This window comes from Allobosea sp. P4_H5 (assembly GCF_056400825.1).
In genome coordinates this window covers 329,510-385,021 of the sequence record NZ_JBFUKM010000004.1, presented here as the reverse complement: position 1 = coordinate 385,021, position 55,512 = coordinate 329,510, and the positions used below count along the sequence as shown (strand labels likewise).

Here is a 55,512-nt window from a genome sequence, read left to right as displayed (position 1 = left end):
CTTCGACCCTGATGTTTGCCGGCCTCGCGCTGGTGGTCTCGCTCGACCGGCGCTTTCGGCGCTATCATCTGTTCGGCCGGTTCTGGCGGGCGGATTGGAGCCGTTATCGCGCCTTCTGGCGGATGGGCCTGCCGATCGGCACCACGGTCGGCTTCGAGGTCTGGATCTTCAATGGCGCCGCGTTCCTGATGGGATTGATCGGCCCGACCTCTCTCGCCGCCCATGCGATCGCGATCCAGATCGCCTCGCTGTGCTTCATGGTGCCAATGGGCATTGGCCAGGCCGGGACGGTCAGGGTCGGGCGCGCCTTCGGCGCCGGCGACAGCGAGGGCATCGCCCGGGCCGGCGCGACGGCGCTCGTGCTCGCGACCGCCTTCATGTGCTTCACCGCCCTGCTGATGTTGCTGATCCCGCACTGGCTCGTCGTTCCGTTCCTCGACGCCGGCAAGCCGCGCGCGGCCGAGGTGGCGCAACTCGCCATGGTGTTCCTGTTCTATGCGGCGATCTTCCAGATCGTCGACGGCATCCAGGTGGTCGGGGTCTCGATCCTGCGCGGCCTGCGCGACACGCGCGTGCCGATGCTGTTCGCAGGCCTCGGCTATTGGGGCATCGGCCTGCCGCTCTCGGCGGTGCTCGGCTTCCTGACGCCGCTCGCCGGCGTCGGCATCTGGATCGGGCTCGCGACCGGCCTTGCTATTGTCGCCGCCCTGATGCTGGCCCGCTGGTTCGCCCGCGAGCGGCTCGGCCTGACCAAGTCGGCCGGCCAGCCGGCCTCGTAACGACGCTGCGACGGCGGAGTAGCGATTCGTTAACTCCAGGTTGCATTTTCGCGCATTTTGTCAGACACTTCCTGCGACGATCCCTCATGCTGCCGCGCTGAAAAGGGACGAGTCGTGACGCCGCAAGATATCGCGCTGATCCGGTCGAACTTTGCGCAACTGCACCGGCGCAAGATCGAGACGGCCTGCCTCTTCTATGAGCGGCTCTTCACCACGATGCCCACCACACGCGCCATGTTCAAGACCAACATCGAGGCGCAGGCGGCGAAGCTGATCGAAACGCTGACGGTCGCGCTCGCCATGCTGAACGACCCGACGGGACTCAACGCCCTGCTCGCGCGGCTCGGCGAGCGCCATGTAGGCTACGGTGTCCGGCCGGCGCATTACGAGGCCGTCCGCGGTGCCCTGCTCTGGACGCTGGAGACCGCGTTGGGAGATGCCTTCACGGCGCAGGCGCGAGCAGCCTGGAGCGAGCTCTACGACCAGATGGCGGCGACTATGCTCGCCGCCGCTGCACCGAGCCAGCGCTCGGCCTGATCCGCCGCCGTCAGCGCGCCGCCTAGAACTCTTCCCATCCGGTCTCGTTTGCGCGCCCGTTTGCGGCCTTGCGGGTCTGGGCTGGAGCGCGCTGGGGCGCAGCGGCCTTGCTCTGGGCGAAGGCGGCCTCGGCGAGCTGGCGCAAACGCTCCGGCTCGGGCGCCTGGCCGCTGCTGCGATCGGTAGGGCCAGCAGCATGCGGCGCGATGCCGGCGGGGCGTGCGGGCGCGCGCATCGCAGGCATTGCAGCAGATCTGGCAGCGGGGCGCGTCCCGGGGCCGGCGAAGGCCGGCGCGGGCGCCATGGCGCCGTGTGTCGCTTTGCCAGTGCGGAAGCTCGCCACCAGCGTGTTGAGCTCGCCGATCCGGCCGCTGAGCGCCCCGGCCGAGGCGGCGCTCTGTTCGGCCAGCGCCGCATTGGCCTGCGTCATCTCGTCGAGATGGGCGACCGCCTGGCTCATCTCCTCGATGCCGTTCGCCTGCTCGCCCGCCGCCGCCGAGATCTCCTGGATCGTGCCGGTGACCTTCTGCGAGGCCGCCAGGATCGTCTCCAGCGACTCGCCGGCCCGGCGCACCAGCTTCACCCCGGCCTCGACCTCGGCATTGGAGGACGAGATCAGCGTCGAGATGTCCTTGGCCGCATCGCCCGAGCGCTGTGCCAGGGTGCGCACTTCCGAGGCGACGACCGCGAAGCCCTTGCCGGCATCGCCGGCCCGCGCCGCTTCGACCGCGGCGTTGAGGGCGAGCAGGTTGGTCTGGAAGGCGATGTCGTCGATGACGCGGATGATGTCGGAGATCTTCTTGGAGGCGTCCTCGATCCGGGCCATGGCGCTGACTGCCTCGCCCGCGATGGCGCCGCCGTCCTGCGCTGCCTTCATCGCCTCCTCGGCGACCGCCGCCGCCTGGCGCGCGCTCTGGGCTGAGGCCTTGACCGAAGCCGCCAGCTCCTCGGTCGTCGCGGCCGTCTCCTCGAGCGAGGAGGCCTGCTCCTCGGTGCGCTTGGAGAGGTCGTCGGCGCCCATATTGATCTCGCGGGCGGCGATGCCGACATCCGACGCCGTCACCTGGATCGTCGAGACCGTCTCGGAGAGGCGGGCGATCGTCTCGTTGACCGCGTCCTTGAGCTCGGCGAAGCGGCCACGATAGGCCGTCGGCACCTGGCGGGTGAGATCGCCCGCGGCGAGCGCCTGCAGGACGTCGACGAATTCGGTGGTGGCGCCGTCGACCACGGCGTTGATCTCATTGATGCCGGCGACCAGCTTCTGCATCTGCTCGTCGGCATCCTCGACCCGCAGCCGCGCCGAGAAATCGCCCGCCGCCGCTGCCGCGACAACCTCCCCGACATCCGACACCACAACCGACATCGCGTCGGCGGAGCGAATCCGGTCTGCCGCAGCAGCCCGCTCCTGCTCCTGCAAGAGCGCGACCTGCTCGGTGCTCTGGCGCAGGACCGCAACGGCCCGCGCCATGTCGCCGACCTCGTCCTGCCGCTTGGTATGCGGCACCGCGATCGCAGTCTCGCCGGCGGTGAGGCGGCTCATGCTCGCGCTGAGATCGAGCAGTGGACGCGTAATCGAACGCTGCGCGAACAGGAGCGCCGCCGCGACCGAGGCCAAGAGGGCGGCGAGCAGCACCGACGGGAGAATCCACTGAACCTGGCGCGTGAAGGCAGCCGCCTCTTCAGAGAGGCGGTTGCCGACATCTTCGTTGCGCTTGCCGAAGGCGACGAGGTGGTCGTTCAGCGCCTTGCGGTTGACACGGTTCTCGTCGTTGTTGCCCTGCTGGTTGGCAGCCGCGGTCGAAACCTCGCGACCGAGGCGAATCAGCTCGCCACGGAAGGTGATGAACTCCTCGACCGATTTCTGCAGCTTGAGCGCGGTCTCGCGCTCCTGCGCCGGCACCAGCGTGACCAGATCGGCAGCGAGCTTGCGCATCACCGGGAAGCGCGCCTCCTTCGGCTTGGCGAAGGCCTCCGCCTCCTTGGCGTCCTTCGACATGTAGATGCCGCGGGAATCCATCACGACTGCGAAGACTTGCGTGTTGAGCCGCTCGGTGAGCAATGCGATCTCGCCCTGAACGTCGGAACGCGCGTTGAGGTCGCCGGAACGTGACAGTGCGTAGAGGCTCAGGACTGCGGAAAGGATCGCACCGGCGGCGACGATCCCCAGCATCGCCAACACCTTGAAGCGGATCGATTTCATATTCTTGCTCGTACTCTTTTGCGCAGTCGAATTCTGACCGGCACTTAAACGTTCGGCATGACCAGGCACCGAAGCCCACAAGGCTTAAAAAGCTTTGCCGGTAGTGGTTAAAAGCCGTTTAAGACAACCCAGCTTCCCTTGGGAAACTGATGCAAAACACGGCAATTCCTCGCCTTTCAGCTGCATGCATGAGCAATTACCTACACAGGGTGGTGGCCCATCCGACATGCAAGGACGGCATGTCGCACTGTGGCATTCCAGCCACGCTCTGCGCCGGCCACAATTTCGCCACATGCTGTTCACCCCGGCGCCACGCGAGGCCATGAAGTGAGAAGGACCAGCCGACAAGAATTCACTGGAACTTGTCGGCAATTCGCTTGTTGTCGCTGCCAGCCGCCGCCCAATCCAAGAGCCGAGTCATGTCCGCCCACCTGCCCGACGCCTCCACCGCCTGTTCCCGCCGCCGCTTCCTGACGATGGTGTCGGCCTTCGTCCCCGTCGGCCTCGCCGGCTGTGTCAGCGGCCCGCAGCAGCCCTACGAAGCCCGGACGCCGGTTCACCAGAACGCCGCCTTCCTGTCGATGTATGACGAGCGGCCCGACGAGCGGCATCCGCTGCCGGCGACCGATATCGACGAGGTCGACACGCGCTTCCTGCGCCAGGAAGTCGACTACCGGACCCCCGAGCGGCCCGGCACGATCGTGGTCGACACCTCGGCCCGCTATCTCTACCTGGTCCGCGAGAACGGTCGCGCCATCCGCTACGGCATCGGCGTCGGCAAGCAGGGCATGTCCTGGCGCGGTCGCGCCACCGTCGCCCGCAAGGCCGAGTGGCCGCGCTGGACGCCGACCGCGGCGATGGTCGCCCGCGAGCCGGAGCGGAACGCCCGCTGGGCCGGCGGCATGGCTGGCGGCATCGAGAACCCGCTCGGCGCGCGCGCGCTCTATCTCTACCAGGGCAGCCAGGACACGCTGTACCGCATTCACGGCACCAGCGAGCCCTGGTCGATCGGCAAGGCCGTGTCGTCGGGCTGCATCCGCCTGTTCAACCAGGACATCATCGACCTCCACAGCCGCGTCCCGACCGGGACCCCCGTGGTCGTGCTGAACCGCAATCCGACCTCCGAGCCGCAGATCGACGAGACCGACGCGCCTCTGCCGCCGGACGACATCTGAACCTTGCTACCAGCCGGCTCGTTTCGGAAAGGGCGGCTCGCAGCCGCCCTTTTTCATGCCGCCGCGGCGCCGTCACGGTCCCTTCGCCAGATCGGGCTACTCCTCCAGCCCCGGGCGGCTGCGATTTGCCTCGACGCGGTTTTGCGCTACGCCCAGCCGGTCGGCAGCCCGCCGACGAGACGATGAGACCGCCAGATGCGCGTGACGATGATCGGTTCAGGCTATGTCGGCCTGGTCTCCGGAGCTTGCTTCGCCGATTTCGGCCATGAGGTGACCTGCGTCGACACCGACGCCGGCAAGATCGCCGCCCTGAAGCGTGGCGAGATCCCGATCTACGAACCCGGCCTCGACGACCTCGTCGCCAACAATGTCCGTGCCGGGCGGCTCTCCTTCACCACCGAGCTCGCCGGGCCGGTCGCGGCGGCCGATGCCGTCTTCATCGCGGTCGGCACGCCCTCGCGCCGCGGCGACGGCCATGCCGATCTGTCCTATGTCCACCAGGCGGCGCGCGACGTCGTCGCGGCGATCGACGGCTTCACGGTCGTCGTCACCAAGTCGACCGTGCCGGTCGGCACCGGAGACGAGGTCGAGCGGATCATGCGCGAGACCCGGCCCGATGCCGATTTCGCCGTGGTCTCCAATCCGGAATTCCTGCGCGAGGGTGCCGCGATCGCCGACTTCAAGCGCCCGGACCGGATCGTCATCGGCACGGAGGACGATCGCGCCCGCAAGGTGATGGAGGATATCTACCGGCCGCTCTATCTCAATGCGGCGCCGCTCCTGTTCACCGCGCGGCGGACCTCCGAGCTAATCAAATACGCCGGCAACGCCTTCCTCGCGACCAAGATCACCTTCATCAACGAGATGGCGGACCTGTGCGAGCGGGTCGGCGCCAATGTCCAGGAGGTGGCGCGCGGCATCGGCCTCGACAACCGCATCGGCGGCAAGTTCCTGCATGCCGGCCCCGGCTATGGCGGCTCCTGCTTCCCGAAGGATACGCTCGCGCTGATCAAGACGGCGCAGGACATGGAAAGCCCCTTGCGCCTGGTCGAGACGGTGGTCGCGGTCAACGACCAGCGCAAGCGCGCGATGGCGCGTAAGGTCATCGCCGCCTGCGGCGGCTCGGTCCGGGCCAAGCGCATCGCCATCCTCGGCCTCGCCTTCAAGCCGAACACCGACGACATGCGCGAGGCGCCCTCGCTCGCGATCGTGACGGCGCTGCTCGACGCCGGCGCCGAGATCGTCGCCTATGATCCCGAGGCGATGGCGAGCGCCAGGACGCTGATGCCCGAGATCGCCTACGCACCCGACGCCTATTCCTGCCTCGACGGGGCGGATGCGCTGGTGATCGTCACGGAATGGGACGCCTTCCGCGCCCTCGACCTCGATCGGGTCAAGGCTGCGCTGCGGCATCCCGTCGTCATCGACCTGCGCAACATCTACCGCTCCAGCGAGATGCACAAGCGCGGCTTCACCTATGTCAATGTCGGCAACGCCTGAAGCGCTTTCCCTGACGACGCGACAGAAAGGCGCCGGGCCGTCGCCTTGATAGCGTCATAAGCCGTCACCACCTTTCGGGGCGACAGGGCGACCGCCCTGTCCAACATGAGAGGAGATGACGATGACGCCGCAAGAACGCGACGTGATCGCCGGGATTTTCGATCGCCTGCGTCAGGCGGCCAACCAGCCCCGCGACCCCGAGGCTGAACGCTTCATCGCCGACAGGCTGCGCGAGCAGCCCTATGCAGTCTATGCGATGGCGCAATCGGTCTATGTGCAGGAACAGGCGCTCACCAGCCTGCAGGGCCAGATCGAGCAGTTGCAGGCCGAGGTCGAGCAATTGCGCAACCAGCCGCCCGCACCGGCCCCTGCCCCGGCGCAGCAGTCCGGCGGCTTCCTGTCGGGCATCTTCGGCGGCGGCGCGAGCCAGCCGGCCCGCTCCGGCTCGGTGCCGTCCTTCCCGCAGCGCGCCGCGCCGCAGCCGGCTTCGCCGCCCTGGGGCAGCCAGGCTGCAGCGCCGCAGCAAGGAATGGCCCCGCAGCAAGGCATGGGCGCGGCCCCGGCCCCCGGTTCCTGGCAGAACCAGGCGCCGCAGCAGCCTCCGGCCCGCGGCGGCGGCTTCATGGCGAGTGCGCTGACGACGGCAGCCGGCGTCGCCGGCGGCATGGTCGCCGGCAACATGCTGATGAACGCACTCGGCGGCAACAAGAGCGCGGCGAGCGAAGCCAAGCCGGCCGAAGCCAGCACCGCCCAGAACAAGGACGCCTCGCAGAACAGCGAGGCGGCGAAGGATACGCAGACGGCCGCCGACCAGCAGCCGGCCGCGGAGCCGCAGCAGGCCCAGCCGGAGCCAACCTATCAGGACGCCAGCTACGACGATGGCAGCTATGACGACGGCTCGGGCGGAGGCGGCGACGACGACTGGGCCTGAGCCCCGCACGCTCAGCTGAAACGACGAGGCCCGCCTGGCGACCGGCGGGCCTCTTGTTTTAGAGAACGGCAGGCGAGGTGCCGGTGGCGGCCGACAGCCGGGTTTTCAGGCCAGGGTCTCGGCGGCGAACACCTTCTGGACGATTTGCCAGCGCCCATTCAGGTAGAAGCACGACAACAGGTCGGTCACCTCGCGAGGTGGGATCCGCAGGCGCAGCTTGAGCAGCGCCATGTCACGGCTCATGGCGATGGAGAGGATCTGGTCGGCCCGCACGCTCCCGCCCTCCTGCGGAGACGTCAGGGTTCGGACCAGATCGAGCCAGGCGGCGATGGGAGTGACCACCACGCTATCGCCATCACCGCGCCGGGTGACAAGGGCGGCAGGGTCGAAGATGGTCGCGAAGCTGTCGGCATCCATTGCATAGGCAGCGTCGAAATAAGTTTTCGCCAGGGCGACCAATCCATCTATGTTTGCCACCGAGGGCGTGTCTTGCGACGTCATTATGATGTCCTTCAAAACCAGCATCCAGAACAATATAGCTCAGAGCAACCGTAATGTTTAACCCGTGCGCACTAATCAGCTTTGTAAGTTGAGCTAAGCAATCGAGATGACCATGAACATCTCTCTTTTGTCCGCCGGAGACTTCAACCAGCTCCGTGCTTTCGTGGCCGTCGCCGGTTCGCTGAACTTCAGCCGGGCGGCCGAGAATCTCGGCGTGTCATCCTCGGCGCTGAGCCAGATGGTCCGCGCGCTCGAGGAGCGGGTCGGGGTCAGCCTGTTCAACCGCACCACCCGCAGCGTCTCCCTGACCGAGGCGGGGGCCAAGCTGTTCGAACGGGTGCAGCCCGCCGTCGAGGAGCTGGCGGAGGCGCTGGGCGAGACCCGCGAGCGCCGTGCCCACCCCGTCGGCACCGTGCGGATGCACTGCTTTCGGGCGGCGGCAGACCTCTATTTGACGCCGATCCTGCGTGCCTTCAGCGATGCCTATCCGCAGGTCGTGCTCGACGTCACCCTCGACGATGCCGTCGTGAACATCGTGGCGGAGGGCTACGACGTCGCCATCCGGCTCGGGGAGGTGATCGACAAGGACCTCATCGCCGTGAAGCTCGGCCCGGAACTGCGCCAGACCGCGGTGGCCTCGCCCGACTATCTCGCCCGGCACGGCACACCGGCCCATCCGCGCGACCTTCTCGCCCATCGCTGTATCGGCTGGCGCTGGCCGGGCCAGAAGACGCCGTACAAATGGGAGTTCATGGAAAACGGCAAATGGTTCGAGGTCGCCGTCGATGGCCCGCTGATCTCCAACAGGAAGGACTTCGGGGTGCGAGCGGCGGTCGACGGGGTCGGCATCGCCTTCGCCAGCCAGCAATTGATTGCCCCCCACATCACTGAGGGCCGCCTCGTCCCGCTGCTCGAGGCATGGTCGGCGCCTTTCCCCGGCTACTACCTTTGCTATCCGGCCCAACGGCAAATGGCGCCACCGCTGCGCGCCGTGATCGACACCATCCGCGGCGGCCCGCGCCCGACTGGAGCCGGGGCAGCGGCGGTCGGCACGGCCATGGCGGCGATGCCGATGGCCCGGGCGGAGGCGACGACGACTGGGCCTGAGCGCCGCACGGCCTCCTGAAACGAAAAGGCCCGCCTGGCGACAGGCGGGCCTTTTTCCGTCGGGCAGTGTGCGGCCGGCCTCAGATCACGAAGACCTTGGCGCCGACCCGCACCCGCTCGTAGAGGTCGACAACATCCTCGTTGTTCATACGGATGCAGCCGGAGGAGACCGCCTGGCCGATCGTGTTCGGCTCGTTGGTGCCGTGGATGCGGTAGAGCGAGGAGCCGAGATACATGGCGCGGGCGCCGAGCGGATTCTCGGGGCCGCCCGCCATGAAGCGCGGCAGATCGGGCCGGCGCTTCAGCATCTCGGCCGGCGGCGTCCAGCTCGGCCATTCCGCCTTGCGGGTGACCGCCTTCATGCCGGCCCATTCGAAGCCAGGGCGGCCGACGCCGATGCCGTAGCGCAAGGCACGACCGCCGGGCTGGACCAGGAAGAGGAAGCGGCGCGGCGTGTCGATGACGATGGTGCCGGGCTTGTGCGGGCCGTCATAGGCGACCTCCTGCTTCTGGAAGCGCGGATCGAGGGTGCGCGCGATCGGCCGTTCGGCCGGGATCGGCTCGCCGAGCGCAGCAGAGCGGCGCTCGCGGCGCGGCTCCATCGGATCGCCCTGGATCGGCACCGGCGCCTCGTAGTCGGAGAGCCGGCGCATCGCCGGCTGCTGGCCGTAGGCGCCGCGCTGCGGCCGGTTGTAGACCGCCCCGCCCCGGCCATAGTCGGTCGGGTCCTGGCCGGTCATCATCATCTCGATGAAGCCGCCGCCATATTGGCCACGGCCAGCCGAATGCGTGACCATCGGATCGGCCGGGCGCCAATAGGTCTCGGCATTGGCCTCAGCCGACAGCAGCACGCCGCCGAGCACAACAAGGGGAACGAGATAGAGCGAACGCATGACGCAACTCTCTTTACGCAACAGGCAGGAAGCGTGAGGCGATGCGTTGAAATGAATGGTGAATCGTTGACTCTATCGGCCCCGGAACCGGCTCAATCGCTCAAATTCCCGAGGTTAACCTTAGCGATCCGCCAGCAAACGCGGTAAACGCCTGGTTCACACCCTCCGCTAGTGCCGGCTCCGGCTTTTGCGCATGGTGAGCCAGAGCCGCAGCAACGTCCGGCAACGGACCACGTCGAAGGCGAGCATCAGCCCGCCATAGACGGCGAGGCCAAGCGTGCCCTGCAGCAGCAGTTCGGGCAGAGGAGAGAGCCGGCCGGAGAGCGGCCAGACGACGATCGCCATGGCGACGACCGCCGCGATGACGATGCCGATCTCCCGCCAGTTCGGGGAGACCGGGAGCGAGCGCAGGCCCACCCAGCCGGTGATGGCGAGAACCACGAGGAAGCTGAGGGTCTGGCCGAGCGCATAGCGTTCCGGGCCGAGCGCGCCGGCGGCGAAGACCAGAGCGAGGTTGACGAGGAGGCCTGCGAGGGCCGCCAGCGTCACCACCCCCGTGCGCTTGCCGAGCAGGAAGACCGGGTAGATGCCGGCGGCGAAGATCGCGAGCGCGACGAGGCCGGGCAGCAATAGCCGCAGATAGCCGGAAAAATGGCCATGGAACTTCGCCGGCACCAGCAAGGCCTCGAACGCCGGCAAGACCAGGAAGAGGCCCGCGGCCACCGGCAGCGACACCATCAGCACGATCACCAGATTGGCAGCGATGCGCTTCTGCGCCGCGCGCTCACCCTTGGTTTCGTCGAGCCGCAGCACCTCGCGCAGCATGACGATCTCCAGCGTCGAGGCAAGCATGCCGAACAGGCGCAAGCCCATATCGGCGGCGAGCGAGAAATAGCCAGCCTCGGCGAAGCCGTTGCTGTCGGCGAGCAGCGAGCGATTGAGCAGCGGGATCAGCGAATAGATCGCATTCGCGCCGACGATCGGCAGCGCATAGCGCGCAAAGTCGAGCGCGAGGTCGCGCCGCGCCGCCGACCAGGAGAGCGGCGCGTCCGCCAGCGCCCGCCGCACCGCCAGCAGGGCCGCCATGGCGCTGAGGACGCCACCGAACATCACGACCGTCGCGTCGCGCGTCCACCAGGCGCCGCCGACCATCAGCAGCAAGGCGAGCACGTTCTTGATGATGATCAGGCGGGCATAGGCCGCATCGAGGAAACGGGCCCGGGCGATGGCGCCGTGATAATCGAACAGGCCGGCGCAGATGCCGCCCAGCACCGAGCCGGCGACGAGCATGACCGGCAGGCCGAAATCGACGCCGGCGACGACCGCCGCGACCAGGATGCCGCACAGGGCGAGCGTGATCCCCGCGCTCAGCACATCGAGGGTCGCCCTGATCTGCGGCTGTTCCTCCCGGCTCTTCTGCGAGTAGAAACGGACGGCCGAGAGCCTGATCCAGTCGAGCAGCGCGGTATTGAGCAGCACGAGCATCGCCGCGCCGATGGCGTAGCGGCCGAATTCGGCGGGGCCGAGGAAATAGGCGATGAGCAGTCCGAGGACGAAGTTCAGCCCGGCATTGATCACGAAGGGCAGGAGTACGGTCATGACGCCATCGCGAAGGGGCAAGCCGACTCAGCACCGGCCGCGCATGACTGCGCTGATCCCGCCTAACCGCCAAACCGCGCCTGTCCAAGCGGAAACTGGCACGACCTCGTTCTGCGCCTTGGCGACGGGCTGAGCCGATGCCCGGCGATCCGATGTTCTATCTCGTCGGCTGGACCACCACCCTGCTGATGGGCATCGGCAAGGGCGCCTTCGGCGGCGGTCTCGCCATCCTCGGCGTGCCGCTGCTGGCGCTCGTCGTCGATCCGCTGCAGGGCGCGATCATGGTGGCGGTGCTGATCGCCGCGATGGACCTCTTCGCCATCGGCAGCTTCGGCGTCTCGACCTGGTCGAAGCCGGACCTCGCCTGGCTGATCCCCGGCCTGATCATCGGCATCGCGATCGGCTATGCCGTGTTCCTGATCGTCGATGCCCGCATCGTCACGCTGATCATCGGCGTCATCACGCTCGCCTTCACGGCGCACTGGTTCCTGCGCGGCCGTACCGCGCCGGCCGGGCAGCTACCTGTCTCGCCGCCATTGGCCCTGCTGGCCGGCACGGCCTCGGGCTTCACCACCTTCGTCGCCCATGCCGGCGGCCCGCCGGTCGCGATGTACCTCCTGGCGCGTGGGCTTTCCAAGACCGCCTTCGTCGGCACGACCATCGCCTTCTTCATGCTCGGCAACCTGCTGAAGCTGCCGCCCTATCTGGCGCTCGGCCTGAAGCAGCCGCAGGCGCTCTGGGCCGCCCTCGCCTTGCTGCCGGCGGCGCCAATCGGCGTCTGGATCGGCCGCTGGCTGCATGAGCGGCTCGACCAGAAGCGGCTGTTCTTCGCCTGCTATCTGCTGCTTGCCGCAGCCGCACTGAAGCTGACGACTGACGCCGCGCTCGCATTGCTGCGATAACGGCATGGCAGGCGCGCGAGCCGCCCATCTTTGCAGCAGGCCGGATTGGCCCTAAGCGATCGATCATGACCGCCCTGCCCGCCCTTCGCGACGCCACCGATGCCGATTCGGAGCCGCTCGCCGCCCTGATCGCCGCGACCTTTGCCGAATACCCGAACTGCTTCTTCGACTGGTCGGAGTTCCCCGAGCTGCGTCGCCCGGCCAGCCACTATGCGCAGAAGGGTGGCAAGCTCTGGGTAGCGGATGGCCCGGATGGGCGTATTGCTGGCTCGATCGCCGTCGTGCCCGTGCCCGACCAGAACGCGGTCGAGCTGTTCAAGGTCTATGCCGATCCGAGCCAACGCGGCAGCGGGCTGGCGCAGGCGCTGTTCGCCCGCACCCTCGCCTTCGCTGAAGCCGGCGGCTATGGCGAGATGATGCTGTGGTCGGACAGCAAGTTCGCCCGCGGCCACCGCTTCTACGAGAAGCTCGGCTTCGTGCGCTGGCCGGGTGAGCGCTATCTCGCCGACATCTCCTCGACCTGGGAATATCATTTCCGCAAGCCGCTCGCCCCGGCGCAGCCATGAACCTCAACACCGCGCTGCGGGCGGTTCTCGGCATCGCTCTGCTCACCGCGATGGACGCGGTGATCAAGGCGCAGATGCAGCAGCACCCGTTCCTGCTGGCGCTGTTCATGCGCTTCGCGGCGGGCGCCGTCTGCGCGATCATCGTCGTCACGGTGCTGCGGCCGGCGCGGCCGACGCGGACGAGCCTGATCGGCAACAGCATCCGCATACCGCTGGTCATCGTCACCGCCGGCAGCTTCTTCTATTCGATCTCGGTGCTACCGCTGGCGGAGGCGCTGACCCTCTCCTTCCTCGCCCCGGTCTTCGTCGCGCTGCTCGGGGCACTGATCCTGAAGGAACGGCTCGACGGGCGCATCCTGCAGGCGCTCGGCTTCGGCCTCGCCGGCATGCTGGTGATGGTCTGGCCGCGCCTGCAGGGCGGCGTCACCGGCGCCGAGCTCGGCGTCGCCGCCGCGCTGGTCTCGGCGGTCTCCTATGCCTTCAACCTGATCCTGCTGCGCACGATCGCGGTGAAAGAGCACCCGGCGATCATCGTGCTGTTCCAGAACGCCGGACCGGCGCTCTGCCTGGCCTGGCCGGCTTATTACGTCTTCCAGCCGATGAGCGGTGGCGACCTGCTCGCCTATCTCGCAGGCGGCGCGCTCGGCGTCGCCGGGCATCTGTCGCTGACTTCGGCCTTCGCCCGCGCCCCCGCCTCGCGGCTGGCGCCGATCGAGTACACGGCGCTGGTCTGGGCGAGCCTGCTCGGCTGGTTCGTCTTCAACGAGGTGCCGCTCTGGACGACCTATGCCGGTGCATTGCTGATCGTCGCCGGCGCCTTCGCGGTCAGTCGGCGCTGATCTCCGCCGCAAATTCGCCGGCTTGGTCGGCTTCTGCACGGGAGAATGCGAGGGGAGAGACCGCCCGCCATGCTTGCCTTCCGTTCCAACGGCGATTGACTCGGGGATGCAGCGCGCCGACACCGCTGCTCGCGTCCTGCGCGAACCCGGCCTTCCTGCCGCGCTCTGCTTCCATCTCCTGTTCGGTCTCCTCCTCGCCATCCGAGCGATCAGCAGCTTCACGCCGCCGATCGAGACGAGCGTCGAGGTCGAGCTGGTCGCGCCGGAGGCGCTGACGCCTCCCGTCCCGGCCCAGGCGCCCGCTCCTCCTACAGCCGAGGTCCCGTCACCTCCGCAGCCAGCTCCCACCACCACCCCGCCTGAGAGGCCCGCCACCCCGCCCGTTCCACCGCCGGCCGAACCGCCAGCGATGATCACGGCCCGAACGCTGCATTCCGAAAGCGTGCTGGCGAATCCGCGCAGTCGCGGGGCGCGGGAGGCGCTGAAGACGCTCGAGGCGAGCGAGCGCGTCGAGCAGCTCTGCAATCTCGAGGCGATGAGTCAGATCCATGCCTGGAAAGCGGAATTCGAGCCCGACCGCGTCGTCGCCTACGCCATGGCTAGCACGAAGCTGACGAAGAGCGCCCTGGAGGCAGAGGGCGCCGCCTTCCGCAGCCGCAAGCAATGGTATGGCCTGCACTTCCGCTGCGAGATGGCAGCGAACGGCAAGGTCGCCGGCTTCCAGTTCCGCGTCGGCGAGGCGATCCCGCGCAGCGAATGGGCGGCACACGACCTGCCGCCCGAGCATTAGCGGCCTCAGGCCGGCTTGCCGCAATACGCTTCCAGCCGATAACCGTCTGGATCGACGACGAAGGCTGCGTAGTAATCGGGGCCGTAGGACTCGCGCAGGCCCGGCTTGCCATTATCGGTGCCGCCGGCCGCCAGCGCCGCCGCATGGAAGGCGTCGACGCTCTGGCGCGTCGGTGCGACGAAGCAGAAATGCAGGTTGGAGTCGCGGTCCGGTGGCACCGGCGCCGAGACCGCGCCGATCCAGAGCCCGACACCGTCCTTGCCATAGCCGAGCGAGCTTTCGTCAGCACTGAGACAGCCATAGCCGAGCGCACCCAGCGCCGCGTCGTAGAAGCGTTTCGTACGAGGAAGCTCGCGAACGCCGATGGAGATGTGATCGAACATGATGGTCGTCCTCCTTGTCGCCAGGCCCTGATGCACGTCACCCGGCCAGCGTCGATGGCGCTGCTGTCATGATCGGGCTCCGTCTGGACCAAGTTGGTGTCCAGCTAGACCCGGAGCCTCGGGCCTCGCTTGGGAAAAACTGCTAAACTTACGAACCATGACAGCGACCGCTCATCTCCTGGCGTCGGGCCCCGGCTGGCGGGTCAGCGACATCGTCTGCACGGCCGGCCCGGACGACCGCGCCTTCGAGGAAGCGCACCCGCAGCACTGCATCGCCATCGTCCGCAGCGGCTCGTTCCGCTATCGCTCGACACAGGGCAGCGCTGTGCTGGCGCCGGGCTCGCTACTGCTCGGCAATCGCGGCGCCTGCTTCGAATGCGGCCATGAGCATGCGGCCGGCGACCGCTGTCTCGCCTTCCAGTTCGAACCGGCCTGGCTCGAAGGCATCGTCGCGGCCGTGCCGGGCGCCCGGCAAATCGGTTTCGCACAGGCGCATCTACCGGCCCTCGCGCCGCTCGCCGGTGTCGTCGCCGAAGCGGAAATCGCCTTGGACGAGCCCGGGAGGCTGGAGGAAACCGCGCTGCGCCTCGCCGGCGCGGTGGCGAGCGTGCTGTCAGGGGCAAAGCCCGGGATCGAGACGCCGAGCGCTCGCGACCAACGCCGGATCACGCGGGCGCTGCGCCATATCGAGGCGCATTGCGAAGACGCTCTCTCGATCGATGAACTGGCGCGGCAGGCGGCGATGAGCCCCTATCATTTCCTGCGCACCTTCCGGGCGCTGATCGGGATGACGCCGCATCAATATGTGCTGCGCACCCGCCTGCACAGGGCGGCCTTGCTGCTGCGCCGGACGAAGCTGCCGGTCGCGGGCATCGCCTTCGATTGCGGCTTCGGCGACCTCTCGACCTTCAATCGCCGCTTCAAGCGGGTGATGGGCGAGAGCCCGGGCAACTATCGCGGCGAGTAAGCGGCGCTCAGCGCTTTGCCCAGCGGTGATAGGTCAAAGCGAGGGCGATGCAATGCGCCAGCGGCTCGGCCGGCGGCTCGCGCTCGACAGCGAAGATCAGCGCCCGGTTACCGTCGTAGCTGAACTGCTCGGAGTAATGGCGCCGATACGTCTCGATCAGGCTGGTCTGGCAGTGGACATAGAGCGCGTAGTGGGTCGACGAGCCTTTCAGTGCGTCGATCCGCACAGTCGTCCCGGTCCTCGGCCGCCTGGGCAGCCAGGCAGGCTCGCCCCATTTCAGCGTCTCCATGAGCGGCCCTATGTCGGGATTTCCGGCGGCGGCCTCGAGGATCATCTGGCGCAGGCGCAGCATGGGCAGCCGAAGTGGCTCCGGCAGCGATCGAAACCTCGCTTCGACGGCCGCGTCGGTAAATGGCGCAAATGTCACGAGCCGCTCCTGCCACCGGCAGGTGCGGCGCCCGATCAGCGCCCCGCACCCGCCTTCGCACCGAAGATCATGCAGGTCTCCGTCCCGTGCGCCAGCAATTTGCCTTGCGCGTCGATCAGCTTGCCCTCGCTGGTCGCGACCGAACCGCCACGATGGATCAGCTTGCCCTCGCAGCGCACCGGGCCGCTGGCGGGCATGACCGGGCGGACATAGTTCAGTTTCATCTCCAGCGTGGTGTAGCCCTCGCCGACCCGCAGCGTCGAGTGCACGGCGCAGGCCATGGCGGAATCGAGGATCGTCGCGATCCAGCCGCCGTGGATCGTTCCCAGCGGGTTGAAGAAGCGCGGCGAGGGCGTGCCGACGAAGACCGCCCTGCCCTCCTCGACCTCGACGAGGTCGAAATCCATGGTGTCGGCGAAAGGTGGGCCGGGATGGCGTCCCTCGACGATCCCGCGCAGGAAGGATGTGCCGTCCTCCGCCAGCAGGACATCACGGCTGACGACACCGACCTGGCGGGACATGACTGCGCTCCATCTCTATCGTGTAGATGCACGATAGAGATGGAATTGGATGGCGGTCAAGCCAGCCGGTGTGGGGTCAGCCGACTTCCCTCGCGGCCCGTCTAATCGTCCTGAGACTGTCGCGCGTCTCGCTCCAGCGCTCTTGGCCGAGCCCGCCCTCGATCTTGTCCTGCGCCGCGCGCCAATAAGGGATCGCCGCCTCGATCGCGGCGCGGCCCTTCTCGGTCACGGCATAGGTCAGCGCCCTGCCCTTGCAGTCGACCGGTTCGATCAGCTTCTCGGCAGCGAGGAGCTGGAGGTTGCGGGTCAGCGACGTCCGCTCCAGCGCAAAGCGGTCGGCAAGCTCGGTGACCGAGCGCCAGGCGCCGGTCGAGAGGGCCGAGAGCAGCACGAACTGGGTGATCTTCAGGCCGCTCGGACGCATTGCCTCGTCATAGGCGCGGGTCACGGCCCGTGCGGTCATGCGCACATGCAACACCACGCAGGAGCGGGCGATGTCGTCGAGATGGAGATCGGGCACTGGCGTCGTCATCTCGCCACGATAGCCGGTTTAAGGTCCCACCGCAGCAGCGCAGATGGCGGCCGGTCGTCGCGTTCACCTTTTGCGCAGCGCTTTCCTTGACTCCGGCAGACCCCGCGCCTATCTCCGCGACGTCGGTTAGCACTCATTTGGTGAGACTGCTAACAGACCCCTTTCACGGGCCAAACTCGAGCCCGTCCAGAATAAGACCGAGAGGAAGACAGAACCATGAAGTTCCGTCCGCTGCATGACCGCGTTGTGGTCCGTCGCCTTGATGGCGAAGAGAAGACCAAGGGTGGCATCATCATCCCCGATACCGCCAAGGAAAAGCCCCAGGAGGGCGAGGTCGTCGCCGTCGGCGCTGGTGCCCGCGACGACGCCGGCAAGCTGGTTGCGCTCGATGTCAAGAAGGGCGATCGCGTCCTCTTCGGCAAGTGGAGTGGCACCGAGGTCAAGATCGACGGCCAGGATCTCCTGATCATGAAGGAATCCGACATCATGGGCATCGTCGGCTGAGCAGCCAGACGCCCACCCGTCCGTAGAGTTCAATCAGGAGTAGTCTCATGGCTGCCAAAGAAGTTCGCTTTTCCACCGACGCCCGCGACAAGATGCTGCGCGGCGTGGACATCCTCGCCAATGCCGTAAAGGTCACGCTGGGTCCGAAGGGCCGCAACGTCGTGATCGAGAAGTCGTTCGGCGCCCCGCGCATCACCAAGGACGGCGTCACCGTCGCCAAGGAGATCGAGCTCGCCGACAAGTTCGAGAACATGGGCGCTCAGATGGTCCGCGAAGTCGCTTCGCGCCAAAACGACCATGCCGGCGACGGCACCACCACCGCCACCGTGCTCGCCCAGGCGATCGTCCGTGAGGGCGCCAAGTCGGTTGCGGCCGGCATGAACCCGATGGACCTGAAGCGCGGCATCGACCTGGCCGTCGAGGCCATCGTCGCCGACCTCAAGAAGAACTCCAAGAAGGTCACCTCGAACGCGGAAGTCGCGCAGGTCGGCACCATCTCGGCGAACGGCGACGAGTCGGTCGGCAAGATGATCTCGACCGCCATGCAGAAGGTCGGCAACGAGGGTGTCATCACCGTCGAGGAAGCCAAGACCGCCGAGACCGAGCTCGACGTCGTCGAGGGCATGCAGTTCGACCGTGGCTATCTCTCGCCCTACTTCATCACCAACGCCGAGAAGATGGTCGCCGAGCTCGAGGACCCCTACATCCTCATCTTCGAGAAGAAGCTGTCGTCGCTCCAGGCGATGCTGCCGATCCTCGAGGCCGTCGTGCAGACCGGCAAGCCGCTCCTGATCATCGCCGAGGACGTCGAGGGCGAGGCTCTCGCCACGCTCGTCGTCAACAAGCTCCGTGGCGGCCTGAAGGTCGCGGCCGTCAAGGCTCCGGGCTTCGGTGACCGCCGCAAGGCCATGCTCGAGGACATCTCGATCCTGACCGCCGGTCAGATGATCTCGGAAGACCTCGGCATCAAGCTCGAGACCGTGACGCTCAACATGCTCGGCCGCGCCAAGAAGGTGCGCATCGAGAAGGAGAACACCACGATCATCGACGGCGCCGGCAAGAAGAAGGACATTGAGGGCCGCGTTGCGCAGATCAAGGCGCAGATCGAGGAGACCACCTCGGACTACGACCGTGAGAAGCTCCAGGAGCGTCTGGCCAAGCTCGCCGGCGGCGTCGCGGTCATCCGCGTCGGTGGCGCGACCGAGGTCGAGGTCAAGGAGAAGAAGGACCGCGTCGACGATGCCCTGAACGCCACCCGCGCTGCGGTGGAAGAAGGCATCCTGCCGGGCGGCGGCGTCGCCCTCCTGCGTGCGCTGTCCTCGGTCAAGGGCATCAAGACCCAGAACGACGACCAGAAGACCGGCGTCGAGATCGTCCGCAAGGCGATCGCTGCTCCGGCTCGCCAGATCGTCGACAACGCCGGCGGTGACGGCGCGGTCGTGATCGGCAAGCTGCTGGAGTCGAAGGACTACGCCTGGGGCTACAACGCCCAGACCGGCGAGTATGGCGACCTGGTCAAGGCCGGCATCATCGACCCGACCAAGGTCGTGCGCACGGCGATCCAGGACGCGGCTTCGATCGCCGGCCTGCTGATCACCACCGAGGCGATGATCGCCGAGGCGCCGAAGAAGGACGCCCCGATGCCCCCGATGGGCGGCGGCGGCATGGGCGGCATGGACTTCTGAGGAAGTCCAGACGCCCAAGACCTTGAGTGCCGAAACCGGGCAAGCCCGGTTTCGGTGGCGGCATGGACTTCTGATAAGAAGCCCAGCCCTCGCCTTTTGCGAGAACCATGGAGGCCCGGCGCAAGCCGGGCCTTTCTCGTTTGCCGGCGCGTCGCGCAAACGACATCGCCTCGTAATCACGTTGACGCCGCCTGCTGATCGGATGGGTTTCCTTCGGAGACCTAGTCATGATCACCCGCCGCCTGTTCCTTGCCGGCTCCGCTTCGAGCCTCGCACTACCTGCCCTCGCCCAGCAGGACTGGCGGCAGGCGATCAAGGAAGTGCGTTTCGGCGTATCCTCGGCCGAGAACGAGGCGGCGGCGGTCGCACGCAACCAGCCCGTGGTCGACTATCTTGCGCAGAAGCTCGGCGTGCCGGTGAAGCTCTACCGGGTCAGCGACTATGCCGGACTGGTCGAGGCGATGCGCGCCGATCAGCTCGAATTCGCCCGCTTCGGGCCGGCGGTCTATTCGCTCGGCCGGCGCGTGCTCGGCGACAAGCTGCAGCCGCTGTTCCGCGATGTCGATAACAACGGCCAGGAAGGCTACTACTCGGTCGTGGTCGTGCGTGCCGACAGCCCCTATCGGACGATCGCCGACCTCAAGGGCAAGAGCTTCGCCTTCGCCGATCCGAACTCGACCTCGGGCTTTGCCTTCCCCGCCTATTTCCTGCGCAAGCAGAGTTTCGATCCGCAGGCGCATTTCGGCGGCACGGTCTTCTCCGGCGGCCACGATAATTCGGTTCTGGCGCTGGTGCGCGGCCAGTTCGACGGCGTCGCGACCTATCAGGTCAACGAAAACTCCGGCGTCGTGCAGCGGCTGGCGCTGCGCGGCATGATCCCTGCCGATGCGACGCGGGTGATCTGGACTTCCCCGCTCATCCCGGCGAGCCCGTTCTCGACACGGGCGAACCTGCCCCCTGCTCTCAAGGATGCGTTCGTCGCAGCCATGATGACGATGAAGGACGAGGCCCCGGAGGTGTTCAGGGCCTTCACTGACGGGCAAGTGTCGCGCTATGCGCCGGCGAAGCACGAGGACTATCTCGACGTCATCGCCGTAACGGATGAACTGGAAGCGCGGCGCAAGCAGAAGCCGGGCGGCTGAACCCCGGTTCGGCAACGAGCCGCTTTGCACAGCTACGAGCGCCCGCAGGCTTGCGTCGACTTTGGTTGTAGGTCCTAGATCGCGACTGGTGCGGCATCCTGCCGCGCTCATGCTTTCGGGGGTCCTTTTCATGAACAACCCTGCCCTGGGCGATGCCGCCAAACTGGTCGGCCGCATCCTGCTCGCCCTGATGTTCGTGCTCGCCGGCTGGTCCAAGATCAGCGGCTATGCCGGTACGCAAGGCTACATGGCCTCGGCCGGCGTGCCCGGTATCCTGCTGCCGCTCGTCATCATCGTCGAGTTGCTCGGCGGCCTGATGATCGTCATCGGCTTCAAGACCCGCCTCGTCGCCCTTGTCCTGTGCGCCTTCACCCTCGCCGCCACAGTGCTGTTCCACATGAACTGGGCGCAGCCGATGCAGCAGCTCCTGTTCATGAAGAACCTGTCGGTCGCCGGCGGCTTCCTCGTGCTGTTCGCGGCCGGCGCAGGCGCCTATTCGGTCGACAGGGAGTGAGGCCCATCACAAAACGCTGAAAAAGCGCGGCCCGGTCTTGAGCCGGGCCTTTTTTGTGCGCAGGGCTGATCTACAACGCTTTCTCCTAAGCAGTGCGTCTCCCGCGCTGATTCCCCGACAAGGACGATGCCATGCGCCTGTTGAGTTTCGCCGTCGCCGCGCTTGCCGTGATCGCGCTCGTGGTCGGCCAGCAAAGCGGCAGCCACGGCATCCTCGGCCTCGGCGCCGTCGGCCTGCTGCTGGCATTCGCCACCTTCCGGGCAACCGAGATCAGCACCTTCCTGAAGATCTTCTCGGTCATCTTCGCGGTGGAATACGTGGCGACCGGTGCCGGCGCGGTGCTGGCGCAAACCGGGCTCTGGCCGGCCAGCTGGCAGGCGATCGCACCGCCGGCGAGCCTGCCGACGACGATCGCCGTCTTCGGCATCCTCGTCTACGGGATCTCGTTCATCCCGGCGATCCGGCGCATCGCCCGGCTGGCTTCGCCCTATTTCGAGGCGCCGGAAGCGACCACGGCACAGCTCTGGCCCGTGAAGCCCTTCTCGATCGGCACGGGCCGGCTCGGCATCGCGCTGCTGGTCTTCCTCGTGGTGCTCAACCAGATCCAGGTCGGCATCTCGCTGCGCCTCTCCTTCTTCAATCGCGATTTCTACAATGCGATCCAGGAGAAGGACGCGGCGACCTTCTGGTACCAGCTGATCTACGTCTTCAGCGTCTGGGCGGCGATCTTCGTCATCTCCAACCTGATCGAGATGGTTGCCAACTACACGCTCCTGATCCGCTGGCGCCGCTGGATGGCGGAGAGCTTCAGTGCGGCCTGGCTGCGCAACGCCAATCACTACCGGGTCTCGCTCGCCCACACCGCCGACAACCCCGACCAGCGTATCGCCGAAGACACGCGCGCCTTCGTCAACCAGACCTACAGCTTCGCCCTGCCACTGCTGACGCAGGTGTCGACGCTGGTCTCGTTCTCGATCATCCTCTGGTCGATCCCGGTCGCCAGCGTCGTGCCAGGGACCGAGATCAGCATTCCCGGCTTCATCTTCTGGATGGCGCTGATCTATTCGGTCGCCGCGACCTGGATCGCCCATCTCATCGGCCGGCCGATGATCGGCCTGGAGTTCGAGCAGGAGAAGCGCGAGGCGAATTTCCGCTACTCGCTGGCCCGGCTGCGCGAATATTCCGAACAGATCGCCCTAATGCGCGGCGAGACCTCCGAGCAACGCCACCTCACCGAACGTTTCGGTGACATCGTCCAGAACTTTTACCGGCTGGTCTGGGCGCGGGTGCGGCTGACGACCTTCACCCTGTCCTTCGCGCAGGCCAATGTCGTCGTGCCCTACATCCTGCTCGCGCCACATTATTTCTCGGGCAAGATCACGCTCGGCATCATGACCCAGGTCGCCTCGGCCTTCGACCGGGTGCAGACGGCGATGTCGTTCTTCATCGACCGCTACCAGTCGATCGCCTCCTATGTCGCCTCGATCAACCGTCTCACCACCTTCGAGGCTGCGATCGCCCAGGCGGAAGCGCAGGGAGCCGGCGGCGCAGACGCCGGGATCGACATCGCGCAGAAGACCGGCAAGGACACGACGATCGAGACGCTGTCGCTCACCCTGCCAAACAGCAAGCAGATCGTGAACGCGTCCGATCTGACCCTGCCGGCCGGGCATTCGACGCTGGTCGTCGGCCCCTCCGGCTCCGGCAAGTCGACCCTGTTCCGGGCGCTCGCCGGCATCTGGCCGTTCGGCAAGGGCAAGGTCACGACGCCCGCCGGCCAGAACATGCTGCTATTGCCGCAGCGGCCCTACCTGCCGCAAGGCTCCCTGCGGGCAGTGCTGTCCTATCCGGCCGAGCCCAACGCCTTCAGCGATGCCGACATCCAGGCGGCAATGGAGAAGGTCAAGCTCGGCCATCTCGCCGAGCGGCTCGACGAGGTCGACCTCTGGGGCCAGCGCCTCTCCGGCGGCGAGCAGCAGCGGCTGGCGGTCGCCCGCGCACTGCTCGCCAAGCCCGACTGGCTCTTCCTCGACGAGGCGACCGCCTCGCTCGACGAGACGCTCGAGAACGAGATCTATGCGATGATCCGGCGCGAACTGCCGCAGACCAGCATCGTCTCGATCGGCCACCGCTCGACACTGCGCGCTTTGCATGACGGGCTGGTCGCGATGGAGAAGAACGCCGACGGCACCTTCAGCCCGAAGGCGAAGGTCATGGCAGAGGCGAAGTGATCAATTAGAGGGACAGGCAACACCCAACCGTCATTCCGGGGCAGGCCGAAGGCCTGAGCCCGGAATCAAGAACTGATGCCCTGCTCGGAGAAAGCTATCCACTCTCGCGCTTTTGCCACAACCGGCATCGGTTCTGGGTTCCGGGTTCGCCGCTGCGCGGCGCCCCGGAATGACGCCGGAGCGCTGCCTCAGATCCCGCGGTCGAAGCGGATCTCGCCGGCACCCGTCTTGAGGACGAGGCGGCCCTCGACCATGTCCCATTGTTTGGCGGTGCGCAGCGCCATCAGATAGCTGCGCTCGAAATCCGCGGCGCTCTTGTCGCAGGCCGCCTTGGTCACCGCGATCGGGCCGACGGCGAAGGCCTGCTGCCGCAGCGGATAGGCCGAGGCCGAAAAAGTGTTGCAGCCGGCAAAGCCGGTGCCGCGCAGATTGGAGTCGACCTTCAGCGTCGCCCGGAAGCCGTTGATCGGCTTGCCGTTCATCTGGATCGCTGTCCAGGAGGCGTCGAGCGGGAAGTTCTTCTCCTGTTTCGGCGGCGGAGCCTCCCCTCCCGGCTGCTCACTACGAGACGGCATCTGCTGGCGACGCTGGGCGAGCGCATCGCTCACCAGCACCGGCGACAGGGAGAGAACGAGGGCGGCCAGGAGGCCAAGGCGCGACTGCGTATTCAACTGGTCCAGACCCCGATTGGAAAGAGCGACAGCTCGTAGGAGAACCCGATACTTTCCACTGCACCGATCGTGGTGGCGAGCGCAAGTCTCGATCGCACCGCTTTTGGTACGACTTGCACCGAAATCGCCTCGCCCGGCTGAATTACCCGGACATTGCGTCGGGAATCCGGCGGGTCAGATCCGCGCCAGCAGCCGCTCGATCAGCGGGTTGGAGCGGCGGAAGACATAATCGAGCGCCCGTACGGTGATGTCGTCGGCGCCGGCCTTGCTCAGTTCCTCGACCAGCGGGAACACCGCCTTGCGCGGGCAGTGCAAGGTGACGACGCCGTCGCCGCCGGCCGTGCCGAAGGGCAGGCGCGCGCCGAACCGGTGCGCGATCTCGCCGAGCCGCTGCGGCGAGACGGCGTTGAGCACGGCGCGGACCTCGCGCAGCGAGCGCGCCTCCTCCTCCGCCGCGATGCGCGACAGGATGGCGCCCGCCGCTTCCCGCGCCTGCTTGCCCCAGGGTGCGCGCACGGACGCCACGAGATTGGCCTCCGAGGCCAGGATCACGCCGTCGTCCAGCACCTTCAACGCGTTCGCAGAGAGCGTCGCGCCGGTGGTGGTAATGTCGACGACGATCTCGGCGGTGCCGGCCGCCGGGGCGCCCTCGGTCGCGCCGAGGCTCTCGACGATACGGTAGTCAGCGAGGCCGTGGCCGGCGAAGAAGCGGCGGGTGAGGTTCACATATTTGGTGGCGACGCGCAGCTTGCGGCCGGTGCGGGCACGCATGGTCGCGGCGACGTCGTCGAGATCGGCCATGGTGCGCACATCGATCCAGGCCTGCGGCACGGCGACGACGACATTGGCCTGGCCGAAGCCGAGCGGCGCCAGCAGCACCATGCTGGCATCGGCATCGGCGACCTGCTCGCGCACCAGATCCTCGCCGGTGATGCCGAGATGGGCGGCGCCGGAAGAGAGCTGCGCGACGATCTCGGAGGCCGAGAGATAAGCGACCTCGGCCCCGCCGAGCCCGGCGATCTGGCCGCGATATTCGCGCTGGCCGCGTGCCTGCACGAAGGAGAGGCCGGCACGGCCGAAGAAGGCGGTGGCGTTCTCCTGCAGCCTGCCCTTGGAGGGAACGGCGAGGACCAAAGGCGCGTCGTTGATCGGGTCTTGCGTCATTATCTCCGCCCCGCTCATGCCTTGCCTCCCGCGAGACGATCGAGCCAGAGCGAGGCGCCGACGGCCGGCACCGGCGCAGGCGCACCGAGACGCTGGAGCACGCCATCATAGCGGCCGCCGCCAGCAATCGGCTTCAAATCCGGCCGGGCCGGGTCGTGCAATTCGAAGATGAAGCCGGTGTAGTAATCGAGATTGCGGGCGAAGCCGGCCGAGAACGAGATGCTGGCGACATCGACACCGCGCGCGGCGAGGAAGCCGGTGCGCTCGTCGAAAGCGTCGAGCGCGGCCGACAGATCGAGTCCAGCCTCGCCGGCGAGTTTGCGCAGGGCGGCGGAGGCGCCGTCCGGATCGCCGCCGATCGCCAGCGCATGCGCGATAACGCCGCTCGCCTCGCCATTGACCGGGTTGTCGCGCTCGGCCGCCCGCGCCAGGAAGCGCTCGGCAATGTCGCCAGCCGAGCGGCCACCGACGGTCGAGATGCCCGCAATCGAGAGCACGTCCTGGACGAAAGCGCGCGCGGCCTTGGGATCCTGCCCTTCCAGCGCCTTGAGCAAGCCGGCATGAGCGTGCTCGACCTCGTTTACCGGCGGCTCGAGCGCGGCGACGGCGTCGGCGCCCTTGCCCTGCGCGACGGAGCGCATCAGCCGGCGACGGGCAGCTTGCGGCACGCCGAGCCGATCGAGCAGCGCGGTGAGCAATGCGACATCGCCCATCAGCAGGCGCGGTCGGGCCAGGCCGAGCGCGGCGGCGGACTCGACCGTGAGCGCCATGATCTCGGCATCGGCAGCAGCAAAGTCGGTGCGGCCGAAGGATTCGAGGCCGGCCTGGGCGAATTCGCTTGGCTCGTTCGCGCCACGCATGCGGAAGACCGGGCCGGCATAGGCGTAGGAGGCCGGCTCGCTGGCATGGGCAGCGATATGGGCCAGCGCGACAGGGATGGTGTATTCGGGCCGCAGGCACCATTCGCGCCCGTCATCGTCCTGCGTCAGGAAGATGCGGCGGCGGATATCCTCGCCGGAGAGGTCGAGGAAGGGTTCGACGGGCTGCAGGATCGCCGGCTCGGCGCGCCGATAGCCCTCGCGCTCGAACGGCGCGATCACGGTCTCGAGCTTTGAGCGCATGGCCGGCACTTTACAAAAACCCTGTTGCGGCGTCGTCCTAGCAGGGACGCCCGCGATTTTCGACGGTTTTTAGGGAATTGGGTGAACGGGAATCAGGCGTAGCGCCCCAGGACCCGCTTCACCCCCTCGACCAGCTCACCCGCCGGCACGGAAAACTGCGCCTGCGCCTGCCGCTCCTTGTGCTCGGCCGAGTCCTTCAAATCGCGACCGGCAGCGGCGAGTTCGGCGCCGAGGATCAGGTCCTTGATCACCACCGTGCCGGCTTCGCGCTCGGACGAGCCCTGGATCACCGCACAGACCGCACCGCGCCGGTCGGCATATTTCATCTGGGCGTTGAAGCCGGACGAGCCGAGATAGAGGTCGGCCCGGCAGAGCGGTTTGCCATCCTGGACCGTCGCCTGCCGGAGCTGCGCCACGAAAGCCTGATAGGCCGGCATGAACTCCGGCGATTTGTTGTCCATCGCCGTGACGACGACGAGCGGCAATTCGTTCTTCTGGTCGACGATCGGCGATTTCACTGCCTTCAGCGCCGAATAGAGTCGGGAGACGCCGATCGAGAAGCCCGTCGCCGGCACGGGCTCCGGCCGGAAGCGACCGACGAGCCCGTCATAGCGCCCGCCGCCCGCGACCGAGCCGAAGCGCACGACCTGCCCGTCCTCATTGGTGACCGGGAAGGTCAGCTCCACCTCGTAGACCGGGCCGGTATAGTATTCGAGGCCGCGGACGATCGAGGGGTCGATGATGACGCGGCCGAGATAACCCGCCGCGGTGACCAGTTCCCTGATCTGTTCGAGCTCCTCGATCCCGGCCACGCCGTTCTCGGCGCCCTCGACCAGCTTGCGCAGTTCCGCAACCGCCTCGGCAGACAGCTCGGCGGACTTGGCGCTGTCGGAGGCCGTCGACTTGCCGAGATCGGCGAGTCGCTGGCCGACGGCGAGATAGCGGAGAATCGTCTCGGCCTGCGCCTCGGACAAGCCCGCGCCCTTGGTGAAGTCACCACTCTCGTCCTTGCGCCCGTCACGGAGCAGCTTGCGGATTTCGTCGAGCGGGAACTTGTCGGCCTTGTCGATCGCACGCAGCACCGTCAGGCGCGTGCCCTGCTCGATACCGGCAGCGTCCATCACGCCGTCGAGCACCTTGCGGTTGTTGACCTTGACGACATAGTCGCCGCGCTTGATGCCGAGCTTCTCCATCGTGTCGGCGGCGAGCATGCAGATCTCGGCATCGCCAGCGACCGTGCCGCTGCCTACGATATCGGCATCGAACTGCATGAACTGGCGGAAGCGCCCCGGGCCCGGCTTCTCGTTGCGGAAGACATAGCCGACGCGATAGCTGCGATAGGGCTTCGGCAGCGCGTCGAAATTCTCGGCGACATAGCGGGCGAGCGGCGCGGTCAGGTCGTAGCGCAGCGACAGCCACTGCTCGTCATCGTCCTGGAAGGAGAAGACGCCCTCGTTCGGCCGGTCCTGGTCCGGCAGGAACTTGCCGAGCGCGTCGGTGTACTCGACGAAAGGCGTCTCGACGGGATCGAAGCCATAAAGCGAGAAGCTCTCGCGGATCACGGCGAGCATGCGCTCGGTGGCGGCGACATCGGCCGGGCCGCGATCGACGAAACCGCGCGGCTGGCGGGCCTTCAGCTTGGCAGGGGCGGACTTGTCGGCGGACATGGGTACGTATCTCGGATGCTGGAAGCGCTGGAAATCGTTGGACAGCGGGTTAGCCCGCTGAGCTGCCAGGGGCAAGCACGGCGGCGCAATCCGGCTCGGCGTGGACGGCTAAAGCGCCAATCCTTCATCCCAATACGGCGTCGCCCCGTAAAGCTCGGCGAGATAGTCGACGAAGGCACGCACCTTGTGCTCCATGTGCCGGCGGCTCGGATAGACCGCGTAGACGGCGACGCGCTTGCCGACCGAATAGGCCGGCAGCACCCGCGCCAGGGCGCCTGATTTCAGCTCCGGCCCGACATCCCAGGTCGAGCGCAGGGCGATGCCGACGCCGGCCAGCAGAGCCTCGCGCACGACTTCGCTGGAATTGGTCCGCAGCTGGCCGTTGATCTTGACCGTCACCTGGCCTTCCGGCCCATCGAGACGCCATTGGTCGGCATTATGGGCAATGAGGGTATGGCGCGAGAGGTCCTCGATCGTTCCGGGCGTGCCGTGGGCGGAGAGATAGCCCGGCGTCGCGCACAGCACGCGGTGGTTCGGCGCCAGCCGCTTCGCCACCAGGCTGGAATCGCGCAGGTCGGCGATCCGGATCGCGACGTCGAAGCCATCCGCGACGATGTCGACGAAGGCGTCGCTGAGGATCAGCTCGACATTCACCGCCGGATTGCCATCGAGGAAGGGCTTGAGATGCGGTGCGACATGCATCCGCCCGAACGAGGTCGGCGCCGAGACGCGAAGGGTGCCGCGGGCTTGCCCTGCGCCGCTGGCGACCCAGGCCTCCGCCTCCTCGATCGAGCCGAGGATCGAGACGACGCGCTCATAGAAGCCCTGGCCGGCCTCGGTCAGCGAGAGTTGCCGGGTGGTGCGTTGGAGCAGGCGCACGCCGAGACGATCCTCCAGGCGACGTATGCGCTTGGAGATGACGGCCGGCGAGAGGTTGAGTTCGCGCGCGGCGGCGGACATGCTCTTGGCGGTGACGACATGGGCGAAGACGTCGAGGTCGCCGAACCGGTCCATGCGTCCCCAACCTTTTCTGTTTTGGAAATAATCATGCACGTTACTCCCGCTGCGTCCCGTGTGGAAGTATTCTAGAGTCGTGCCGAGGCGCCCTGCCCCATCCTGCGAGGCGCGGCCCTCGGCCGCCCAGCGTGACGGGTACTGGCGAGGGACGGAGGACGGAGTTTCATGAGTGCGATCGCCTTTCCGGTGCCCGATGCCGGCATCCTCGCCCGCCGCGACGCCATCCTCGCCGGCCTCGCCGGCTTGGTCGCGCCGGATGCGCTGATCACCTCCGAGGACGAGCGGCGCCCCTACGAGACCGACGCGCTGACCGCCTATCGCCGCATGCCGCTCGCGGTCGTGCTGCCATCGACCACGCGGGAGGTCGCTGCGGTGCTGTGCTATTGCTCTGAAGCTGGCGTTCCGGTGGTGCCGCGCGGCGCCGGCACCTCGCTCGCCGGCGGCGCGATCCCGCAGGAGGATGCCGTGGTGATCGGCGTCTCCAAGATGAACCGGATCCTGGAGATCGACTATGCCAACCGGGTGGCGAAGGTGCAGGCCGGCGTCACCAACCTCGCCGTCACCGGCGCCGTCTCGGCCGACGGCTTCTTCTACGCCCCCGATCCGTCCTCACAGCTCGCCTGCTCGATCGGCGGCAATATCGGGATGAACTCGGGTGGCGCCCATTGCCTGAAATACGGCGTCACCACCAATAATGTACTGGGGGTCACGCTGGTCATGTTGGATGGCAGCATCGTCGAGATCGGCGGCGCCCATCTCGACGCCCCCGGCTACGACCTGCTCGGCTTGATCGTCGGCTCCGAGGGCCAGCTCGGCATCGTCACCGAGGCGACGGTCCGCATCCTGCGCCAGGCCGAAGGCGCGCGCCCTGTGCTGTTCGGCTTCCCGACCAGCGTCGAGGCTGGCGCGGCGGTGGCCGCCATCATCGGCGCCGGCATCATCCCGGTGGCGATGGAGTTCATGGACAAGCCGGCGATCGAGATCTGCGAGGCCTTCGCCCATGCCGGCTATCCGATGGATTGCGGCGCGCTGCTGATCATCGAGGTCGAGGGCTCGGAAGCGGAGATGGACGCCCAGCTCGCCCGCATCGTCGCGATCGCCAGGGAGCACGGCGTCGGCACGGTCAAGGAGAGCAAGTCGGCGATGGAGACGGCGGCGATCTGGAAGGGCCGCAAATCCGCCTTCGGCGCGACCGGCCGCATCGCCGACTATATCTGCATGGACGGCACGATCCCGACCGGGCAATTGCCCTTCGTGCTCGAGCGCATGGACGAGATCATCAAGGGCTATGGCCTGCGCGTCGCCAATGTCTTCCATGCCGGCGACGGCAATCTCCACCCGCTGATCCTCTACAACTGCAACGACCCGGTCGAGGCGCAGAAGGCCGAGGACGCCGGCAACGACATCCTCAGGCTCTGCGTCGAGGTCGGCGGCTGCCTGACCGGCGAGCACGGCGTCGGCATCGAGAAGCGCGACCTGATGACAGTGCAGTTCAATGAGGTCGATCTGCACCAGCAGCAGCGGGTCAGGGCGGTGTTCGATCCGCGCTGGCTGATGAACCCGGCGAAAGTGTTCCCCCTCGAAGGGCGGATCGCAGCGTGATCTCTGTCATTCCGGGACGCAGCGCAGCAGCGGGCCCGGAACCCAGAACCGATGGTGGAGATATGAGAGGCTCGACGCTGCAGCGCTCAATTTGTTCAATGGCATCGGTTCTGGATTCCGGGCTCTTCGCTGCGCGAAGCCCCGGAAAGACGGCGGAGGATGGCCTTGCCGTTCCCCGTTTATCTGCTGGCGAGCGGGCAGCATGGAACGCTCTATCTCGGCGTAACGCGAGACCTCGCTCGCCGCGTGCACGAGCACAAGAGCAAGATCCTCCCTGGCTTCTCGCGGAGATACGGCGTCGACCAGTTGGTCTGGTACGAGGAATATCCAACCGCAGTGGAGGCCATCGAGCGCGAAAAGGACATGAAGAAGTGGCGTCGCGACTGGAAGGTCAGATTGATCGAGGAGCAGAACCCGCTTTGGGCCGATCTTTATCCATTGCTGGCGCGATGGACCTCGTCCGTCTTTCCGGGGCTTCGCGAAGCGAAGAGCCCGGAACCCAGAACCGATGGCGGATATCGGCAAGGCTCAACCATCCCGGAGACCTTTTGATCCGCGGCATCGGTTCTGGGTTCCGGGCTCGGGCCTTCGGCCCGCCCCGGACAGACGGCGGAGGCCTTTGATGCTCCACACTCCCACCACAGAGGCGCAAGCCTGCGCCGTCGTTGCCTCGATCGTCGAGGCGCGCGTTCCGCTCGCCATCCGCGGCGGCGGCACCCGCGCCGGCCTCGGCCGGCCGGACAACGCCGTCAGCACGATCTCCAGCGCCGAGCTCACCGGCATCACCCTGTACGAGCCCTCCGAGATGGTGATCGGCGCAAAAGCCGGCACGCCGCTGAAGCTGATCGAGGAGACGCTGGCAAGCCGCGGCCAGATGCTGCCCTTCGAGCCGATGGACCACCGCGCTTTGTTCGGCACGGAAGGCGAGCCGACGATCGGCGCGATCGCGGCCGGCAACATCTCCGGCCCACGGCGGATCAATGCTGGGGCCGCTCGCGACTCCCTAATCGGTATCAAGCTGATCAACGGCCGCGGCGAGCTGGTGAAATCCGGTGGGCGGGTGATGAAGAACGTCACCGGCCTCGACCTGGTCAAGCTCGTCTCCGGCAGCTTCGGCACGCTCGGCTTCCTGACCGAAGTCACCTTCCGCGTGCTGCCGCGGCCGGAGCGCGTGGTGACGCTGATCTGGGAGGACCTCGGCGACGAGGCGGCGGTGGCGCTGCTCTCGGGCGCGCTCGGCTCCCCCTTCGACCCCATGGCCGCAGCGCATCTGCCGGCCGGGCTCGGCGCGGAGCACGCACGCACCCTGCTCAGGCTGGAGAATTTTTCAGCTTCGATCAGCTATCGCGCCGCCGAGCTTGCGCGCCTGCTCAAAGGCTACGGCCGGCCCCAACTGATCGAGGGCCGCGCCTCGGACGCGCTCTGGCGTGAGGTGCGCGACGCCGCCTTCTTCGCCGGCACGCTGGAGGCCGTCTGGCGGCTTTCGCTCGCACCGACCAACGGGCCAAAAGCGACCGCCGCGATCGCGCGCATGGTACCCGGCGCGCGCTGGTTCTACGATTGGGGCGGCGGCCTGGTCTGGCTCGCCGTGCCGGCCGACGGCGATGCCGGAGCGGCAGCGATCCGCACCGCTCTGAAGCCGCTCGGCGGCCATGCGACGCTGGTGCGAGCGCCCGATGCGGTGCGGGCGGCGGTTCCCGTCTTCGAGCCGCTCTCCGAACCGCTGATGCGGGTGACGGCGGGCATCAAGAAGAGCTTCGATCCGGAGGGCGTGTTCGAGCCCGGCCGGATGTATGCGGGGGTGTGAGATGGCGTATCGTCACTATGGCGGCCGCAACCTGTCCTCTCCCCCCTTGTGGGGGAGAGTTAGAGAGGGGGGTATGCCGCGCTCGACCGCTGACCAGCCTTCCTCTCACCGGAAAGCCCCCTCGATGCCCCCCTCCCAACCCTCCCCCACAAGGGGGGAGGGCTTGGCGTCGCGTATCCGAGCCTGACCGATGCAGACCAATTTCACGCCCGAGCTTCTCGCCTCCGACCCGCGTCTTCCGGCCTCCGAGAAGATTCTGCGGACCTGCGTGCATTGCGGGTTCTGCACCGCGACCTGCCCGACCTATCTCCTGCTCGGCGACGAGCTCGATTCTCCGCGCGGGCGCATCTACCAGATCAAGGACATGCTGGAGAGCGGCAAGCCGGCGACGCCGGACGTGGTCAAGCATGTCGACCGCTGCCTCTCCTGCCTCTCCTGCATGACGACCTGCCCCTCGGGCGTGCACTACATGCACCTGGTCGACCATGCCCGCGCCCATATCGAGGAGACCTATGAGCGGCCCGTCGCCGACCGGACGCTGCGGGCGATCCTGTCGGCGATCCTGCCCTATCCCGGACGCTTCCGCCTCGCCATGCTGGCGGCGCGGCTTGGCAAGCCGTTGGCCGGAGCGCTCGGGGCCCTGCCCGTCATCGGCGCGCGGCTGAAGGCGATGCTGGCGCTGGCGCCCTGGAGCCTGCCCGACCGCTCGACGATGGAGGGGCCGGCATCGTTTCCGGCAGAAGGAGAGCGGCGCAGGCGCGTTGCCATCCTGTCAGGTTGCGCCCAGCCGGTGCTCGATCCCGGCATCAACGAGGCAACGATCCGCCTGCTCACCCGCCACGGTGTCGAGGTGGTGCTGCCCAAGGGCGAGGGCTGCTGCGGCGCGCTCGTCCACCATATGGGCCGCGAGCATGATGCGCTCGCCTTCGCCCGCGCCAATATCGACGCCTGGATGGCCGAGATCGAGGGCGAAGGGCTGGATGCGATCCTGATCACGGCGTCCGGCTGCGGCACGACAATCAAGGATTACGGCTTCATGTTCCGCGACGACGCGGCCTATGCGGAGAAGGCGGCGAAGGTCGCGGGCCTCGCCAAGGACGTGACCGAGTTCGTCGAGACGCTGGAGATCGCGCCGGTCCGGAGTTTCGATCTCATCGTCGCCTATCACTCGGCCTGCTCGATGCAGCACGGCCAGCAGCTCAAGGACGGGCCGAAGCGCCTGCTGGCGCGCGCCGGCTTCCGGGTGAAGGAGGTGCCGGAGGGCCATATCTGCTGCGGCTCGGCCGGCGTCTACAACATCCTCCAGCCGGAGATCGCCGGGCAGTTGCGCGAGCGCAAGGTCGGCAACATCCAGCGCACCAAGCCCGACCTCGTCGCCACCGGCAATATCGGCTGCATCACCCAGATCGCGAAGGGGTTTGCCGATCGCGGCGCGACGACGCCGATCCTGCACACCGCCGAACTGCTCGACTGGGCAACCGGTGGACCCTTGCCGGAGAAGCTGGCCAAGGCTGGAATCGGGGAGGCTATTCCGGCTGGCGTCGTCGCGGCCGAATGACCGGACCGCGCCTGCTGCAGAGGCGAGCACACCGTCTTTCCGGGGCAGGCCGCAGGCCTGAGCCCGGAACCCAGAGCCGATGCCATCTCCGGAAAAGCGCGTCGACCGCAGCGCCGGAATCACGATCGGCATCGGTTCTGGGTTCCGGGCTCGCCGCTTCGCGGCGCCCCGGAATGACGCATGGCTGCCCGATCGCACCGGCAATTGTCAGGACGGGCCAGATCGCCGATCCTCCGGCGCCATCAGGGAGGATCGCCATGACATTCGGCTTCATCGAGGGTTTTCGCGTCGAGGTGCTCGACCCGCGCTTCCATCGGATCGTGCCCGGCTCGGCCCGGATGGAGCGGCTATGGACCGGGGCGCGCTGGTCGGAAGGCCCGGCCTGGTTCCCGGCGCACCAGACGCTGGTCTGGTCCGATATCCCCAACAACCGGATGCTGCGCTACGACGCCCTCACCGGCGAGGTCGGCACCTTCCGCCAGCCGGCGCGCAACTCGAACGGCAATACCGTCGACCGCCAGGGCCGGCTCGTGACCTGCGAGCATGGCGGGCGGCAGGTGACGCGCACCGAGCATGACGGCTCGATCACCGTGCTGGCGAGCCATTATCAAGGCAAGCGGCTTAATTCGCCGAACGACGTGGTGGTGAAGTCGGACGGCTCGATCTGGTTCACAGATCCCGATTACGGCATCCTCACCGACTATGAAGGCGACAAGGCGCAGAGCGAGATCGGCCGCTGCAATGTCTATCGCATCGATCCGCAGAGCGGCGAGATCGCCATCGTCGCCGATGATTTCGTCAAGCCGAACGGCCTCGCCTTCTCGCCCGACGAAAGCGCGCTCTACATCGCCGACACCGGTGCGAGCCATGATCCGGAGAATGGGCCGCGCCATATCCGCAAGGTCGCGGTGACCGGCGAAGGCAAGACGCTCGGCGCCTCCTCGGTCTTCGCGACCTGCACGGCCGGGCTGTTCGACGGCTTCCGCTTCGACGTCGAAGGCCGGCTCTGGAGCAGCGCCGCCGACGGCGTCCATGTCTACGCCCCCGACGGCACGCTGATCGGCAAGGTGCTGGTGCCGGAGGTGGTCGCCAATCTCTGCTTCGGCGGCCCCAAGCGGAACCGGCTGTTCATCTGCGGGACCACATCGCTCTATTCGCTGATGACCCACACCAACGGTGTGGGCTGAGCGCCGACGAGGGCCATAGTCGCCCAACCGAAGGTTCCAGATGGCACGGCTTTTGCCGAGATACCGCACCACTCCTCACACCGGTGCGCGCAATGCTCAAACGCTTGGCGGGGTCCGCCCTCATCGCCTTTTTCCTGACCAGTCCCGCGTTGGCCCAGACGGTCGTCCGCTACGGAATCTCGATGGCGGACATACCGTTGACCTCCGGCCAGCCCGATCGCGGTGCGGGCGCCTATAAATTCACGGGCTATACGCTCTACGATCCGCTGGTCGCCTGGGAGATGAATATCGGCGACCGGCCGGGCAAGCTGGTTCCAGGGCTCGCCACGGGCTGGAAGGTCGATCCTGCCGATCCGATGAAATGGCTGTTCACGCTGCGCGAGGGCGTGAAATTCCATGACGGCAGCGCCTTCGACGCCGACGCCGTCGTCTGGAATCTCGACAAGGTGCTCGACGAGAAGGCGGCGCATTACGATCGGCGCCAGGCGGCGCAAGTCAAGCCGCGCCTGCCCTCGATCGCGAGCTGGCGCAAGGTCGACGCCAAGACGGTCGAGATCACCACCAAGACGGTCGACTCCTTCTTTCCCTACCAGATGCTCTGGTTCCTGGTGTCGAGCCCGGCGCAATACGAGAAGCTCGGCCGGGACTGGGACAAGTTCGCTCGCGAGCCCTCCGGCACAGGCCCGTTCAAGCTGACCCGGCTGGTGCCGCGCGAACTCGCCGAGCTCAGCAAGAACGCGGATTACTGGAACAAGGACCGGCTGGCCAAGGTCGACAAGCTGGTGCTCGTCCCGATGCCGGAGGTGCTGGCGCGGACCAATGCTCTGATCGCGGGCCAGGTCGACCTGATCGAGACGCCGGCTCCCGACACCGTGCCGCAGCTGAAGCGGGCCGGCATGCGCATCGTCGAGAACGTCACACCGCATGTCTGGAACTATCATCTCAGCGTGCTTCCCGGCTCGCCCTGGACCGATATTCGGCTGCGCAAGGCGATGAACCTGGCGATCGACCGCAACGGCGTGGTGGCGCTGATGAACGGCCTCGCCAAGCCTGCCGTCGGCCAGGTCGATCCGGCGAGCCCGTGGTTCGGAAAGCCGGGCTTCGAGATCAAGTACGATCCGGAAGCAGCCAAGAAGTTGCTGGCGGAAGCTGGTTACTCGCCCGCCAAACCGCTGAAGGCGACCTTCGTGATCGCACAGGGCGGCACCGGCCAGATGCTGTCGCTGCCAATGAACGAGTTCATCCAGCAGAACCTGAAGGAGGTCGGCATCGAGATCGACTTCAAGGTGGTCGAGCTCGAACTTTTGTACACCCACTGGCGTAAGGGCGCGAAGGACGAGATCAACGCGGGCATCAGCTCCAACAACATCGCCTATGTCACCTCCGATCCGCTCTATGCGATCATCCGGTTCTTCCACTCGAACCAGGCAGCACCGGTCGGCGTGAACTGGAGTGGCTATGCGAGTCCCATGGTCGACGGGCTGCTCGACGAGGCGATGAAGACCTTCGACGTCGCCCGGCAGGACGCGTTGCTGGCCAGGGCGCATGCGCAGATCGTCGACGACGCGGTTCTAGTCTGGGTCGTGCACGACACCAACCCGCATGTGCTCTCGCCGAAGATCAAACAGTTCGTGCTGGCCCAGCACTGGTTCCAGGACCTGACCACGATCAGCCTGGACTGACCCCTACCCCGGAGCCGGCCTTGGCAGGCTCCGGGCCGCTGCTATGGCGCAGGAGGCTTCTCCGGCTGCACCCAGCCGACGAGGAAGGGCATCAGTAGCCCGAGCAGCATGAAGCGCGTCAGGTGGTGCGCGCCGACATAGAGCGGGTCGAGCCCCATGGCAAAGGCGAGCATCGCCATCGCCTCGAGCCCGCCCGGCGCGAAGGCGGCCATGGCGCTGGCATAGGGCACGCCGGCGAGCCAGGCCGCCGGCCAGGCGAAGGCGAAAGCCACCGCCATCGAGACGACGAAGCCGCCGATCGCGAGGGGGAAGAGCGCCGCGATCTCGCCCCGCTTCAGGTTGGAGACGCGCCCGCCCATGGCGGCGCCGAGCATGATCATCACCGCAATCGCGATCTCCGGCGGCATGGTGCCGTGGACGAGGCCGGTGCCGTGCAGAACGGCGCTCGCCAGCGTCGCGCCGAGGATGAAGGGCGCGGTAACGCCGATGCGCTCGAAGATCAGCCCGGTGACCAACCCGCTGCCGAGCAGCAGCGCCATGTCGCCGACGCTCGCGATCGCGACCGGAGGCGGGAGGGAGAGTGGGGTGCCGCCGCTGCTCAGCTTCATGATGCTGGGCAGCACCGCGACCAGGACGAGGATGCGGAAGAGCTGGATCGCGGCGATGCGGCCGATATTGGCCCCCTTGTCCTGCGCCACCGAGATCACGGCTGAGAGCGCGCCGGGCGCGGCGGCGAGAAGCGAATCGATCCAGCTCCAGCGCGCGACGAAGCGCAGATAGGCGCCGGTCGCCAGCATGATGGCGAGGAGGCCGACCACGAGGACCAGCAGCGAGCCGGGATAGCGCGCCGTCGCGGCGAGCGCCTCGGGCGTCGCGGCCGAGCCGATCAGCGCGCCGGACATCACCATGGTCGAATCGAACCAGGGGCGGCGAAGGTCCGGCAGCGGCCGGGTGATGCCGAAGATCGAGACCACCAGCATCGAGCCCGAGAGCCAGGCCGCCGGAACCCCCAGCAAGGTAAAAAGCGTACCGCCGACCGCCGCGCAGGCGATCACCGCCGCTTCACGCGACAAGGTGCGCAGATGGTAGGGGACGTAGCTCGGGACAGGCATGACGCTCGCGATGCGCCGTCAGGACGCATCGGGCATCAATGAAGGCGGCTGACGCTCAGGTCAAACGCCCCTGGCGCAAGCGGGGCATGACGGTCTGGTCTACTGCCTCGGAAGCCCTCCCCCCGCTTGCGGTGGGGAGGGTTGGGTGGGGGGCAGTACCGCTCGGCACTGGACTGAAAGAAGAGCCCAGCCCTGCTTTCCGGCCCCCCATCCCTAACCCTTCCCCACCGCAAGCGGGGGGAAGGGAAACCGCGGTCAGTCCGCCAGCGCTTTCTGCAGCCGCGCCACTGCCTCGACGAGGTCAGAAGCCTTGCGGGCGAAGCAGAAGCGCAAGCCGGTCTCGCCGCCGGGACCGAAGGCGGTGCCCGGCGCCAGGCCGACATTGGCCGTATCGACCAGTTCGATCGCCAGTTTGCGGGAATCGGTCCAGCCGTCGACGCTGAAGAACTGGTAGAAGGCGCCGTCCGGCGCCTGCAAATTAACGCGGTTGGTCGCCTTCAAGCCCTCGGCAACGATGCGGCGGCCTTCGGTGGCGCGGGCGATCTGCTCGGCGACGAAGGGCTCGCCCTGCTCCAGTGCCGCGATGGCGGCGCGCTGGACGAAGACCGGCGAGCCGGAGGTCGAATACTGGATCAGGTTCTCGACGATCTGGCCGAAAGCGGGCGGCACCTCGATCCAGCCGACGCGCCAGCCGGTCATCGCCCAGTTCTTCGAGAAGGTCTGGACGAAGAGGATGCGGTCCTCCTGCTCCATCACATCGTGGAAGGAGGCTGCGCGCGGCGAGCCGTCATAGACGAAGCGGGCATAGATCTCGTCGGCGATGATCCAGATGCCATGTTTGCGGGCGATGGCGAGGATGGCGGCGAGCTCGTCACGTGTCGCGGTCCAGCCGGTCGGGTTGGCCGGCGAGTTGATGACGAAGGCGCGAGTGCGAGGCGAAATCGCCGCTTCGAGCTTTTCGAGGTCGAGCGTGAAGCGCCCGTCCTTGAACTGCATCGGCACGCAGACCGGGTTGGCGCCGGCAATGCCCATGGCGGCAGCGAAGTTCGGCCAGGCCGGGGTCGGGATGATCAGCTCGTCGCCGACGCCGGCGATCAGCCGAACCGCGATCTGGACCGACTGCATGCCGGAGCCGGTGACGTAGAAGCGGTCCATGTTGAAGGGGCGGCCATAGAGCGCGCTGTGATAGCGCGCCAGCGCCTCGCGCAGCTCCGGAATGCCGCGCTGCCAGGTGTAGAAGGTCTCTCCGTCGGCCAGCGACTTGTTGGCGGCGCGGACGATGAAGTCCGGCGTGGGCAGATCGCCCTCGCCGACCCAGAGCGGAATCAGCCCTGGCTTGAGCCGGCCGTGATTGACGACCTCGACAATGCCGCTCTCGGGAGCATTACGCGCCTCGGGGCGCAAATCGGCGATCAGGCTGGTGCCGGCCGGTGCGTGCATGTTCATGAGCGATCCTTCAGGCGATCCGTCGCGAGCAACATGCAGGCCAATCTAACGCAGAACGCGTCGCGGCGGCATGAATTGACGAGATCGACCCGATCGGTCGCGGTGATGGATCGCGAGGCGTGCCGACGACCCGGCACGCCTCGAAAAGTGCGTCAGGCCTTCTGCTTCAGCAGGTCGCGGATCTCGCCGAGCAGCACGACATCCTGCGCCGGGGCCGGCGGTTCGGCCGGAGCAGCGGCGGCTTCCTTGCGCTTGAGCCGGTTGATGCCCTTGACGACCATGAACAGCACGAAGGCGATGATCATGAAGTTGACGGCGATGGTCAGGAAGCTGCCATAGGCAAGCACGGCGCCCTGCTTCTTGGCATCGACCAGGACCGGTGCGGTGACGGCGCTGTTGAGGCCGATGAAGTAGTTGGAGAAGTCGACGCTGCCGATGGCGCCGATCAGCGGCATGATGATGTCGCCGACGAGCGATTCGACGATCTTGCCGAAGGCCGCGCCGATGATCACGCCGATGGCGAGATCGACGACATTGCCCTTCAGGGCAAACTCCTTGAATTCCTTGATCATAGCGCGCCTTTCCGAATGCTTGGCCAGTCTTCGGCATCACGCTGCGCAATGCCGCCCCCGTGCGCACGCTAGACCAGCGACACCCGTGGCGGAAGCAGGCTTCCGGCCGTTTTCCTCGGCATTTTCTCTCGGAAAAGGCCGATTCCGAGCTGCGATCATCCACTATGCGAAGATCGCGCGACGACGAACGCTGCGGCAGCGATCCGGTCCTGCCGCAACGCCTCCCTCAGAAGCCTTCGAGCACGATCTTGCCCTTGGCCTTGCCGCTTTCGAGCAAGGCATGGGCGCGCCTGAGGTTGGCCGCATCGATCTTGCCGAAATGCTCCCCGAGCGTGGTCTTGAGCTTGCCGGCGTCGACCATGGCGCTGACCTCGTTCAGCAGCAGATGCTGAGCCTCGATATCGGCAGTGCCGAAGATGGAGCGCGTGAACATCAGCTCCCAGTGCAGCGAGACGCTCTTGCGCTTGAGTTTCATCACGTCGATCGGCGCGGGATCGTCGATCAGGCCGAAGCGGCCCTGGGGCGCGATCAGCTCGACGATCTCGTCGAAATGCCGGTCGGTCTGCGTGGTCGAGAAGACGAAGGCCGGCGCTCCGATGCCGAGCCCGGCGACCTGGGCGGCCAGAGGCCTGGTGTGATCGACGACATGGTCGGCGCCGAGCTCCCTGACCCAGCTTACCGTCTCCGGCCGCGAGGCGGTCGCGATCACCGTAACATCGCTGAGCCGCTTGGCGAGCTGGATCGCGATCGAGCCGACGCCGCCGGCACCGCCGATGATCAGCAGCGCATTTGCCGCGCCCGGTACCGCGCGGCGGATGTCGAGCCGGTCGAACAGCGCCTCCCAGGCGGTGATCGCGGTCAGCGGCAGCGCCGCCGCCTCCGCGACCGAGAGGGAGGACGGCCGGCGTCCGACGATGCGCTCATCGACCAGATGGTATTCGGCATTGGTGCCGGAGCGGCCGATGGCACCGGCGTAGAAGACCTTGTCTCCCGGCTTGAACAGCTTCGCATCCGGTCCGACCGCCTCGACGGTGCCGGCGGCGTCCCAGCCGAGCACCTTCACGCCACCGTCCTCGGGTTGCGAGCGCAGGCGCATCTTGGTGTCGACCGGATTGACCGAGACCGCCTCGACCCTGACGAGCAGATCACGGCCGGCCGCCTCCGGCTTGTCGAGGGTGAGGTCGAGCAGCGCCTCGGGATGCTCGATCGGATGGGATGCGCGGTAGCCGACGGCCTTCATCGGAAAATCTCCTGTTGCAGGCCGAGAAATACGGATAGGCTCAGGAGCTGCAATACGCACAAATTGGACCAGTAGTATCACAATGGATACTGTCGGATGTTGAAGACGAAGAAGCGCTACGACTGCGCCGCCGGCTGCCCGGTCGAAGTGACGCTCGACCTGATCGACGGCAAGTGGAAGGGCGTGATCGTCTACCACCTGCTCTCCGGCACGCTGCGCTTCAACGAGATCCGCCGGAAGCTGCCGAGCGCGACGCAGCGCATGCTGACCCGGCAATTGCGCGAGCTGGAAGAGTGTGGGCTCGTCCTGCGCACGGTCTATGCGCAGGTTCCTCCGCGGGTCGACTATGCCCTGACCGAGGAAGGCCGTTCGCTCGAGCAGATCGTCCGCGCCATGCATGCCTGGGGCGAGCGCCGGCTGGAACGGCTGGCGCAGATACCGGCAGCCGCCTGAGGACGGGCCGAAAGGCCGATGGCGGCGGCGGCGCTGCGGCGATAGATTTGCCGGCGATCGCAGTCGCAAGGAGGTGGGATGCTCCCGGCCTGGTCCGTCGTCCTGAGCGCGCTCGGCTATCTCTGCGTGCTGTTCGCGATCGCCCATCTCGCGGACACCGCTGGGCGCCGCCTGATGAGCGGGCGGGCGCGCACGACGATCTATGCGCTGGCGCTGGGCGTCTACTGCACCTCCTGGACCTTCTACGGTTCGGTCGGCTTCGCCAACCGGGCTGGCTTCGACTTCCTCGGCATCTATGTCGGCCCGGCTTTGGTAATCGGGCTCGGGCACCGCTTCGTCGCCCGCATCGTCGCCATCGCCAAATCGCAGAACATCACCTCGATCGCCGATTTCGTCGGCGCGCGCTATGGCAAGAGCGAGCGGGTCGCGGCACTGGTCTGCATCGTCGCGGTGGTCGGCGCCCTGCCCTATATCGCCCTGCAATTGAAGGCGGTGGCGAACTCGCTCTCGGTGTTCTTCGCCGCGGCCGGCGGGCCGCCGCCGATGACCGACATACCGGTGCTGAGCGACCTTGCCTTCCTCGTCGCGCTGGTGCTCGCCGGGTTCGCCTGCGCCTTCGGCACCCGCCATATCGACGCGACCGAGCACCAGGACGGGCTGGTGCTGGCGATCGCGGCGGAGTCGCTGGTCAAGCTCGTCGCGTTCCTCGCGCTCGGCGTCTTCGTCGTCTACGGCCTGTTCGACGGGGCCGGCGATCTCTTCGCCCAGGCGGCGCGGGCCGCGGGCGATACGCCGCCGATCTGGGAGCGGACATCGAGCTGGCCGATGTTCCTGACGCTGACGGCGCTATCTTCCTGCGCCGCGCTGCTGCTGGCGCGGCAGTTCCATATGGCGATCGTCGAGAATCGCGACGTCCGCGATGTGCGCCGCGCTGCCTGGATGTTCCCGCTCTATCTCGTGCTGATCAACCTGTTCGTGCTGCCGCTGGCGGCGGCGGGCGAGGTCCTGCTGCCGGGGTCAGGCATCGACCGCGACATGACCGTGCTGCTGCTGCCGCTGGAGAAACAGGCCGGCCTGATCGCCCTCTTCGTCTTCATCGGCGGGCTCTCGGCGGGCACCGCGATGGTGATCGTCGCCTCGGTCGCGCTGGCGATCATGATCTCGAACCATCTCGTCACGCCGCTGCTGCTGCGCGGGCGCGGCGTCAGCGTCGATCCCGAGCGCGCCGCGGCGCTGATCGAGGGCGGCGAAGGCCGCAGCGGCCCGACCGGTGGCGATCTCGGCTCGCAGGTCGTGCATATCAGGCGAGGCGCCATCGTCGCCGTGATCCTGCTCGGCTATGCCTATTATCGCGCCGCCGGCGAGGCGGCGCTGGTCTCGATCGGCCTGCTCTCCTTCGCCGCCACGGCGCAGATCGCACCGGCCTTCTTCGGCGGGCTGATCTGGCGCCGCGGCACCGCGCTCGGTGCCGCAGCCGGCCTGTCGGCTGGCCTGCTGACATGGCTCTACACGCTGCTGATCCCGAGCCTTGCCAATCCGGGCGGCTACTGGGCGGACATCGTCGCGCACGGGCCGCTCGGTATCACCGCCCTGCGGCCGGAGGCGCTGCTCGGTCTGTCGTTGCCGGCCCTGCCGCATGGCGTGCTCTGGAGCCTCGGCATCAATCTCGCCTGCTATCTCGGCTTCTCGATGCTGCGGCCGGCGAGTGCGATGGAGCGGCTGCAGGCCAACGCCTTCGTCGAGTCGGACCGGGCGACCATGGCCCAGTCCTTCTCGCTCTGGCGTTCCAGCGTCACCGAAGCCGAGCTGCAATCGACGATCGGGCGTTATCTCGGCCAGGAGCGGACGCAGCGCGCCTTCGAGGGCTTCGCCCATTCGCGCGGTGAGGTGCTGACCGGGACGCACGAGGCCGACATCCACATGCTGCGCTTCGGCGAGCACCTGCTCTCCTCCGCGATCGGCGCCGCCTCATCCCGCCTTGTGCTGTCGTTGCTGCTGAAGCGGCGCAATCTCTCGACCGAGGCCGCCTTCAAGCTGCTCGACGACGCTTCGGCGGCCCTGCAATACAATCGCGACATCCTCCAGAACGGCCTCGACCATGCCGGCCAGGGCATCACCGTGCTCGACCGCGACCTCAGGCTGCTCGCCTGGAACAAGGCCTTCATCCAGCTCTACGACCTGCCGCCCTCGTTGGTGCGCTTCGGCACCGGGCTCGACGAGATCGTCCGCTACAACGCCCAGCGCGGCGCCTATGGCGCCGGCCGGCACGACGAATTGATGGCGGCGCGGCTGGAGAGCTTCGTCAACGACCGCGAACCGGTCCGGCTCAAGCTCTACCCCTCGAAGAATGTCATCGAGATCCGCTCGAACCCGCTGCCCGATGGCGGCATCGTCACCACCTATACCGACATCACCGACGCGGTCGCAGCCGAGGAGGAGCTTGAGCGGACCAACGAGACCCTGGAAAGGCGCGTCGCCGAGCGCACCGAGGAGATCAGGCACGTCAACACCGAATTGCAGCGCGCCAAGGCCGAGGCCGACGAGGCCAACGCCTCGAAGACACGTTTCCTCGCCGCCGCCAGCCACGACATCTTGCAGCCTTTGAATGCAGCCCGCCTTTACGCGTCCGCCCTGGTCGAGCGCGATCGCAGCAGTGCGCAGCCCGACCTCGCGGAGAACATCGACGCCTCGCTCGACGCGGTCGAGGAGATCCTGACCGCCTTGCTCGAGATATCCAGGCTCGACGGGGGCGCGCTCAAGCCGGAGATCAGCGCCTTCCGCCTCGACGAGCTGATGCGCCAGCTCCAGCGCGAATTCGAGCCGAGCGCCCAGGAAAAGGGGCTCCAGCTCGTCTTCGTGACGACCGCTGTGGCCGTCCGCTCCGATCGGCGCCTGCTGCGCCGCCTGCTCCAGAACCTCGTCTCCAACGCGATCAAATACACGCCGAATGGCAAGGTGCTGGTCGGCTGCCGCCGGCGCGACGGACAGGTCGCGATCGAGGTGCTCGACACCGGGCTCGGCATTCCCGCAAGCAAGCAGAAGACCGTGTTCCGCGAGTTCCAGCGCCTCGACCAGGGCGCCAAGGTGGCGCGCGGCCTCGGCCTCGGCCTCTCGATCGTCGAGCGGATCGCGCGCACCCTCGACCACAAGCTCGCCCTCGCCTCGACGCCGGGGCGCGGCACGCGCTTCTCGATCCAGGTGCCGCGGGCCGCACCGCTGCCGGCGATGGCGACGACGGCCGCCGCGCGCGGCACGCCATCGAGCAGCCAGCTCGCGGGCCTCAAGCTGCTCGCCATCGACAACGAGCCGGCGATTCTCGACGGCATGCGGCTCTTGCTTGGCGGTTGGGGCTGCAAGGTCGAGACCGCTGGCGATCTGGATGAAGCGTCCTCCGTCATCGCGGCCAGCGGCGTACCGGACGTGCTGATCGCCGACTACCATCTCGACCATGGCGAGAACGGCATCGCGCTGATCTCGGCGCTGCGACAGAGCGTCGGCGGGCTGCCGGCGATCCTGCTGACGGCGGACCGCTCGCCGGAGGTGCGTGAGGAGGCCGCGGCGCTCGACATCCATGTGCTGAACAAGCCGCTCAAGCCAGGCGCGCTGCGAGCGCTGCTGGCGCAATGGCGCGCGACGAGGCTGGCGGCGGAGTAGCTTACCCTGCGGCTACTCCGGCACAGGCTCTGCAGCGCCTTGCCCTGTCGCCCCCGCCTGCCGCAATGCCTCTTCGGCTGCAAGGAAGGCGGCAACTTCCGGGCTCGGCTCCGGGCTTTCGGCGGTGACGCCCATCTCGGCAAAGAGGCGCTCGGCCGGCACATAGGCCCTGCCCTTGCGATCATAGAGCGCCGCCCGCACGAGCGCGACCGCGGCGACGATCTCGCTGCCGTCGCGCCCGTCCGCCAGGACACGGTGCTGGATCACGACCCAACCCTCGCTCCAGCAGAGCAATCGCGTCTCCAGCCTCAGTGCGCGGAACAGGCGGACCTCGCGGCGGAAACGGATCGTGCCGCAATTGACCACCGGCACCCAGCCATGGCGCAGGATCGCGCGCCAGAGGCCGCTGCGCAGCATCAGGTCGGCGCGGCCGAGATCCATCAGCCCCCAATAGCGCGCATTGTTCATGTGCAAGCTGGTGTCGAGGTCATGGGGCCAAACCCGGAAAGGCAGGATCGAGGCCTCGAAAGGCGGCTTCAGCTTCGGCTGGAAGGGCCGCGTCAGCAGCAGCCAGATCAGGCGGAACCAGAGATTCATGACGGCGTCCCGGATGGAATAGTTCAGTTGTAAACTATTTTACCGCCACGGCCAGACCCGCCTGTCCGGTGGATTTGAACGCGCCGCTCCACCTCGCCCCAGACTGGAAAAATGCGAATGCTGCGCCGCACGATCCTGCGGCTCAAGACGCCGCGACAGCGCCGCCATGCGGATTTGGCGGGATCGCGCGCAAGATCATGCTTGCCAAGTGCGCTTTTTGCGCAGAAGCATCTGCGCTTTCCGGTGACCACGTCAGACGGTACCGGCCCACGGGACGACGCTCCAGCGATGCAGATCGAACTCGATTCCCGCGACAAGACGATCCTGCGCATCCTCCAGAAGGATGGCCGGATCACCAATTCGGACCTCGCCGACAAGGTCCACCTCTCGCCCTCCGCCTGCCTGCGCCGCGTGCGCCAGCTCGAGGAGAGCGGGCTGATCCGCGGCTATGTGATGATGCTCGACGAGCGCATCGCCGGCTTCCCTGGCACCGCCTTCGTCTTCGTCACGCTCGACCAGCAGGGCCGCGCCTCGCTGGAGAGTTTCGAGAAGGCCGTGCAGGACCTGCCCGAAATCCTCGAATGCCACCTGCTCGCCGGCGCGCACGATTATCTCATGCGGGTGATCTACCGCGACAGCGCCGATTTCGAGCGCATCCACACCGACATCATCACGCAATTGCCGGGCGTCACCCGGGTACAGTCGACACTGACGCTGCGCACGATCAAGAAGACTTCAGCCCTGCCGATGTGAGCGCAAACCATCGCCCCAATGGAACAAGACGACGATGGCTTACAAGGTCTGGAAGGTGAACGGATACCTGAAGGAGGGAAGGCATGTCCTCGCACCTATCGCGGTCGGCGGTAAGGGCTTCCCAACCTTTCGATTGCCAGTTGCAACAATCATCGACGATCTAGATGGCCTTGAAGTGTTCACGCGGCGCATGCTCAACGAAGAACCAGCTCGAACGGTTGACGAAGAAGAGACAGCCGAAGCAATTCGGCAGGTGTTCCACGCTCTTCGTATCCGTTCCTGGAAAGCGATGTACAGAGATTGTACTGCCTATAGCATCGTGAGAGTCGAATCCGGTATCGTGTTTTCTCGATTGCAACGCGACCCCAAATATGGAGGCTTTGTCGGTGACGACCGCTACCCGCGTGTGCCGGTTGAGCTTACGACATCTGGGCAGCTTGGCTCCCTGATCAGGCATGCGTTTTACTCGTGATGAACAACGCCGGCTTGCCCCAACCGCGCTGAGCGCCGATAACGGCCGCCCAACAGGAATCGCGCCCGTGACCGACGCCAAGACCAATGCCGATGTCGCCGGGCTGCCCTTCGAGGCGGCCCTGAAGGAGCTCGAGGGCATCGTCGCCCGGCTCGAGCGCGGCGACGTGGCGCTGGAAGAATCGATCGACATCTACACCCGCGGCGAGGCGCTGAAGGCGCGCTGCGATGCTCTCCTGAAGCAGGCCGAGGCCCGCATCGAGAAGATCACGCTCGGCGCCGACGGCAAGCCGACCGGCACCCAGCCGCTCGACGTCGGGAACTAGGCCGGTGGACTGATCGCAGCCGCTTCGCCGAGGACGGTCTCGATCAGCCGCGCGACATGCTGGACGGCGGCGTCGCCCTCGCTGCGGCGATGCCAGGCGAGGTGCAGCGGAAAACCCTCGACCGCGACCGGCGGCTCGAAGGTGACGAAGCGATCGGCCTCCTCCGGCGGCAAGATCCGGCTCGGCAGCAGCGCGATCAGCTCGGAGCTCAGCAGCAAGGGCGGCACGCTGAGGAAGCTCGGCACCACCAGGCCGATATGGCGCTTGCGACCGAGCCGGGCGAGCGCCTCGTCAAGCGGGCCATGCGTCTCGCCGCGGCCCGAGACCAGCACATGCGGAAAGGCGAGCCAGCGATCGAGATCGAAGCCGGCTGCCGCCGGATGATCCCGGCGCATCGCCACGACATAGCGCTCCCGCAGCAGTTCCGTTCGCGTGAAGTCGGCCTCGATCGTCGGGAAGACCGAGATGGCGAGGTCGGCCCGTCCCTGCGCCAGGGCCTCCAGCGTTGCCTGCGCACCCTGCCAGGGCAGGATGGCGAGTGTCAGGCCCGGCGCGGTCTGTCTCAACTGCTCATAGACGCGGCCCGTCACCAGCGCCGGCGGCAGCTCTGCCGTCATGAGCCGGACAGTTTGCGTCAGGCTTTTCAGATCGGGCTCGGGTGCGTCCAGCAGCGCGCCGACCTGGCCGAGGATATCGCGCAGCGGCTGGCGCAGCGCCTGCGCCTTGGCCGTCAATCGCATCCGGCCCCTGCCCCGCAGCAACAGCGGATCGCCGAAGAGATGGCGGCAACGTTCCAGTGCACTCGATGCCGCTGGCTGCGACAGGCCGACCCGCTCGGCCGCGCGCGAGACATGCGCCTCGTCGAGCAGGGCGTCGAGCACGACGAGCAGGTTGAGGTCGATCGCCCGTAAATTCATGAGATCGATAATACGATATATCGATCATTCAGTGGAGTGATTTCTAGGGCCAACGCATTCTCCTTCCGAACCGAAGGAGGTCGCCATGACGCAGACATTGATCCTGCTCTTCCACCCCGATTATCAGAGCTCGCGCGCCAACCGGGCGCTTGCGGACGCGGCTGGCAGCTGGCCCGGCACAGATGTCGTCGACATGCAGGCGCTTTATCCGGATGGGCAGATCGACGGCGACGTGGAGGTCGCGCGGCTCCTGGCCGCCGAGCGCATCGTCCTGCAATTCCCCGTGCAATGGTATTCGACGCCGCCGCTGCTCAAGGCCTGGCAGGACGCGGTGCTGACCCGGATGTTCTACATTCATTACGAGGCCGAGGGTGCCAGGCTCGCCGGCCGGCCGCTCCTGATCGCCGCGACCGCGGGAAATGTTCCGGAAGCCTATACGCCGAGCGGGAGCAATCTGTTCTCGCTGCGCGAACTGCTGAAACCACTACAGGCGACAGCGCATCGCTGCGCCCTCGCCTGGCAGGAACCCTTCCTGATCTACAATGCGCGCCGGGCCGATGCCGAAGCGCTGGCGGCGGCGGCCGAGCACTATGTGGCGCGGCTCGCCCAGCTCGAAACCCGGCAGGCTGCCTGACCGGCCAGGAGAGCGATAGCGGGGCCGACTCAAAGCGCCGGCCCGCTCCATCCTACGGCTCTTCAGTCTTGTTCGTGCGGCGCACGAGCGCCATCAGGATCGCGGCGCCCAGCCCCGACTTCACCAGCGAGCCGAGCAGGAAGGGCGCGACGCCGACGATTAGCGCCTTCTCCGCGCCGATCAGGGCGGCGAGCCAGAGGCCGCCGAACAGCAGGCAGAGCGCGTGGCCGAACAGCATCGCGACGAAGGCGAAGGCCGGGCGGCTACCATTCCAGCCGCGTTCGGCCAGCCAGCCGACCAGGGCGACGACGAGAGGGAAGGAAGCGAGGTATCCGGCGGTCGGCCCCATGAAGGGGGCGAGGCCGCCGCTGCCATTGGCGAGCACGGGCAGGCCGAGCGCCGCCTCGCCGAGCCAGGCGAGAACGGTGAGCGCGCCGAGCCGCCAGCCATAGAGCGCGCCGATCAGGATCACCGCCAGCGTCTGCATGGTCATCGGCACCGGCAGCATCGGCACGCTGATCTGCGAGGCGATCGCCAGGACAAGCGTACCGAGCAGGACGGCGGCGGCCTTGATATGGGCCGGACGCGCCTGCAGCCCGAGCGGGCTGAAGCGAGCGTGCGTAACGTAGCTGAGGTCGCTCATGAGATCGTCTCCATCGATTCCATAATTATAGATAATTTCATAACTTGATCTATCGTAGAATCCACAGCCGCGTCGGGAATGCAAGCGCGTCCGGCGCGATCACCCGTGAGCGCACCGCTGCACAGCCCCGCTGCGATCCTGCCCGCCGACCGACCAGCCGGACTCAGCCCTGGATCGCGAAGACGTCCCGCGTTCCACCAGCAGCAGTCCGCACCGGCTTGGAGCCGATCCACTGGACATGGCGGGCGAGGATGGCGGCCGCCTCATCCACCTGCCCGGCGCGCAGCGCGGCGAGGATGGCGCGGTGATCGTGATCTGTGCGCGCTTCCCAGTCCGAGCGCCAGGCCGAGAACAGGAAGCGCGCGCTGGCGGCGTGGAGATCATCGATCGCCGCGAGCAGGCGCGGCATGGCGCAGGGCGTCACGATCAGGCGGTGGAAGCGCCGGTTCGCCTCCTCCCAGGCGCGGACATCCGGCGAGTTGTCGCCGGCGCGGGTCGCTTCCTCGGCCTCGTCGAGGATCGCGCGCGTCAGATGCGGGCCGGCATGGCGCAGCGCCAGCACCTCCAGCGCCGCACGCATCTCGGCGACCTCGCGGACCTCGCGCAGGTCGAAGGCGGCGACGCGCACGCCGCGGCGCGGCTCGCTGACGGCAAGCCCCTGTGCTTCCAGCCGCTGGAAGGCCTCACGCACCGGGACGTGGCTGGCGCCGAACTCGACCGCGACATGGTCCTGCCGCAGCCGCGCGCCCGGCTCGATCTGCCCGGAGATGATCCGCTCGGCGAGGATGCGGCTGATGCGGACCGGCAGGGTCTCTGATTTCTCTTTGGCCATGAATTATCGATAATTTCTTCGGTGCGTCGCGTCGAGCCCGTGCGGCCGGTTGTGCCCTTGCCGTACACAGCATCCGGGGCCAGTCTCCCCTCCTTCACAGGAGGACATCGCCATGTCGCAGCTGCCCGATCATGACCCGGTCGCGGGCGATACCCGCTCCTGCGAGGCGCTTGAACAGGTGATCGTGCCGCGCGCGCATGATCTCGGCGGCTTCTCCGTCCGCCGCGCTTTGCCCTCGATCGGGCGCAAGATGGTCGGCCCCTTCATCTTCTTCGACCAGATGGGCCCGGCCGAGTTTCTGCTCGGCGAAGGCATCGATGTCCGCCCGCATCCGCATATCGGACTTTCCACCGTCACCTATCTATTCGACGGCGAGATCATGCACCGCGATTCGCTCGGCACGGCGCTGCCGATCCGCCCCGGTGCGGTCAATCTGATGACGGCCGGCCGCGGCATCGTCCATTCCGAGCGCACCGCGCCGGAAGAGCGCCTGAAGGCGCCCAAGCTCTACGGCATCCAGACCTGGCTCGCTCTGCCGAAGACGCATGAGGAGGCCGCGCCTGAGTTCATCCATCACGCCGCGCCGGAGCTGCCGCGCATCGTCGGCGAGGGAAAACGCGTCAGCCTGATCATGGGCTCGGCCTTCGGCGAAACCTCACCGGTGAAGTTCCCCTGGGATACGCTCTATGCCGAGGCCGTGCTGGCACCGGGCGCGATCCTGCCGCTCGACCCCGACTATCACGAGCGCGCCGTCTACATCGTCACCGGCAAGATCGATATCGCCGGCGACGAGTTCGGCGCCGGCCAGCTGCTGATCTTCAAGCCGGGCGACCGGATCTCGATCCTCGGCGTCGACCAGAGCCGGCTGATGCTGATCGGCGGCGAGCCGATGGACGGGCCGCGCCATATCTGGTGGAACTTCGTGTCATCCTCGAAGGAGCGGATCGACCAGGCCAAGCAGGAATGGAAGACCGGCCGTTTCGACACCGTCCCCGGCGACGAGGAGGAGTTCATCCCGCTGCCGGAACGCTGAGCGCGCCGACATGCCCGCCGACAATTCCGATCGCTCATCCGGCACCGCGCCGGATGCGACGGATGGCGCGCGCTCCTCGCGCAAGCGGCTGGCCGGCTTTCTCTGGGCAACGCTCACGGTCTCGATCTTCGCCGGCTGGTTCGTGGTCACGCGCTTCAGCGTCACCCGTACCCTCAATGTCTGGGACCTGACCGCGTTGCGCTACGGCATCGGTGCGATCCTGCTGGCACCGGTGCTGCTGCGCGATCTGCCGCCGCGGGCCTGGCGCAACGGCTTCGTCTTCAGCGTCCTGTGGGGCGCCCCCTTCGCGGCGCTGGTCGCGCTCGGCGTGCAGATGACCTCGGCCGGGCGCGCCGCCTCGGTGACGCCGACCCTGATGCCGGTCTTCGCCGGGCTGCTCGGCTGGCTGCTGCTGCGCCAGCCTCCCGGCAGGATCAGGCTCGCTGGCTACGCCGCCATTGCCGCCGGACTCTGCGGCCTGGTCGTCACGGCCTCCAGCAGCGGGGCCACACCGAGCCTGCTCGGTCTCGGGTTCCTGGCGCTGGCAGCGGCGATGTGGGCCGGCTACACGCTGCTCCTGCGCGGCAGCGGCCTCAATCCGCTGCAGTCGGCAGCGCTGATCTGCTTCTGGTCGGGCCTGATCTTCGTGCCTCTCTACATCGCCCTCGGCATCGGCCATCTCGGGCAGGCGCCGACAGCCGAGATCGCAATCCAGGCCTTCTATCAGGGCGTGTTGATGAGCATCGTCGCGCTGATCAGCTTCAACCGCGCCGTGACGCTGCTCGGCGCTTCGGCCGCCGCGGCGATGATCGCGCTGGTGCCGGTCATCGCCTCGCTGCTCGCCATCATTGTCCTTGGCGAGGTTCCGACGGTGGCGGAAGGGATCTCGATCGCGTTCGTCGTCGCCGGTGTCCTGCTGGCGACGCGGCCGGCGCCAGCTCGCTGACGCGAGTAACGCTCCGTTGTTCCGGACATGCGAGAGAGTTCATCCCGGTCTCACGCGGATGATATGAACCCATCCCATGCGCATCCTGCTCCTCGGCGCCTATGGCTTCATCGGTCTGGCCATCGCACGTCGCCTTCAGCAGGCGGGACATGACATCGTCGGCTTCGGCCGCGACCTCGATCTGGGCCGACGGCTCGCGCCCGACCTCGCCTGGACGGGGACCGATCTGGCGACGCTTTCCGATGACGCGGCCTGGCAGCCCTATCTCGACGGCATCGACGCAGTCGTGAACGCTGCCGGCGCCCTGCAGGATGGCGCACGCGACAAGCTCGCTGCAAGCCAGGAGCGCGCCATTTCAGCTTTGATCACGGCCTGCGAAGCGCGCGGGATTCGCACCTTCATCCAAATATCCGCGCCAGGGGCCGACCTCACCGCGCAGACCGCCTTCCTGCGGACCAAAGGCGCGGCCGACGACGCCTTGCGACGCAGCACCCTCGACTGGACCATCCTGAAGCCCGGCCTCGTGATCGGCGCCAACGCCTACGGCAGCACGGCCTTGCTGCGGATGATCGCCGCCCTGCCGCTCGTGCAATTGCTCGCCTTCGGCACAAGCAGAGTGCAAGTCGTCGCGCTCGATGAGGTGGCGGACGCGGTTCGCAGCTGCTTGGCCGGAGAGATTCCGAAGCGCGCTACATTCGACCTCGTTGGGGCAGAGCCGCACACGTTGCGCGATCTTGTCCTGAAGCTGCGGCGCTGGCTTGGGCTGCCCGCGCCCATCGCGATATGCGACCTTCCCAAGCCGATCGCACACGGCTTGGCGCAATTCGCCGATCTCGCCGGCTGGTTCGGCTGGCGCTCGCCGCTCCGCAGCTCCGTGCTCGACGTCCTGTCCCGAGGTGTCGCGGGCGATCCCAAACCATGGCGCGCGGCGACCGGGCGCGATCTGGCCGAACTGGATGCCATCCTGAATCAGCTGCCCTCCACGCGCCAGGAACGGATTTTTGCCAGGAGCCAACTGGTCCTGCCGGCCCTCGTTTTGACCCTCGCCTTGTTCTGGCTGCTCTCGGGCTCGATCGGCCTGTGGCAGTGGCGCGAAGCGGTCACGGTCTTGCCCCCGTCGGTGTCGCGCGAGCTCGCCGCGAGCTTCGTGATCGTCGGCTCGCTGGCGGACATCGCGATCGGGATCGGCTTTCTGTTCCGGCGTTGGCTGATTCGCGCGGCGTTCGGCGCGGTCGTCGTATCGCTGGCCTACCTCGTGGCCGGAACCGTGCTGACACCCTGGCTCTGGGGTGACCCGCTGGGGCCATTCGTCAAGATTCTTCCTGCCACAGCCCTGGCCGTCGCAGTGACGACGATCGCTGGGGAGCGCTGATGGACTGGCTGCTGTTCCTGCGCTGGCTCCATGTCCTCGGTGCGACGGCCTTGCTCGGCACAGGCGCCGGCATCGCGTTCTTCATGGTGATGGCCCATCGGACGCGCGATCCAGCCCTGATCGCGCATGTTGCAGGCACCGTCGTGGTCGCAGATTGGCTCTTCACGGCATCGGCGGTGCTGTTGCAGCCGGTTACCGGCTACCTGCTGGCCCGCGAGATCGGCTGGCCGCTGTCCGAGGGCTGGATCGTGCTCTCGCTGGCGCTCTACGTCCTGACCGGCTGCTTCTGGCTGCCGGTGGTCTGGATTCAGCATCGGCTTCGCCAGCTCGCATCGGACGCTGCGAAGAATGCCGTGCCCTTGCCCGCGCGGTATTTCCAGCTTTACCGAATCTGGTTCGCTTGCGGCTTTCCAGCCTTCCTCTCCGTCCTGGCGATCATCTGGCTGATGCTGGCCCGCCCGTCTTTCACGCTGTGGTGAGCTCGCCGACCTCCTCACGCGAGTTCGGAGAGGTCGCGCAAGCGCGGCACTCGTGAAAAGCCGATCACGAGCAACTGGATCAGGAAGCCTGCGGTCGCGAGCTGCAGGCAGGCGGCGATGCCGAGATGCGTCGCCACGGAGGCTCCGATCGCGGCGCCCACCGGACGCGCGCCGAAGGTCGCGGTCATGATCAGGGCGGAGACGCGGCCGAGCATCGCATTGGGCGTGACCGCCTGGCGTAATGTCATCGTCGAGATCGTCCAGATGATCGGCCCGACGCCGAACAGGAAGAAGCTCGCCCCGACGAGATAGATGGAGGGAAGCCAGAGAGTCGCGAGCATCACGCCGGCCGCGCAGAGGCCCGCGAACGGCCCGAGCAGAATCAACGTCCCGAACGAGACCCGCCGGGAGATATGGGGCGCGAGCGCGGCGCCGACGATCATCCCCGCACCGTAGATGCCCAAGGAGATACCGACCTCGGTTGCGCTGAGGCCGAGATTCTGGACGGCATAGGCGACATAGACCGCCTGGAATATGAACCAGGAGACATTGAAGAAGACCGCCGTCATCAGGATCGGCCTGAGCAAATCGTGGCCGGCGACGAAACGCGCGCCTTCCTTGAGATCATGCAGCAGATCGCGCCGCGAGCCGGACGGCGCCTCGTCCTTCGGCAGGCCAGCCAGCAGGAGCGCGGCGAACATCGAGAGCCCGGCCGCCAGGCCATAAGCCGCCGATATGCCGATCCAGCCGACGAGCGCCCCGCCGAGCGCCGGTCCGCCGGCATAGGCAGCGCTGCGCGCCAGCTCCAGCCAGCGATTGGCGTCAGCGAGCCGCGCGCGCGGCACCACCGATGGAACGAAGGCCGGAGCGGCGACGCTGTAGCAGACCGTGCCGACGGCACCGAGCGCGCCGAGGACACCCAGCCAGGTCAGATTGAGGCTGCCCAGAGCGAGCAGCAGAGGGATCGCCAGCAGCGAAACCGCGCGCAGCGCCTCCGTGCCGACCATGAGCCGGCGCCGCGAGGCGCGATCGACCATCAGGCCGGCCGGAATCGACAGCAGGAGAAAGGGCAAGGTCTGCGCCGTCTGCAGCCAGCCGGTCTCGGCCGGCCCCGCCGCCAGCAGGAGGACCGCGGCCAGGGGCGCTGCGGCCAATGCGATCTGCTCCGAGAACTGGGCAAAGAGATTGGACCAGCCGATGCGGCGAAATGCCGTCGGCAGGGGCGTGATATCGGCCGGTTGCATGACCTGATGTCCTCGAAAGCAATGATGAGGACACTAAAAAGCCCTACCGGCGTGGGAACCACCCGTTTCGTGGGAAGGCAAGACGCT

53 protein-coding genes and 1 pseudogene (1 of these 54 running past the window's edge) are annotated in these 55,512 nt (G+C 67.2%); 32 read left to right on the top strand and 22 right to left on the bottom strand.

Features of this window, described 5'->3' with window-relative positions; genetic code table 11:
• Positions 1–779, top strand: the 3' portion of a protein-coding gene (locus AC1DS0_RS10960; protein ID WP_476814369.1) for an MATE family efflux transporter. 631 nt of this gene lie to the left of the window's left edge; the window shows 779 of its 1,410 coding nt (coding positions 632–1,410); the start codon falls outside the window, past its left edge; the stop codon is at positions 777–779.
• Positions 780–893: 114 nt separating this feature from the next.
• The gene (locus tag AC1DS0_RS10955) at positions 894–1,316 is read left to right on the top strand and encodes a globin domain-containing protein (protein WP_476814368.1); all 423 of its coding nucleotides are present in this window, start codon (positions 894–896) and stop codon (positions 1,314–1,316) included.
• Between the two features lie 22 nt (positions 1,317–1,338).
• On the opposite strand, the gene AC1DS0_RS10950 is transcribed toward AC1DS0_RS10955, so the two are convergent.
• The gene (locus tag AC1DS0_RS10950) at positions 1,339–3,516 is read right to left on the bottom strand and encodes a methyl-accepting chemotaxis protein (protein WP_476814367.1); all 2,178 of its coding nucleotides are present in this window, start codon (positions 3,514–3,516) and stop codon (positions 1,339–1,341) included.
• 476 nt (positions 3,517–3,992) lie between these two features.
• Between AC1DS0_RS10950 and AC1DS0_RS10945 the strand changes: the two genes are divergently transcribed.
• The 3 genes from AC1DS0_RS10945 (at position 3,993) to AC1DS0_RS10935 (ending at position 7,122) form a co-directional block, all read left to right on the top strand.
• Complete coding sequence (locus AC1DS0_RS10945; protein ID WP_152017531.1) at positions 3,993–4,691, top strand: L,D-transpeptidase; 699 nt, start codon at positions 3,993–3,995, stop codon at positions 4,689–4,691.
• Between the two features lie 195 nt (positions 4,692–4,886).
• Entirely contained in the window at positions 4,887–6,191 is a 1,305-nt protein-coding gene (locus AC1DS0_RS10940) for a UDP-glucose dehydrogenase family protein (RefSeq protein WP_476814366.1), read from the top strand.
• Between the two features lie 121 nt (positions 6,192–6,312).
• Entirely contained in the window at positions 6,313–7,122 is an 810-nt protein-coding gene (locus AC1DS0_RS10935; RefSeq protein ID WP_476814365.1) for a DUF2076 domain-containing protein, read from the top strand.
• A 105-nt stretch (positions 7,123–7,227) separates the two neighbouring features.
• On the opposite strand, the gene AC1DS0_RS10930 is transcribed toward AC1DS0_RS10935, so the two are convergent.
• Entirely contained in the window at positions 7,228–7,623 is a 396-nt protein-coding gene (locus AC1DS0_RS10930; RefSeq protein ID WP_476814364.1) for a nuclear transport factor 2 family protein, read from the bottom strand.
• Between the two features lie 112 nt (positions 7,624–7,735).
• Here AC1DS0_RS10930 and AC1DS0_RS10925 point away from each other — a divergent pair, with 112 nt between their 5' ends.
• Positions 7,736–8,749 carry a LysR family transcriptional regulator gene (locus AC1DS0_RS10925; protein ID WP_476814363.1) on the top strand — a complete coding sequence of 338 codons (1,014 nt, stop codon included), beginning with the start codon at positions 7,736–7,738 and terminating at the stop codon, positions 8,747–8,749.
• A gap of 61 nt (positions 8,750–8,810) precedes the next feature.
• Here AC1DS0_RS10925 and AC1DS0_RS10920 read toward each other — a convergent pair whose 3' ends face one another.
• Positions 8,811–9,623 carry a L,D-transpeptidase gene (locus AC1DS0_RS10920; protein WP_476814362.1) on the bottom strand — a complete coding sequence of 271 codons (813 nt, stop codon included), beginning with the start codon at positions 9,621–9,623 and terminating at the stop codon, positions 8,811–8,813.
• Between the two features lie 168 nt (positions 9,624–9,791).
• Positions 9,792–11,222, bottom strand: coding sequence for a lipopolysaccharide biosynthesis protein (locus AC1DS0_RS10915; protein WP_476814361.1), 1,431 nt, complete (start codon positions 11,220–11,222; stop codon positions 9,792–9,794).
• A gap of 137 nt (positions 11,223–11,359) precedes the next feature.
• On the opposite strand from AC1DS0_RS10915, the gene AC1DS0_RS10910 reads away from it, so the two are divergent.
• The 4 genes from AC1DS0_RS10910 (at position 11,360) to AC1DS0_RS10895 (ending at position 14,319) form a co-directional block, all read left to right on the top strand.
• On the top strand, positions 11,360–12,124 hold the full coding sequence (locus AC1DS0_RS10910; RefSeq protein ID WP_476814360.1) for a sulfite exporter TauE/SafE family protein: 765 nt from the start codon (positions 11,360–11,362) through the stop codon (positions 12,122–12,124).
• Positions 12,125–12,189: 65 nt separating this feature from the next.
• A complete protein-coding gene (locus AC1DS0_RS10905; RefSeq protein WP_476814359.1) occupies positions 12,190–12,690 on the top strand; it encodes an N-acetyltransferase family protein in 501 nt (166 codons plus the stop codon).
• Positions 12,687–13,529 carry a DMT family transporter gene (locus AC1DS0_RS10900; RefSeq protein ID WP_476814358.1) on the top strand — a complete coding sequence of 281 codons (843 nt, stop codon included), beginning with the start codon at positions 12,687–12,689 and terminating at the stop codon, positions 13,527–13,529. The genes AC1DS0_RS10905 and AC1DS0_RS10900 overlap by 4 nt, the downstream gene beginning before the upstream one ends.
• 106 nt (positions 13,530–13,635) lie before the next feature.
• On the top strand, positions 13,636–14,319 hold the full coding sequence (locus AC1DS0_RS10895; RefSeq protein WP_476814357.1) for a DUF930 domain-containing protein: 684 nt from the start codon (positions 13,636–13,638) through the stop codon (positions 14,317–14,319).
• 5 nt (positions 14,320–14,324) lie between these two features.
• Here the strand turns inward: AC1DS0_RS10895 and AC1DS0_RS10890 are convergent, their stop codons facing one another.
• Entirely contained in the window at positions 14,325–14,702 is a 378-nt protein-coding gene (locus tag AC1DS0_RS10890) for a VOC family protein (protein WP_476814356.1), read from the bottom strand.
• Between the two features lie 157 nt (positions 14,703–14,859).
• On the opposite strand from AC1DS0_RS10890, the gene AC1DS0_RS10885 reads away from it, so the two are divergent.
• Entirely contained in the window at positions 14,860–15,669 is an 810-nt protein-coding gene (locus AC1DS0_RS10885; protein ID WP_476814355.1) for a helix-turn-helix domain-containing protein, read from the top strand.
• A 7-nt stretch (positions 15,670–15,676) separates the two neighbouring features.
• Here AC1DS0_RS10885 and AC1DS0_RS10880 read toward each other — a convergent pair whose 3' ends face one another.
• From AC1DS0_RS10880 to AC1DS0_RS10870, 3 genes are all read right to left on the bottom strand, one after another.
• Positions 15,677–16,021 (bottom strand): DUF1801 domain-containing protein, encoded by a 345-nt coding sequence (locus AC1DS0_RS10880; RefSeq protein ID WP_476814354.1) that lies wholly within the window; start codon positions 16,019–16,021, stop codon positions 15,677–15,679.
• 110 nt (positions 16,022–16,131) lie between these two features.
• The gene (locus AC1DS0_RS10875; RefSeq protein WP_476814353.1) at positions 16,132–16,617 is read right to left on the bottom strand and encodes a PaaI family thioesterase; all 486 of its coding nucleotides are present in this window, start codon (positions 16,615–16,617) and stop codon (positions 16,132–16,134) included.
• A gap of 76 nt (positions 16,618–16,693) precedes the next feature.
• Entirely contained in the window at positions 16,694–17,149 is a 456-nt protein-coding gene (locus AC1DS0_RS10870; RefSeq protein ID WP_476814352.1) for a MarR family winged helix-turn-helix transcriptional regulator, read from the bottom strand.
• 216 nt (positions 17,150–17,365) lie between these two features.
• Between AC1DS0_RS10870 and groES the strand changes: the two genes are divergently transcribed.
• The 5 genes from groES to AC1DS0_RS10845 all read left to right on the top strand — a co-directional run bounded on the left by groES (position 17,366) and on the right by AC1DS0_RS10845 (position 23,225).
• Positions 17,366–17,653, top strand: a complete 288-nt coding sequence (groES, locus tag AC1DS0_RS10865; protein WP_137883337.1) for a co-chaperone GroES — start codon at positions 17,366–17,368, stop codon at positions 17,651–17,653.
• A gap of 47 nt (positions 17,654–17,700) precedes the next feature.
• On the top strand, positions 17,701–19,338 hold the full coding sequence (gene groL / locus AC1DS0_RS10860) for a chaperonin GroEL (RefSeq protein WP_152017160.1): 1,638 nt from the start codon (positions 17,701–17,703) through the stop codon (positions 19,336–19,338).
• Positions 19,339–19,565: 227 nt separating this feature from the next.
• Positions 19,566–20,480 carry a phosphate/phosphite/phosphonate ABC transporter substrate-binding protein gene (gene phnD, locus AC1DS0_RS10855; RefSeq protein WP_476814351.1) on the top strand — a complete coding sequence of 305 codons (915 nt, stop codon included), beginning with the start codon at positions 19,566–19,568 and terminating at the stop codon, positions 20,478–20,480.
• Positions 20,481–20,610: 130 nt separating this feature from the next.
• Entirely contained in the window at positions 20,611–20,994 is a 384-nt protein-coding gene (locus AC1DS0_RS10850; RefSeq protein WP_476814350.1) for a DoxX family protein, read from the top strand.
• Between the two features lie 131 nt (positions 20,995–21,125).
• The gene (locus tag AC1DS0_RS10845) at positions 21,126–23,225 is read left to right on the top strand and encodes an ABC transporter ATP-binding protein/permease (RefSeq protein WP_476814349.1); all 2,100 of its coding nucleotides are present in this window, start codon (positions 21,126–21,128) and stop codon (positions 23,223–23,225) included.
• A gap of 188 nt (positions 23,226–23,413) precedes the next feature.
• On the opposite strand, the gene AC1DS0_RS10840 is transcribed toward AC1DS0_RS10845, so the two are convergent.
• The 5 genes from AC1DS0_RS10840 to AC1DS0_RS10820 form a co-directional block, all read right to left on the bottom strand.
• Positions 23,414–23,896 carry an META domain-containing protein gene (locus tag AC1DS0_RS10840; protein WP_476814348.1) on the bottom strand — a complete coding sequence of 161 codons (483 nt, stop codon included), beginning with the start codon at positions 23,894–23,896 and terminating at the stop codon, positions 23,414–23,416.
• Positions 23,897–24,070: 174 nt separating this feature from the next.
• The gene (hisG, locus tag AC1DS0_RS10835; RefSeq protein WP_476814347.1) at positions 24,071–25,078 is read right to left on the bottom strand and encodes an ATP phosphoribosyltransferase; all 1,008 of its coding nucleotides are present in this window, start codon (positions 25,076–25,078) and stop codon (positions 24,071–24,073) included.
• A complete protein-coding gene (locus AC1DS0_RS10830; protein WP_476814346.1) occupies positions 25,075–26,181 on the bottom strand; it encodes an ATP phosphoribosyltransferase regulatory subunit in 1,107 nt (368 codons plus the stop codon). Before AC1DS0_RS10830 ends, hisG begins: the two co-directional genes overlap by 4 nt.
• Before the next feature lie 92 nt (positions 26,182–26,273).
• A complete protein-coding gene (hisS, locus tag AC1DS0_RS10825; protein ID WP_476814345.1) occupies positions 26,274–27,848 on the bottom strand; it encodes a histidine--tRNA ligase in 1,575 nt (524 codons plus the stop codon).
• Positions 27,849–27,956: 108 nt separating this feature from the next.
• Positions 27,957–28,862 (bottom strand): LysR family transcriptional regulator, encoded by a 906-nt coding sequence (locus AC1DS0_RS10820; protein WP_476814344.1) that lies wholly within the window; start codon positions 28,860–28,862, stop codon positions 27,957–27,959.
• 168 nt (positions 28,863–29,030) lie between these two features.
• Between AC1DS0_RS10820 and AC1DS0_RS10815 the strand changes: the two genes are divergently transcribed.
• From AC1DS0_RS10815 to AC1DS0_RS10790, 6 genes and pseudogenes are all read left to right on the top strand, one after another.
• The gene (locus tag AC1DS0_RS10815; protein WP_476814343.1) at positions 29,031–30,467 is read left to right on the top strand and encodes an FAD-binding oxidoreductase; all 1,437 of its coding nucleotides are present in this window, start codon (positions 29,031–29,033) and stop codon (positions 30,465–30,467) included.
• A 165-nt stretch (positions 30,468–30,632) separates the two neighbouring features.
• Positions 30,633–30,905 (top strand): annotated as a pseudogene (locus AC1DS0_RS10810) (GIY-YIG nuclease family protein); the annotation flags it as partial.
• A 181-nt stretch (positions 30,906–31,086) separates the two neighbouring features.
• Positions 31,087–32,274, top strand: coding sequence for an FAD-binding protein (locus AC1DS0_RS10805; RefSeq protein WP_476814342.1), 1,188 nt, complete (start codon positions 31,087–31,089; stop codon positions 32,272–32,274).
• 190 nt (positions 32,275–32,464) lie between these two features.
• A complete protein-coding gene (gene glcF / locus AC1DS0_RS10800; protein WP_476814341.1) occupies positions 32,465–33,832 on the top strand; it encodes a glycolate oxidase subunit GlcF in 1,368 nt (455 codons plus the stop codon).
• 257 nt (positions 33,833–34,089) lie between these two features.
• Positions 34,090–35,019, top strand: a complete 930-nt coding sequence (locus AC1DS0_RS10795) for an SMP-30/gluconolactonase/LRE family protein (RefSeq protein WP_476814340.1) — start codon at positions 34,090–34,092, stop codon at positions 35,017–35,019.
• Positions 35,020–35,111: 92 nt separating this feature from the next.
• Positions 35,112–36,701, top strand: coding sequence for an ABC transporter substrate-binding protein (locus AC1DS0_RS10790; protein ID WP_476814339.1), 1,590 nt, complete (start codon positions 35,112–35,114; stop codon positions 36,699–36,701).
• Positions 36,702–36,742: 41 nt separating this feature from the next.
• On the opposite strand, the gene AC1DS0_RS10785 is transcribed toward AC1DS0_RS10790, so the two are convergent.
• The 4 genes from AC1DS0_RS10785 to AC1DS0_RS10770 form a co-directional block, all read right to left on the bottom strand.
• Positions 36,743–37,813 carry an AbrB family transcriptional regulator gene (locus AC1DS0_RS10785; protein WP_476814338.1) on the bottom strand — a complete coding sequence of 357 codons (1,071 nt, stop codon included), beginning with the start codon at positions 37,811–37,813 and terminating at the stop codon, positions 36,743–36,745.
• A gap of 255 nt (positions 37,814–38,068) precedes the next feature.
• Positions 38,069–39,259: a pyridoxal phosphate-dependent aminotransferase gene (locus AC1DS0_RS10780; protein ID WP_476814337.1), complete on the bottom strand. Its 1,191-nt coding sequence runs from the start codon at positions 39,257–39,259 to the stop codon at positions 38,069–38,071.
• A 152-nt stretch (positions 39,260–39,411) separates the two neighbouring features.
• The gene (gene mscL, locus AC1DS0_RS10775; protein WP_476814336.1) at positions 39,412–39,831 is read right to left on the bottom strand and encodes a large conductance mechanosensitive channel protein MscL; all 420 of its coding nucleotides are present in this window, start codon (positions 39,829–39,831) and stop codon (positions 39,412–39,414) included.
• A 226-nt stretch (positions 39,832–40,057) separates the two neighbouring features.
• Positions 40,058–41,071, bottom strand: coding sequence for a zinc-binding alcohol dehydrogenase family protein (locus tag AC1DS0_RS10770; RefSeq protein WP_476814335.1), 1,014 nt, complete (start codon positions 41,069–41,071; stop codon positions 40,058–40,060).
• 96 nt (positions 41,072–41,167) lie between these two features.
• Between AC1DS0_RS10770 and AC1DS0_RS10765 the strand changes: the two genes are divergently transcribed.
• Together AC1DS0_RS10765 and AC1DS0_RS10760 are read left to right on the top strand one after the other, a co-directional pair.
• On the top strand, positions 41,168–41,524 hold the full coding sequence (locus tag AC1DS0_RS10765; RefSeq protein WP_476814334.1) for a winged helix-turn-helix transcriptional regulator: 357 nt from the start codon (positions 41,168–41,170) through the stop codon (positions 41,522–41,524).
• Between the two features lie 78 nt (positions 41,525–41,602).
• Positions 41,603–45,178, top strand: a complete 3,576-nt coding sequence (locus tag AC1DS0_RS10760) for a PAS domain-containing hybrid sensor histidine kinase/response regulator (protein WP_476814333.1) — start codon at positions 41,603–41,605, stop codon at positions 45,176–45,178.
• Between the two features lie 12 nt (positions 45,179–45,190).
• Here the strand turns inward: AC1DS0_RS10760 and AC1DS0_RS10755 are convergent, their stop codons facing one another.
• Positions 45,191–45,775: a thioesterase family protein gene (locus AC1DS0_RS10755; RefSeq protein WP_476814332.1), complete on the bottom strand. Its 585-nt coding sequence runs from the start codon at positions 45,773–45,775 to the stop codon at positions 45,191–45,193.
• A gap of 288 nt (positions 45,776–46,063) precedes the next feature.
• Between AC1DS0_RS10755 and AC1DS0_RS10750 the strand changes: the two genes are divergently transcribed.
• From AC1DS0_RS10750 to AC1DS0_RS10740, 3 genes are all read left to right on the top strand, one after another.
• Complete coding sequence (locus tag AC1DS0_RS10750; protein WP_193219601.1) at positions 46,064–46,528, top strand: Lrp/AsnC family transcriptional regulator; 465 nt, start codon at positions 46,064–46,066, stop codon at positions 46,526–46,528.
• Between the two features lie 34 nt (positions 46,529–46,562).
• Positions 46,563–47,000 carry a hypothetical protein gene (locus AC1DS0_RS10745; RefSeq protein ID WP_476814331.1) on the top strand — a complete coding sequence of 146 codons (438 nt, stop codon included), beginning with the start codon at positions 46,563–46,565 and terminating at the stop codon, positions 46,998–47,000.
• Between the two features lie 67 nt (positions 47,001–47,067).
• Complete coding sequence (locus tag AC1DS0_RS10740) at positions 47,068–47,325, top strand: exodeoxyribonuclease VII small subunit (RefSeq protein WP_057187566.1); 258 nt, start codon at positions 47,068–47,070, stop codon at positions 47,323–47,325.
• On the opposite strand, the gene AC1DS0_RS10735 is transcribed toward AC1DS0_RS10740, so the two are convergent.
• Positions 47,322–48,242, bottom strand: coding sequence for a LysR family transcriptional regulator (locus AC1DS0_RS10735; protein WP_476814330.1), 921 nt, complete (start codon positions 48,240–48,242; stop codon positions 47,322–47,324). The two genes, AC1DS0_RS10740 and AC1DS0_RS10735, sit on opposite strands and share 4 nt — an antisense overlap.
• A gap of 85 nt (positions 48,243–48,327) precedes the next feature.
• On the opposite strand from AC1DS0_RS10735, the gene AC1DS0_RS10730 reads away from it, so the two are divergent.
• Positions 48,328–48,876, top strand: coding sequence for an NAD(P)H-dependent oxidoreductase (locus tag AC1DS0_RS10730; protein WP_476814329.1), 549 nt, complete (start codon positions 48,328–48,330; stop codon positions 48,874–48,876).
• 52 nt (positions 48,877–48,928) lie between these two features.
• On the opposite strand, the gene AC1DS0_RS10725 is transcribed toward AC1DS0_RS10730, so the two are convergent.
• Positions 48,929–49,519 carry a biotin transporter BioY gene (locus tag AC1DS0_RS10725; protein ID WP_476814328.1) on the bottom strand — a complete coding sequence of 197 codons (591 nt, stop codon included), beginning with the start codon at positions 49,517–49,519 and terminating at the stop codon, positions 48,929–48,931.
• Between the two features lie 163 nt (positions 49,520–49,682).
• The gene (locus AC1DS0_RS10720; protein WP_091831321.1) at positions 49,683–50,351 is read right to left on the bottom strand and encodes a GntR family transcriptional regulator; all 669 of its coding nucleotides are present in this window, start codon (positions 50,349–50,351) and stop codon (positions 49,683–49,685) included.
• A gap of 112 nt (positions 50,352–50,463) precedes the next feature.
• Between AC1DS0_RS10720 and AC1DS0_RS10715 the strand changes: the two genes are divergently transcribed.
• The 4 genes from AC1DS0_RS10715 (at position 50,464) to AC1DS0_RS10700 (ending at position 54,181) form a co-directional block, all read left to right on the top strand.
• On the top strand, positions 50,464–51,384 hold the full coding sequence (locus AC1DS0_RS10715) for a pirin family protein (protein WP_476814327.1): 921 nt from the start codon (positions 50,464–50,466) through the stop codon (positions 51,382–51,384).
• A 10-nt stretch (positions 51,385–51,394) separates the two neighbouring features.
• Positions 51,395–52,330 carry a DMT family transporter gene (locus tag AC1DS0_RS10710; protein WP_476814326.1) on the top strand — a complete coding sequence of 312 codons (936 nt, stop codon included), beginning with the start codon at positions 51,395–51,397 and terminating at the stop codon, positions 52,328–52,330.
• A gap of 76 nt (positions 52,331–52,406) precedes the next feature.
• Positions 52,407–53,702, top strand: a complete 1,296-nt coding sequence (locus AC1DS0_RS10705; protein WP_476814325.1) for an SDR family oxidoreductase — start codon at positions 52,407–52,409, stop codon at positions 53,700–53,702.
• On the top strand, positions 53,702–54,181 hold the full coding sequence (locus AC1DS0_RS10700) for a DUF2269 family protein (RefSeq protein WP_476814324.1): 480 nt from the start codon (positions 53,702–53,704) through the stop codon (positions 54,179–54,181). Before AC1DS0_RS10705 ends, AC1DS0_RS10700 begins: the two co-directional genes overlap by 1 nt.
• 14 nt (positions 54,182–54,195) lie before the next feature.
• Here AC1DS0_RS10700 and AC1DS0_RS10695 read toward each other — a convergent pair whose 3' ends face one another.
• Complete coding sequence (locus AC1DS0_RS10695; protein WP_476814323.1) at positions 54,196–55,425, bottom strand: MFS transporter; 1,230 nt, start codon at positions 55,423–55,425, stop codon at positions 54,196–54,198.
• Positions 55,426–55,512 lie beyond the last annotated feature (87 nt).

Bases quoted from the DNA above. Each gene is read 5' to 3' on its own strand.
- hisS (WP_476814345.1), bottom strand. From the start codon at position 27,848: ATGTCCGCCGACAAGTCCGCCCCTGCCAAGCTGAAGGCCCGCCAGCCG.
- AC1DS0_RS10735 (WP_476814330.1), bottom strand. From the start codon at position 48,242: ATGAATTTACGGGCGATCGACCTCAACCTGCTCGTCGTGCTCGACGCC.
- AC1DS0_RS10720 (WP_091831321.1), bottom strand. From the start codon at position 50,351: ATGGCCAAAGAGAAATCAGAGACCCTGCCGGTCCGCATCAGCCGCATC.
- AC1DS0_RS10890 (WP_476814356.1), bottom strand. From the start codon at position 14,702: ATGTTCGATCACATCTCCATCGGCGTTCGCGAGCTTCCTCGTACGAAA.
- AC1DS0_RS10935 (WP_476814365.1), top strand. From the start codon at position 6,313: ATGACGCCGCAAGAACGCGACGTGATCGCCGGGATTTTCGATCGCCTG.
- AC1DS0_RS10790 (WP_476814339.1), top strand. From the start codon at position 35,112: ATGCTCAAACGCTTGGCGGGGTCCGCCCTCATCGCCTTTTTCCTGACC.
- AC1DS0_RS10795 (WP_476814340.1), top strand. From the start codon at position 34,090: ATGACATTCGGCTTCATCGAGGGTTTTCGCGTCGAGGTGCTCGACCCG.
- AC1DS0_RS10700 (WP_476814324.1), top strand. From the start codon at position 53,702: ATGGACTGGCTGCTGTTCCTGCGCTGGCTCCATGTCCTCGGTGCGACG.
- AC1DS0_RS10770 (WP_476814335.1), bottom strand. From the start codon at position 41,071: ATGAAGGCCGTCGGCTACCGCGCATCCCATCCGATCGAGCATCCCGAG.
- AC1DS0_RS10695 (WP_476814323.1), bottom strand. From the start codon at position 55,425: ATGCAACCGGCCGATATCACGCCCCTGCCGACGGCATTTCGCCGCATC.
- AC1DS0_RS10875 (WP_476814353.1), bottom strand. From the start codon at position 16,617: ATGTCCCGCCAGGTCGGTGTCGTCAGCCGTGATGTCCTGCTGGCGGAG.
- AC1DS0_RS10880 (WP_476814354.1), bottom strand. From the start codon at position 16,021: ATGCTGCGCCTGCGCCAGATGATCCTCGAGGCCGCCGCCGGAAATCCC.
- AC1DS0_RS10745 (WP_476814331.1), top strand. From the start codon at position 46,563: ATGGCTTACAAGGTCTGGAAGGTGAACGGATACCTGAAGGAGGGAAGG.
- groES (WP_137883337.1), top strand. From the start codon at position 17,366: ATGAAGTTCCGTCCGCTGCATGACCGCGTTGTGGTCCGTCGCCTTGAT.
- mscL (WP_476814336.1), bottom strand. From the start codon at position 39,831: ATGATCAAGGAATTCAAGGAGTTTGCCCTGAAGGGCAATGTCGTCGAT.
- AC1DS0_RS10870 (WP_476814352.1), bottom strand. From the start codon at position 17,149: ATGACGACGCCAGTGCCCGATCTCCATCTCGACGACATCGCCCGCTCC.
- AC1DS0_RS10930 (WP_476814364.1), bottom strand. From the start codon at position 7,623: ATGACGTCGCAAGACACGCCCTCGGTGGCAAACATAGATGGATTGGTC.
- AC1DS0_RS10940 (WP_476814366.1), top strand. From the start codon at position 4,887: ATGCGCGTGACGATGATCGGTTCAGGCTATGTCGGCCTGGTCTCCGGA.
- AC1DS0_RS10765 (WP_476814334.1), top strand. From the start codon at position 41,168: ATGTTGAAGACGAAGAAGCGCTACGACTGCGCCGCCGGCTGCCCGGTC.
- AC1DS0_RS10830 (WP_476814346.1), bottom strand. From the start codon at position 26,181: ATGCGCTCAAAGCTCGAGACCGTGATCGCGCCGTTCGAGCGCGAGGGC.
- AC1DS0_RS10750 (WP_193219601.1), top strand. From the start codon at position 46,064: ATGCAGATCGAACTCGATTCCCGCGACAAGACGATCCTGCGCATCCTC.
- AC1DS0_RS10885 (WP_476814355.1), top strand. From the start codon at position 14,860: ATGACAGCGACCGCTCATCTCCTGGCGTCGGGCCCCGGCTGGCGGGTC.
- AC1DS0_RS10905 (WP_476814359.1), top strand. From the start codon at position 12,190: ATGACCGCCCTGCCCGCCCTTCGCGACGCCACCGATGCCGATTCGGAG.
- glcF (WP_476814341.1), top strand. From the start codon at position 32,465: ATGCAGACCAATTTCACGCCCGAGCTTCTCGCCTCCGACCCGCGTCTT.
- AC1DS0_RS10895 (WP_476814357.1), top strand. From the start codon at position 13,636: ATGCAGCGCGCCGACACCGCTGCTCGCGTCCTGCGCGAACCCGGCCTT.
- AC1DS0_RS10920 (WP_476814362.1), bottom strand. From the start codon at position 9,623: ATGCGTTCGCTCTATCTCGTTCCCCTTGTTGTGCTCGGCGGCGTGCTG.
- AC1DS0_RS10725 (WP_476814328.1), bottom strand. From the start codon at position 49,519: ATGAGCGACCTCAGCTACGTTACGCACGCTCGCTTCAGCCCGCTCGGG.
- AC1DS0_RS10755 (WP_476814332.1), bottom strand. From the start codon at position 45,775: ATGAATCTCTGGTTCCGCCTGATCTGGCTGCTGCTGACGCGGCCCTTC.
- AC1DS0_RS10915 (WP_476814361.1), bottom strand. From the start codon at position 11,222: ATGACCGTACTCCTGCCCTTCGTGATCAATGCCGGGCTGAACTTCGTC.
- AC1DS0_RS10900 (WP_476814358.1), top strand. From the start codon at position 12,687: ATGAACCTCAACACCGCGCTGCGGGCGGTTCTCGGCATCGCTCTGCTC.
- AC1DS0_RS10760 (WP_476814333.1), top strand. From the start codon at position 41,603: ATGCTCCCGGCCTGGTCCGTCGTCCTGAGCGCGCTCGGCTATCTCTGC.
- AC1DS0_RS10785 (WP_476814338.1), bottom strand. From the start codon at position 37,813: ATGCCTGTCCCGAGCTACGTCCCCTACCATCTGCGCACCTTGTCGCGT.
- AC1DS0_RS10925 (WP_476814363.1), top strand. From the start codon at position 7,736: ATGAACATCTCTCTTTTGTCCGCCGGAGACTTCAACCAGCTCCGTGCT.
- AC1DS0_RS10950 (WP_476814367.1), bottom strand. From the start codon at position 3,516: ATGAAATCGATCCGCTTCAAGGTGTTGGCGATGCTGGGGATCGTCGCC.
- AC1DS0_RS10850 (WP_476814350.1), top strand. From the start codon at position 20,611: ATGAACAACCCTGCCCTGGGCGATGCCGCCAAACTGGTCGGCCGCATC.
- AC1DS0_RS10820 (WP_476814344.1), bottom strand. From the start codon at position 28,862: ATGGACCGGTTCGGCGACCTCGACGTCTTCGCCCATGTCGTCACCGCC.
- AC1DS0_RS10780 (WP_476814337.1), bottom strand. From the start codon at position 39,259: ATGAACATGCACGCACCGGCCGGCACCAGCCTGATCGCCGATTTGCGC.
- phnD (WP_476814351.1), top strand. From the start codon at position 19,566: ATGATCACCCGCCGCCTGTTCCTTGCCGGCTCCGCTTCGAGCCTCGCA.
- AC1DS0_RS10945 (WP_152017531.1), top strand. From the start codon at position 3,993: ATGGTGTCGGCCTTCGTCCCCGTCGGCCTCGCCGGCTGTGTCAGCGGC.
- AC1DS0_RS10710 (WP_476814326.1), top strand. From the start codon at position 51,395: ATGCCCGCCGACAATTCCGATCGCTCATCCGGCACCGCGCCGGATGCG.
- AC1DS0_RS10730 (WP_476814329.1), top strand. From the start codon at position 48,328: ATGACGCAGACATTGATCCTGCTCTTCCACCCCGATTATCAGAGCTCG.
- groL (WP_152017160.1), top strand. From the start codon at position 17,701: ATGGCTGCCAAAGAAGTTCGCTTTTCCACCGACGCCCGCGACAAGATG.
- AC1DS0_RS10910 (WP_476814360.1), top strand. From the start codon at position 11,360: ATGCCCGGCGATCCGATGTTCTATCTCGTCGGCTGGACCACCACCCTG.
- hisG (WP_476814347.1), bottom strand. From the start codon at position 25,078: ATGAGCGGGGCGGAGATAATGACGCAAGACCCGATCAACGACGCGCCT.
- AC1DS0_RS10715 (WP_476814327.1), top strand. From the start codon at position 50,464: ATGTCGCAGCTGCCCGATCATGACCCGGTCGCGGGCGATACCCGCTCC.
- AC1DS0_RS10845 (WP_476814349.1), top strand. From the start codon at position 21,126: ATGCGCCTGTTGAGTTTCGCCGTCGCCGCGCTTGCCGTGATCGCGCTC.
- AC1DS0_RS10705 (WP_476814325.1), top strand. From the start codon at position 52,407: ATGCGCATCCTGCTCCTCGGCGCCTATGGCTTCATCGGTCTGGCCATC.
- AC1DS0_RS10815 (WP_476814343.1), top strand. From the start codon at position 29,031: ATGAGTGCGATCGCCTTTCCGGTGCCCGATGCCGGCATCCTCGCCCGC.